Source organism: Lentihominibacter faecis (genome assembly GCF_014306095.1).
Classification (GTDB): domain Bacteria; phylum Bacillota; class Clostridia; order Peptostreptococcales; family Anaerovoracaceae; genus Lentihominibacter; species Lentihominibacter faecis.
On record NZ_JACRWC010000048.1, the window covers coordinates 1 to 57671 of the forward strand.

A 57671-nucleotide genomic window follows, 5' to 3' on the forward strand; every position below is an offset into this window, starting at 1 on the left:
GACAAACAGAACGCCGACGCCTTTTTCCTTCTGCTCATTGAGCAGATCATAGATTTTATACGACGCTCCGATATCAAGTCCTCTTACAGCATATGCCGTGATGAGAACTTTTGGAGCGGAATCGATTTCTCTTCCCAGAAGCACCTTCTGGACATTACCACCGGAAAGCTTCTTGACCGGCGTATATATATCAGGAGTTTGAATATCAAGATCTTTTACGATTTTATTCGCTTTTTTTATGCACGGTCCCCGGCGCAGAACGATCCCCGGCTGATTCTGGTAATCCTTCAGGATCAGATTATGTACAATGTCCATGCTGCCGACAAGTCCCATGCCCAGACGGTCTTCCGGAATGAATCCCATCCGGATCCCCAGGCGGATGATATCACGGGGAGTTTTTCCCACCAGGTTATCTCCTTCGAAGAAGATCCTTCCTTTTTCCGCCTTTGCAAGCCCTGCGATGACTTCACACAGTTCTTTCTGTCCACTGTTGGCAACTCCGGCCACGCCGACGATTTCATGAGAATTCAGCTGGAAGCTGACATTGGCCAGCGCTTCCTTGCCTTCTCCGTCAAGGACTGTCACCTCGTCCAGATCCAGGAGCGGAGTCTTTTCTGCGATTTTTTTCTTATCGATGGAAAGATCCACCTTTTTGCCTACCATCATTTCGATAAGACTGGCAACGTTGACTTCGCCTGTATTTACCGTTCCGATGGATTCTCCCTTTCTAAGGACTGTCACTCGATCCGAAATCTCCATCACTTCATTGAGTTTATGAGTGATGATCACAACAGAGCATCCCTGCTCTTTCATATTGCGGATAACGCGGAACAGCTTCTTGATTTCCTGCGGAGTCAGAACTGCGGTAGGCTCGTCCATGATCAGGATCTTCGCGCCACGATACAGCACCTTTATGATCTCCAGCGTCTGCTTTTCTCCAACGGACATATCATATACCTTCTTGTCAGGGTCGATATCCAGTCCGTACTGATCTGAAAGTTTTTTAACTTCCTGCGAAAGCAGCTTTCCTTTTACAAAAAATCCAGACGGCTGCCCGATAATAATATTTTCCTTTGCTGTCATCACATCCACCAGCTTAAAATGCTGATGGATCATGCCGATCCCCAGACGGATAGAATCCTTCGGGGATGCAAAATGCACCTCCTGTCCATCTATTTTGATGGAACCCGTATCCGGAGTATAGATCCCTGACAGCATATTCATCAGAGTCGATTTTCCTGCTCCGTTTTCACCCAGCAACGCATGGACTTCTCCTTTGCGAACGGAAAGATTGACATTGTTGTTCGCTTTAAGAGAGCCGAATACTTTGCTGATATTTTCCATTTCTATTGCAAGATTCTGCTGCACTATTCTCCTCCATAAACAGCACAAGGGGGACCTGTTCGGTTCCCCTTTATGCTAAACATATTCAACTATATGATCTGCGGATTTTATTTGGATGTTGCTGTTACACCAGCTACTTCCTTGTTGATCTTCCAGATTTCTTCGTTGGTCAGTTCCTGTCCTTCCTTGCACAGTACGCTGCCATCGTTGTACTTGATTTCTCCGGAGAATACTTTGAATTCTCCTGCAATCATCTTATCTTTGATCTTGTTGATCTTGTCGATCTGTTTTTCCGGAACTGCATTGCCGAAATCGTCGATCTGGATCATTCCGCTCTTCATGGAGCCGTAAGTGCTGAACGGTTTGTCGCCTGTCGGCTTGAAGCTTCCATCCAGGATCGCCTTGAATGTCGGTGTGAAGTATGCGGACATATCCCAGTAAGGTGCTGTGATATAATAGTCACCCGCTACATTGTTGTTGTAGTTCCAGCCAGTTGTATAAACGCCCGCTTCTTTTGCTGCCAGCTGAGTTGCTGTGGAGTCTGCATGGTAAGTCAGAACGTCGCATCCTGCGCTGATCAGCTGTTCTGCAGCCGCCTTTTCGATTTCAGCATCCCCCCAGGTGTTGATGTAAACGACCTTTACTTCAACATCAGGATTTACTGCCTGCGCACCCAGTGTGAATGCATCGATACCGATCTGAACTTCTGTGTAAGGGTGAGCTGCAACGTATCCCAGCTTATTGCTCTTCGTTACAGAAGCTGCAGCCATACCGCTCAGGTATCTTGCTTCTTCCATGGATCCAAAGAAGTTTTCCATGTTTGTTTCATTCTGGTAAGGGCCAGAGAAGTGCAGGAATGTTACATCGTCATAATCCCCGGAGTTTGCCAGTTCATTTAACGCATCTCCATATCCGTAGGAGCAGCCTACGATGATGGTGCAGCCCTGGTCGATCAGGTTCGTTGCTGCATCTTTAGACGCCTGCGTATCGCTGTCGCTTACGTTTTCCTTTTTGATCAGTTCCACGCCGTTTTCTTTCGCAGCCTTTTCCAGACCTTCGTTCATGCACTGCGTGAATCCGCCGTCGTTGATCGATCCGATAAAGATACAGCCAACTTTTACTTTGTCCCCGCTGTCTTTATCGCTGCCGCCGCATGCAGTAAAGGCAAATGCCATTACCAGTGCGAGCACCACTACAAGTACCTTTTTCATGATATTCTTCCTCCGTATTCCTTTGTGTAATAGAATATACTCCTATTATACTGTTTATTGTGCGTCAATCCAATAAAAAAATTTATCGCCGGATGAATTTTTAGGATAATAAAAGCGTAAAGTTCGTGCATATACGAACTTTACGCTTGGTTGTTTGTTTATTATCCGTATTTTGAGGGTGCGTTTTTTACGATCTATACAAATGTGATCGTTCCATCTTCGATCTTGTCTATGACAGCCAGAGATTCCACCCTGTAGCCTTCTTCCCGCAGCTTCGCGCTGCCGCCCTGAAAGCTTTTGTCTATGACTGCACCGATTCCGACCACGCTGCCTCCTGCCTGTTTTACCAGCTGAGTCAGTGCATGTGAAGCTTCTCCATGTGCCATAAAGTCATCAATGATCAGGATCTTGTCCTCAGGCCCCAGAAATTTTTCTGAAACGCGAAACATGGATACGGTACCCTTGGTGAAGGATCTTGCTTCCGCTTCATAAAAGCCCTCTGTCATAGTGCTTGGAACAGCTTTCTTCGCATAAACGACAGGCGGATATCCAAAATGTCCGGCCGCCATACACGCCACTGCGATCCCGCTGGCTTCCACTGTCAGTATCTTATTGATCTCACAGTCAGCAAACCGGCGATGAAATTCCTTCCCGACCCGATCCAGAAAAGCAACATCAAGCTTATGATTCAGAAAATTGTCTACTTTGACGATCTGTGTTCCGATCGCTACACCTTCTGTCAGTATCTTTTCCTTCAGTTCTTTCATGGTTACTTCTCATCCTTAAACAGATCTTCCAGTCCCTCGAAAGAAATCTCGTCTTCTGCCTGTGCTTCCTGTACAGGTGCGGTTTCCAGAGTGTTCAGATCCGGAAGATCGATATCGATATCGTCAAAGCTGATTTCTTCTGCAGCCTGCGGCGCCGGTGCTGCTTCCTGCGGAGCATAAGCATCCGGAGCTGTCAGTTCTTCCAGAGTCACGCTGGTTGCGCCTCCGTCCGCCGGGATATCATATGTACCTGCGGGATCTTCCGCCGGTAACTCAGTAACCGTATCCGCTGCAACCGGTGCTTCCGGGATCTCCACTGCTGCCGGTATTTCTGCAACCGGTTCTACTGAAACAGGCACGGGATCAATCGTATGATCCACCTGGATCTCTTCAGCCGGGAAATCAACTGCTCCAGCATGATCGATGATATCCCAGTTCACGGAATCTTCTTCCGGAAGTTTGCTCTTCAGGCTGTCCAGCTTGCCGGCAGTCCGAAGGATATTGGTCTTGATCTCGTTGAACTCTTCTTCCATAGCATTGATCTGCTGATGGTATTTATTCTTCAGCGCAGAAAGTTTTTCTTTTTCTGCTTCCAGTTCTGCTTTCATCGCAGCCTTTTCTGCTTCGACCGCCTGTCTTGCCGCATTCAGCTCATCGCTCATCGCCTGCTTTTCAGCATCGATCCCTGCACGCATCTGCTCGATCTCTTCTTCCTGTTTGGAAACTTCTTCACGCCCTTCTGATAAAATATTTTCTACTTCATCTTTAGCCTGGTTGATGATCTCATTGCTGCTCTTCTTCGCTTCCATGATCAGGCTGACATACAGATCGTTGTTATCATCGTATTTCTGGTATTTATCCTTTAATGCAACGATTTCTCCTTCATATGCATCTTCTAATTCCTCTATATTTTTTTCATAAAGATCACAAAGCTGCTGCATACATTCATATACATCATCCTTGTCGAACCCTTCACCAGAAGCCTTCTTAATATTCATGCCTTTAAGAAGTCCGATCACAGTCTCTCTTCTTTTTTCTGTTAATGCATTTTTATCCATTGTCAAACCTCTTTTTTCTCCTCAATATAAAAAGTCTTCAACATTATATATTGCTTATTATACCATCTATCATTTGTTTTGTCTCCCTAAATCTGTAATTTTTCACTTTTTTCCTTACTTTTCGGTTGACTTGATGCCGGTTTTCGGTCTATCATAGAAATTAGTTCTTAAGAAAGAAACCACTTTTTGATGTTACATCTGTAAAGTTGGGAGGTTAGATATGAAAACGATAGAACTCAAGGCGGGGCAACAGATCGCACAGTTTACGACAAAGTCTGTGACCTTCGACGGAAAGGAATTTTTCTACAGCAGAATGTCGAATCTGACACACGATCCAGCCACCCAAAAATATTATTTTACATACGACGGAGAATCAAAAATTCTTCCTTATGAAGCTAAGGATGCACAAATCCTGACTGCGATCTTCAGTCAGGTGTTGAAGCTTCAGGCTGCAAAGGCGGCACAGGCACACGCTGCAAAGGTGCCGGCACAGACAGCACAGCAGACTCCGCAGGCTCCGGTTCAGCCGCCAGCTTCGGAAATTCCAGCTGCAAAAGCTCCCGAGGCTCCGGTTCAGGATCAGGCTCAGCAGGAGGAGATCCCTGTCACACCTCAAATACCGCATGCCGTTGATGTGCGGGCTGCAGCTGAAATGGCACAACCAGCTCCGGAACCAGCAGGACAGGCTCCGGCAGCAGAGCAGGCTTCGGCAGCTGAACAGGCTTCGGCAGAAGAGCCGATCGTGTTCACCGATAAGAAAGCCGCCAAACAGGCAGAAAAAGAGCGAAAAAAAGCAGAGAAGGCTGCGAAACGTGCAGAAAAAGAACGGCTGAAAGCGGAAAAAGCTGCTAAAAAAGCAGGTAAAGTCGCAGAACCGGAAACTCCTGCAGAAAGTGGCTCTCAATCACAGGAGACTGGTGCACAGACTTCAGAGCTCACCGGCACACCGGCCGAATCGGCAGCCGAACCAAAAGAGCTTACTGACGAAGAAAAAACAGCTAAAAAAACAAAGCTGAAGAAATCTCTTCTGATCTTCGCCGCAGTGCTGGTCATTGTTGCAGCATTATCTGTAGCGGCGTATTTCATCTTCGGCACCAGCAACAACCCATCGTCCAACAATCCTGGCTCAAAAGAGTCTCAGCAGTACGACGATATCGATGAACTGATCAACGATCTGCAGTAGATTTGTCAAAACAAAATGCAAAGGGGCTGTCGCATTAACGATTTAAGATCGTTAGGGCGGCGCCCCTTTTTGTTGTGAAATAAGACTGTGAAATAACCCGCGGAGCGGGCTTTGCAGAAAAAAGCCCTGCGATCCCCCTACTGGTCCGGATGACAGTTGCCACATGGGGAATACCCGGCTTTTTCTGCTGCATCTATCGTCGTAAAATACACGCGATTTTCTTCGTTTGGCAAGCCGCTGCAGCTCGGCAGGTGATATTTTTTCGAATTGATATTGCCTATATAGGAAGCATCTTCATAATCCTTTACATGAGTCCGATCGGACTTCTTTCCTTCGCAATTGAATGTGATCTGCATCCCGTCATCCACAGCGATGATCGTCCCCTGCTCGTCTGTGCGAAAAACTTCCGCTCCCAGGTCTCGAAAACGACTGAGCGCTTCTTCGTGGGGATGACCGTACATATTGCCCTTGCCGCAGGAAATGACCACGTATTCTGGGTTTGCTTCCCGCAGAAAGTAGTAGCTGTTGGATGTGCTGCTTCCGTGATGTCCCGCCTGCAGCAGATCCGCTTCCAGATCCTCTCCCATTGCGATCATTTTCTTTTCCGGTGAGCTTCCCGCATCGCCCGTGAAAAGCATGCTGGTTTCTCCGTGCTTCACCTTCAGGCAGATGGAATTGTCATTAGTGTCATTGTATTTCTCATAAGGTCCGAGAAACTGGATCTCGCATTCTCCAAACGCAGCTGTATCTCCCGGGGTCGGAGCCTTCGTCTGAATTCCCAGCTGATCTATAGACTGCTTAAGACTCCCCGCAATGCCGCTGTCGTAGCCGTCCAGCATATATACCGTATCCGCCCCGAACTGCTGCAGCACGTTACGCCCCGATCCGATATGATCCTCATGCGGATGAGTGAAGATCACATATTTCAAATGGTCGATGCCCAGGTTTTTGATATATCCCAGGATAAACTCCGCGTCATCCCGATTTCCCGCATCGATGAGCACCGCTTCTCCCTGCGATACCAGCAGCGTGGAATCCGCCTGTCCCACATCTAAAAAATATGCCGTCAGATCCTCTTCCGACTGCAAAGACGCCTGATCGCTCTGTCCGCCTCCCAACGAGCAGCCATAGAAAAAGACCGCTGCAGTCAGCATTATCGCAAGGAACAGGATCCCTCGCCAGCAGCTGCTCCGGCCGGACTGTTTCTGTGTATTCTGTTTCATCATCTTCTCCCAATCTCCTTCGTTCCTGTATTCTGCTTTCGTTTCTTCGCTACATTTTAATGGAAATGTACGTCCCGCCCTCCGTCTCGATATGTATAATCTCCAGATTGTGGATCGTGCGAAGCGTTCCCGCGCATTCCCGCACCAGAAAGAGCAGAGCTTCTCTACTGCAAAAAGCACTGTAAGGCTCCGGCACGCTTTTTTGCAGATTGGCGAACACGGAATCCGGTATTTTTCTTATGACCATCCCTGCCGCCGACACGGGCACAGGCAGGGAAAGATTCATGGTTTTTGTCCTGATTCTGATTTTCATACTACCGTTCTGCTCCTTCGCATCATTGTTCGTCCACGTATACCCGCACGTGTGTGCCGCCCGCTGTTTCCACCGTCACAAAATCACCTGCTACCTCTTCATCAAGGCAGGCTGCTACGGCCTCCATCAGCTCCTTCAGGTCGATTTCCTGCAAAGCATCCTGCGGCAGCGGCAGTTTTCCGGATGCCTTGAGGATCTTCCGGGCCGCCCTCACCGGAAACCGGATCCGGATCTTGTCGCCCTTTTCACTGTCTATATCTACATGGAAAATGCATTTATCGTATGGAATCTGTTTTTTGACTACGCGTTTTTCTGTCATACTTCTTCCCTTTCCCTACTATCTTTAAAACAGGCATGTCAACACTATATCCTCCGCGCAGACAGATGTCAAACGGTTTCTAAAAAATCTCCGCAGAAAATGAAAGTTGTGTATTGACGGAACTTTTCTAACATAGTAAAATATCATCATGCGGTTAATCAGTATATTGATTTGAGCATGCCACTGTAGCTCATCTGGCAGAGCAGCACATTCGTAACGTGCAGGTGGCCGGTTCGATCCCGGCCAGTGGCTCCAGAAGCAGTTTGCCTGATATAAACCGGTAAACTGCTTTTTCTTTCAAAAGGAATATATGGTATAGGATCCGGGGCATTGGCGCAGCTGGGAGCGCGCATGACTGGCAGTCATGAGGTCAGGGGTTCGATCCCCCTATGCTCCACCATCAACAGGGAAAAGCCCTCTGAAATCACAATGTTTCAGAGGGCTTTCGTTTTACATAATGTAATAGAATAAGCAGATGGAGGTGGTAAAACAATTATGAGCATTGATCGAGAACTGGAAATGATATTATACAGCACACCAGAATCGGATGTGACTGTGAGTGCGATTATCGAAGAGGATACATTATGGCTTAGCCAGAACGCTATGGCTGAACTTTTCGATTCCTCAAAACAAACTATCAGCTATCACCTGTCCAATGTTTTTTCCGAGCATGAACTCGAAAAAGATTCAGTTGTCAAAGAATTTTTGACAACTGCAACTGATGGCAAAAATTACAGAACATTACACTATAATCTCGACGCCATTATTTCAGTCGGATACCGGGTAAATTCAAAAAAAGCAACCGCCTTCAGAAAATGGGCAACCTCCGTTTTGAACGAATACATCCGAAAAGGATTCGTGATGGATGACGACAGATTAAAGCAGGGAACAGCTCTGTTCGGCAAAGACTATTTCAAAGAACTGCTGGAAAGGGTTCGCTCCATCAGGGCCAGCGAACGCCGTATCTGGCAACAGATCACAGATATCTTCGCCGAGTGCAGCATTGATTACGATAAAAATTCTGATGTTACTCAGAAATTCTACGCTACCATTCAAAATAAATTTCATTTTGCCATTACCGGAAAAACCGCAGCTGAGATCGTCTATTCCAGTGCGGATCATACGAAAGATAATATGGGTCTGACCACCTGGAAGAATGCTCCGGAAGGTCGCATATTAAAACAGGACGCGAAAGTGGCGAAAAATTATTTATCTGAAACCGAAATACGCAGACTGGAACGCGCTGTTACAGGCTACTTTGATTACATCGAGGATCTGATTGAACGAGAAAACACCTTCACAATGGCAGAGTTTGCCTCTAGCGTGAATGAGTTTCTGGAGTTTAGAAAATATGATATATTAAAGGATAACGGGAAAATTTCAAGGAAGCAGGCAGAATCAAAGGCTTCATCAGAATACGATATTTTCAATCGAACCCAATTTATCGAATCCGATTTTGACAAACAGATTCAAAAACTAAAGAGCACAAAATAACAAAAACAGGAGATCTGGCCATCACGAATCAAATCTCCTGTTTCTTTATTCATTACTCCTTTTGTTTCTTTTTATCTATTTTGCAGAGCTTCTGCGAATCCCCAGCACCAGCGTTCCTGCGCAAGCTGAGATCATCAGCAGCAGGATCGCCATGCCGATCGGAGTCTGGTCACCGGTTCTGGTATGACTTCCGCCATTGCCACCGTTATCTCCTGTCGAATCCCCGCCGGACGGATTCTTCGACGCCTGCTTATTGAGGAAGGTCATCGGCTCATCGCCTGATGCATCACTGGTCACCTTCAATGTGCCGTCCTTCTGATCCGTTACAGAAACATGGACGCTGTAGCTTCTCGTATCGTAAACCGTATCGGCATCTCTGCCACCGGCCGGAATCACTTCCCGGATCACATAATCATGTTCCCCCGGAGCATCATAGGTAAGCTTACCGAAATCTACCGCAGATGCCGTTCCTGCCGAAGCAGCCTTCGTTGTACCCTTTGCAATCACCACAGCCTCATCGCCCACGATCTCCAGCAGTTCAAACTGGAATTCGCCATCTTTCAGATCACGACCCTTGAGGATCTTATTCACGGAGAACAGCGTATCCGCACTCACATCCGTGCTGGTGATACCGTAAATATTAGTAAACTGGAATGCCGCATCCTCCGGAACACCCGTCACATGGAACGACTTTTTCTTGCTGTCGTACGTCACAGTTATGGAAACAGTCTTTGTTGCTTCACGGTCGTTTACCACGCCGTCAACATTACCCTTTTCTGTGATTTTGTATTCAAATGTCCGCGTCCGGTTTCCCTGGTCATCCGGCGCAATGCCTTCAAAATCCGAAGCCTGCAGCGTGATATGACCGAAGGCGATTTCCCCTGTCTTATCATTCTTTGCCGAAGTCATCGTCTTTCCATTCAGAGTCGGCATCGGAGCAGTTCCATCCGCATCGGCTGTCGTTTCCTTACCGGTCAGCGCAAAGTCATACTTCCCTTCGATATCCTCGATGGTCATCGCCGCTTTGCCTTCCAGTTTCAGGGATTTGATTCCCTTGATCGGCACGAAAACCGTCTTCGTGTCGTAATCGTTGACAAAGTCCAGCTTATTCTTATCGTCCGGGTAGGTCACCGCTGCGGTCAGCGTTCCGTCTCCGTTATCGGTTACGGTCACCGTTACTGCAAAGCTTCCCTCCTCCGGAGATACTCCTGCCGGAAGGTTTTCCGTTACTTCGGACACCTCATACTGATAGGTATACTCATTGCCTTCCTTCACCGCCAGATCGTTCTCTACATCCTGCTTCATCTGGGCGGTCGTGTATTTGATTTCTGCAAAGTCCACTGCACCCGGCTTTCCGGCTTCTGCCGCAGCGTTCTTTCCGGTAGAAAGCACAGTTTTCTGCTCTTTCGGATCCTTTGCATTAGTTACCTGGAAGGTGAATTCATCCTTCTTCATGTCACGACCGTTCAAGGTCTTGGAGGCTTTGATCTTTGCAGAGTCCTTGCCACCCAGATCGCCGGAGGCGCTGTAGCTGTTGATGAACGGGATGGCTGCGATCGTCTTGCCATCCTGATCATCACTGCGGACTTCCGTCTTGCTAACTTCCCGATTGTGGGTCACATCTTTCACCGTAGTCGTCGCTTTCATAGCACCTGCTCCCGGATCTTCCAGTGCGATCTCGACACGATATTCCGTCGTATCGTAGGTATATCCAGCGGCATCGTCTTTAGTCTCCGTCACCTTATAGCAGAAGGTCTTGCCTGCATCATCCTGTGTAAACCTGACCTTTTCTCCGTCAAGGATATCGATGACGCATTTCTGTCCATCCGAAGCGGCCTTAGACTGATACGTCTTCTTCGTCTGATCCTGACCGAATCCGATCCTTGCAGCGGCTTCTTCTTTCGCCACCTTCGTATCGTCGGATCCGCTTTCGAGAGCTTCTACTGTGAACTCAAACTGATCGTCTGTCATATCGTGCCCGTTCAGAGTCTTTTCGATCACGATACCCGCTTCATTACTGTACTCGATGGACGAGCTGTAGATATTGTAGAAATCCAGGTTGGTAATGGAGTTTTCCGCCACTTCTGCAGTCAGATGTCCCTGTCCGTCATCTGTAACGTAGACAGGGATGCGGTGATCGCTGCCGTCATATTGGATGCCTCTGATCTCATCGCTACGCGGAATGGTTTCCGTGATATAAAATTCATATGGCTTGCCGTCGGAGTCCTTTATGAAGTTCAGCTTTCCGAAATCCAGCGTTACAGTCCGGTTATTTCCAGCGTCTTTTTCGTCGACGGTCACGGTCTTGAAGATCGCCCTGTCGTCTTTTATTGTGTATGACTTCTTCGGAACTGCATCCAGGAGTGCTTCATTGTCTTTCTTTGACCAGAGCGTAAAGGTAAACGCGTCGCCCTCCTGCCACTTCCGGCCGGTCAGAGTCTTCGACCCTTTTAATTCCATGGAACCCGTCGCACGATAGACATTGGTCCATGCGATGCTGTCCGCAGGCTTGTCTCCAGCCGACAGCGTCTGATCAATAACGAGTTTTCCGTTTTTCGGATCATTAGCGCTGGACGTCAAAGTCAGGGCATAAGTCGTATCATCGTAGGTGACTCCCTTCGTGTCCTCTCCGGAAGCCAGCTGTTTTTCTTTCAGCGTATACTTGTACGATACTCCCGCCTGATCAAAGTTCACCGTTCCAAAATCGATATCAGCCGAATTTCCAGAATCCGGTGTGATGGTCACTTCTTTGACTTCTTTTCCGTCTTTGTCAACAGGATATGGAGTCTTATCATCCTTCGGCGTTACCGTAAAGGTATAACGGTCGCCCTTCTGGAAGCTGCGTCCGGTGATGTTCTTGGTTCCTGTGATCGCATAGCTTCCGGATTCCTCGTACCTGTTGACGAATTTCGCCAGATCCGTGGAATCGTTCCTGCTGTTCGTGTAGGAAACAGTTGCCGCCAGTCTGCCGGTCTTATCGCCATTAGCGTCCTTATCCGTTACCTGTACTGTGACGGCGCCCACATTGGTATCATACGTCACACCGTTAAGCTTGTTGTTCTTCGCACCATCCGGGAGGGTTTCCTTCACGTTGAAGGTATACGTTCCCACGTGGTTGAACGTCAGTTCCGGGAACTCAAAATGCTGTTCATGGCCGTTCGCTGCTGCAGGCGCGGCCATCGTTAACGTGCCATCTGCCGTTGCACCCTGGACGCTTCCATCCTTCATGGCATCTTTCGTCGTGCCGTCGGCGCCTTCCAGTGTAAAGCGGAATTCACCGTCTGTCATGTCGCGTCCGTTGAGAGTCTTGCTGCCTTGGATGGCTACCTTTGCAGGTTCAGCAGTGTAGCTGTTCTTGAACCACGGGCGATATACTCCCTGCTCTGCCTGATACAGATCTTCTGAACCAGGCTCTATTTCCTGGGTGCATGCAGCGTCTCTGTAATATTTGATCTCCGTGTTTACAACTGCTCCGCTGCCGCCTTCTGCAGTCACCGCAACCTGGATGTAATAGACATTGCGATCGTATGTTGTCCCATTAAGCGTTCCATTCTCGGCACCATCCGGGATCACTTCCGACACTTTATAAACGAATGTCTTTCCCTGATCGCCCGTATCAAACGTCGTGTTCGGGAAGTCTACTCTACCGCCCGGCGTGGATGGAGCGATGGACTTTCCATCCGCTGTATTCTCCGGCATCGGCGCACCGGCTGTCACTGCTTCCAGCTGGAACTGGAACTGATTGTCTGTAAGCTGATCAGAACCTGTCGCATTACTGTAGGTCTTATGCACGATAAAGCTGATACCTTTTTCCCGGCTGTTATATGTATTTTGGAATACCGCTTTCTCTGCCTGCGGTTTTTCCTGCAGAGCTTCGCCGTTATCATCGATGGCTTTTTTCATCGTCATAGCAGCTGTAAGCTTGCCTTTCTCGTCATCTGTTACCGTGATCACGACTTCGTAGATCGCAGAGGAATAAGTGATACCACCCTGGCTGCCTCGGATCTCCTTGACCGTGTAAGCATATGTTCCCGTTTTTGTAAAGATCATCCCGTCAAAAACAGCATCGCTCACAGATCCATTCTGGCCATCGTTCCTCTTTTCGACCTTCTTGATCAGATACCAGTCACTATCCACCGTATCCTGCGTGGCTCCCGGCATGGTATCCTTGATATTCCCACCGGTACTTTCGATACCGGTCAGTCTGATATCAAAGGTTTCGTCTTTGAATCCCGGAAGAGTCCAGCCGTTGAACTGTTTTTCCACAGGGATGCTGGCCGACGCCGCCTCTGGATGATATGTATTTTCATACGCTACCGTGCTCTTCTGCTTGCTGCCATCTTCAGCAGGTTCCGGGATCTTCCCCTTGGAACGCTTAGAATCTGCTTGCGCTCCACCGTCCACGGAACTCTTTACATCCCAGAAAGTCTCATTTCCCAGATCCTCGGTAACTTGATATTCAGTGCCTGCCGGGAGATCCTCGATAACAGCAGTCTGACCGTCTTTCAACTGCAACGTCGCATTGCCCTGATCGTTTACGACCAGTTCTTTTTCTGTACTGTCCGTTGTGCCAGGACCTTTCACGACATATTGGAACGTACCGGAAACCGGAGACGTTGTTTCCCTGCCATCGTCATCCTTCGTCGTTTTCCGGAGGTTCACATTGAACTCGAACTCCTTATCAAATCTGGTATCACTACTGTCGTTTTTCACGGTCTTGGAGATTTCCAGATCTCCAACAGTTTCATCCTCCATCAGAACCATAGTCCGAAGCACAAACAGATGTAAGAGTTCCTTGTCTCCGAGTTCTGTTCTCTGGGAATACGGATTACCGGTCTTGGGCTCATCACACTGTTTCAGACTGAGAGACGGCCAGCCCGTATCTGTCATAAAAAAGTCCGCATGATCCTGGATCTCGTCCGTTTTACCGGTACTAGGATCATATACCTGATATCGAGACTTTCCGTTCGTCCCGTCTGCCGCCAGATACTTCAGATGAAGCGGTTGATCGTGTTTCAGCTGACTACCATTATTCCAGAATCCTTCCTCGTTAGGTTCCTTGCTGGAAACTCTCAGATTGACCTGCACATTTGTCAGGGTATTGTCTATATCATCATTTACAGCGAACTGCTCCATACTCTTAAGCAGAGTTCCGTATCCGCCGCGACCAACGTAAATACCATCGTTCTCTGCTCCCGCATCAGCGAAAACACCATAGTCGTTGACGACCACCTTGATAAGATCGTCTCTGACCTTATATCCGCTTGGAGCACTGATCTCCTTGAGGTAGTATGTTCCGTTCTCCAGCTTGCTGAAACACGCCGTTCCAGAATCATCACCTCTGTACGGATCGTTGAGGGTTTCAGTAGTCCTGGTTGCCACAGGCTCAGCATTTCCTTTTAGAACCGGATCTCCCGGCAGAATGTGGCTGCCTAACGTCGTCTGATCCTCCCGATACAGGGCGAACGTCACACCGTTCAGCGCACCTTCCTGATCCTTAAGATCGACCTTGCCCTTCTTGAATTTCTTCACATAAAGATCATTGGTAACATCCGTTACCGTCAACTTGACCGCATACTGATATTCAAACCGCTTTGCATTATGCTTTGATGCTATCATGCCTATACCATCATTCAGACGCACGGTATTCTTCACAGTAGCATCCTCCACACTTCCTGTGGTATAGTAAAATCCCAGTGAGTATCTGGCATTCTCCTGCAGCTCCGTTAAAACATCTGCTGGTGGCTTGCCTTCATTCTCGTTTACGATGGTGTTCACATACGTGGTTATATCACCCGGCAGTTCGTCCAGCGTAGTTTCATAAGCAGCCATAGAGTTGAGTTTAAATTCATATTTATTCCCCGTCAGAGCCGAAGCCAAACCCTTGTCAGGATTGGCCTTCCACCCGGTAAGCACGGATCCGCTGATGGATGACCAGTTGTTCATATCCCTTATATTCTTCAGGTTGTTTCGCTTATGTATAACAGCGAAAATCGATCCTTTTGTCAGCTGTCCCTCGTCATTTATCTCGATCTTATTCCCATTTATATCGTACAGATCCGCAGGCGCTGTTACCATGATACGGGCATTGGCCTGGATCCCTGTATCCCAGAGGTTTTCTGTAGTGATCACTCCTGTTTTTGGATCGTATTTCAACCAGACATCCTTCGCACTGCGATAGCCCGCCGGTGCTTCGGTTTCTTCCAGTATGAAGTACGGACCGACGTCTTTCTTGTACAGTTCTTCAAAGTTGATGGTCGCCCCGTCATCCGCCTTTAATTTCAGGCTGCCTCCTGCATCGGTCACGCCCTTGCACAGCCGGCCGCCTTTTTTCGTATATTCACCATCTTTTTTCTCTGCTTCGTATAATGCAAAGGTCGCTCCGGACAGAGTGTTCTCGTTCTGATCCACCTTGTATGCTTCATTGTCCGGCATCAGTTTCAGGTTGAACTTGAGGGACATGTTGGAAGCATAGCTGCCTCGTTCCAGATAGAAGAACTTCAGTGTATGATAAGTACCGCCTGCATAGGTGTTGCCCTTCCACTGTGTTTCTCCTGTTTTCCCTGCCGCTTCATACTTCGATTTCAGCGTGCCGTCCGATTTGCCGTTGATGCTGACAGCTCCGGTACTGAAATTGATCTTCAGGCTGGCTGCATCGTGGATCCCGCCCAGATCACCGACTAAAACATCATCGATGAAAACCCAGACGTCATCGTCTCCGCTGAATTCATAGGTAATATCCTGATTACGCGTTGTCTTGCCGCCTTCCGGATGCAAAAAATGAGTCGACATGGAAGCGCCAAACCAGTGGTTTACATTATTGCTATCTGCGGTGACACCCGGTTTTGCGCTGAGAGCACCTTCGGATTCTGTAAACACGTCAGACCCGCTGTTGAACGGGAAAAACTGTCCCAGCGTGCCACGATAGGATACTCCTGCTTTATCATACAATTTTACCCCATTGGAAGCGCTGTCATAGGATGCAAAGTTTTTTGTGCTGTCATAATAATAATACCCTTCATCATCCACCTGCATCAGTCCGCCCACATTGGTATATGCTTTTTTACCTTCGACTTTCGCCAGGCCGTCTGTGGTGCTGTCATTTTCATTAAAAAGATAGTCCAGAGGAGATGTAATATTCCCTGATTTCACCAGATCCGGATATCCGTTGCTGTTCAGCGTTTTTTCTACCATACCGGAATATGGATTGTTGCTTTTTGTCCATTTATTAAACTTTTTATCATTTCCCTCTCCCTTGGAAAATTTCAAGTCACGGTTTTTATTGATCCCGCTGTTCAAGTTTGGGTTCGGACTGAAGTCCACCGAATCCTGCTCATCCACCCAGTAATCGAACAGAGAAATCACCGTGCCCTGCGGATTTTTTCCGACCACTGTGTGGTCATCCACCACAGCAAATACGCTGGCGGTCCCCATGATAAACATAACTACAACAGCGACTGCAATCAGGGATTTTGCAATCGTTTTCCCATTTCTATGCAACATCAGTTACTTGTCCTCCTGGCTCTGAGAGCCTCACACATTTTTTCGTCCTGAAAATCTGTCAGCAGCGCTTTACCCCCCCCGATAGATTTTTCATACAAGACGTATTTTATCACAGTATCCCTCCTCGCTACAATTGCGTCTCCCTATATTTTATGATATAATTGAGTGCACTCAAAAGTTCGGTCAATTATAGGAGGGTATGCGCCATCTGCGCGCTTGAGAAAGGATTATGATATGCCGAGAGGAATACAAAAAAAGGGGATCATTCGGGAAGAGAAAATGCTGTCTGCCGCCATCGAGCTGTTTCTGAAAAACGGATACGAAAAAACATCCACCGCATCCATCGCGAAGGCGGCCGGGCTATCGGCCTCGTCCTTCTTCGCGGCCTTTGAAAACAAGGAGGCACTGCTGCTGCGGCTGGTGGAGAATATGTATGAAGCCCAGTTCCTCCAGAGCGATGCTCTGCTGCCGGACAAGGGCGACCCGGTATTTCTCTACAGCGTGGAGACCGCCCTGCAGCTTCACATCACAGAGCTTTCCGAACCGCTGCGCGAGCTGTACGTCACCGCCTACACCCTGCCGACCACAGCAGAATACATTATTACACAAACTGCAAAAAAGCTGCAGAAGCTCTTTGCGGACTTTCTGCCGGACGCCACGTCAAAGGACTTTTACGAAATGGATCTGGCCTCCTCCGGCATCACCCGCAGCTTTATGGCCAGACCCTGCGATTTTTACTTTACCATGGAGGACAAGCTCTCCCGTTATCTCAGCTGCAACCTGACGCTGTACCACGTCCCTTCCGGACAGCAGCTGGACATCATCTCCTCCATCCTCAACATGGATCTTAGAACCATCGCGGCAAACATGATCGATGACATGATCCGGCGTGCAAAGAATCAGTTCGCATCTGTATAAAGCTAACAAAAAAGGAAGCTGATCCTGCCAGCAGGATTGCTTCCTTTTTTGTCATATTCCATTTAAACCCGTTCATACCGGCATCCCGGAAAGGCCGTGTCGAACATGCAGATGCTCTTGTAGGAGCAGTATTTGCAGGAGGTTCTGTAATTCCCCTCCATGTCTTTTTTCGTCTCTTTCTTAGGCCGGATGTCGATCTTTCCGTTGCTGATCTCCCGGCAGATCCGCTCTACCTGCTGATCCACCTGTGCAGAAAGCTCATCAAATTCTTCGCGGCTGAACAGATATCCGCCGGAAGAGCCGGAATACGATCCGTTCTTTTTCACGTATTTGATCGGGAGCACCTTCGATGCTCCGCCTATTTCTGTATCCATGGAATCGATCATGTCCATATCATCCAGCACGATCCCTTCCAGCTTATAGGCGTCCTCCATCCGTTCCGATGCAGCAGCTTCTCCCGGCACGACCGTTCTGGCATCCGCATCGGCGTCGATCTCCCGGATCTTGAACAGGAAGACACCTGCCGGCTGCATTCCCCGGTTCTGTGTCGCCGCTTTGAGATACAGCATCAGCTGCAGCTTGTAGCCGCTGCGGATCTGCTCCACGTCCACCGCATCCCCGCCGGTCTTATAGTCGATGATCCGTACCGCCGATTCCGGCAGATCCAGCACATCCATCCGGTCGATTTTCCCTTTGATCAGCACCTCATGCTCCCCGGCATTGACGCGGATCGGTGCCAGCTCCGCCCCTCGTGCAAAAGGCTGCTCAAAATACATCTCCCGGATCCTGCCTCTTCTCACCTGTCCGATCATCGCCCAGGCCACACGACTGCAGATATCCACGATCCGCTCCGTCCGGTAGGATTCATTTCGTCCTGATGACAGCAATCCTTCTCTATAAGTACCGGTTTCCTCCTGCAGGATCCTTCTGATCTCCTCCCTGCATTCTTCCTGCGTGATCTTCATCCAGCGGGAATCATGATCGGTGATGGCGATCGGCACAGCATCCAGACCCTGAAAAGAGTCTTCACCAGCCGTCAGCCGCTGAGAAAGCTTCATGATACATTCATGGTAAATATCGCCGATTTCCCGCGGCCCCATTTCAAATACTCTCAGATCCTCCGGACGCAGTCCATAGCTGATAAAATGAGCAAACGGACAACCGCTGTACTTTTCCAGACGCGACGCACTGGCCTCTATAGCACGCCGGTCGCCTCTATACAGAGCATCCGCCAGCTGTCCTCCCAGAGCATTCTGCTCGTTGTCAAACTCCATGCCGCGACGGATCCTCTCCATTTCTTCCGGTTCATGGCTGCCGAACCACAGTCCGGCATAAAGCCAGTCTTCATCCAGTTTACCATCCTCAAGATACTCACGGAACGCATCGGTCAAGTAGGATATGGCTCCCTTCGGCGAAACAGCGATCTCCGTGACTTCACCGTCCTCCAGATCTCCCAGGACGACCGAATCATCCGACTCAGCACGGCTTTGCAGGAAATTCTCCAGCTCCCGAAACACGGCAGACGGCCGCAGCTCTCCCCCGGTCTCATCGATCCGGCTGCAGCTGACATAAAGCCGCTCCTCCGGCTGCGACAACGTCCTGTAAATAGCCAGCCGCTCCTCCTGCTTTACCATGTCCTCCGTCCTGGAAAACTCCAGATCCATCTCTTCCAGCACAGCCTTTTCCCGCTCGCTCAGAAGCCCCTCGTCTGTTTTCTGCAAAGGCAGCAGTCCTTCGTTGGCGCCAAGCACCAGCAGGGCTTTCACCCTGCCGACCCTGGTTCGCTGCATGGTCCCCACCAGAACACTATCCGGATTTACCGGAACGATCCCGATCTCCATTTCGGCAAGTCCCGCTTCTACGATCTGTCGCAGAGCCCTGCCCGAAAGCCGTTCTTCTCCTACCGTTTCCACGATCTGATCGAAAATACGACAGATCACATTCCAGCTCTGCCCAGTCTCCGCTGCGCCATCCAGGAAACCAGCCTCCTGCTGTGCCTTCGCCATAGCTTCGATCCGATCTTCCATCATGAAATCATCAGCCAGAAATCCATAAAGACCCCTGATCTTTTCTCCTGCTGTATTATACTTTCCAATGCGATCCCGTGCAGTCTCGATGACAGACACCACCTGTTCACGCAGTTCATTGAATCGGTTCAGGTCTTCTGCCGTATAATTATCTCCCATACGCGAGAACGGCTTTTTCCACAGAGTTCCTCTGATCTTAAACTGCTGCACGTAGTTTTCAAGCGCATCCTGTTCCTCTTCAGCCAATCCGAGAAAGCCTGCTTTGATCAGTTGCATCACAGCACTATCTCTGTAACCATTTCCGATGATTTCCAAAAGCGACAGCAAAAATCCAACCACCGGATGCTGGATCACCTTTCGCTTCTGATCGATGAACACCGGGATCCCCCAGCGCACGAAAGTCCTGCGGATCACACCGCTCCGAAGTCCCGTATCATTGCACACAACGACGATATCACCAAACCGGTATCCGTGCTCCCGCACCAGCTGCAAAATATACGCTGCTGCCCGGTCTGCCTCCGCGTATATGTTGGATGTGCACACAGCGGTGATCCGAGGGTCTTTTTCCTGCAAAGAGTCTTCCGGACTCACCGAAAATTCCCGCAGAGTCTTGCTCCAAAGGTTATCCCTCCCAGATCCCGTTATCGCCTGACACGTCACTTCTTCGTTGAGATCCTCCGCCATCTCCGTAAGCGTCCGGATCACGAAACCCGTCAAAGAAAACAAATCCTCCCGGTCGTCCGCTGCCAGAAAGCCCGCATCGCCGGACCATGCAGCATCGCCGGACTGCGACGGATCCCCAGCATCGTCCTTTGCAGAACGCTCCGGAGGAGTCTTTGCAGGATCCTCCCATGTCATAACGATGTTCAGACTGCGTGCCGTCTTGAGGATCCGCTCCAGCACCAGCATATTCTTCGGCGTAAAGGTGTCGAACCCGTACACCCACACATCACTGGCCGCTACCAGCGATGAGCCCAGCATTTTGTCGCCGTAGAATGTAATATAGTCCTCCGAATCCAGATACTTGCCTGCGATGGCTTCCTCGTACAGAGAAAACAGGGTCACGATGTCCTTCAGCTTGTACTTGAGGAAACTGGAATCTTCCAGAGATTCCGACACCTCCCGCAGCATGTCCACGCTCACCTCCGAGCGCTTCATCTCCGAGATCAGCATATTGACCCGCTCTACAAAGGAATTCTTTCCGCGGACGCCTTTGTAGATCTTCAGTGCGTCGTCGCTTTCCTCCAGGATCCGTGTCAGCAGCATATGCCTGCCGTATTTATCGATAAGCGGCGGCACCGGGCCGCCGGCTTCTTTTAGGATCTTATGTCCCAGCGCCGAGAAGTCCACCACCGCCAGATCCATCAAGCCGGTTTTATCAAGATAAAAAAAGGCGTCTCTTTCTGCCTGCAGGGAAAATTGATCCGGTACAAGCAGCAGAGATCTGCCTTTTATGTGTTCAAATATGAATTTTTCTTTTTCGATGTTCTCGCCGCCGTAATAAATGTTCAGCATCGGTTTTCCTCACTTTTTCTGCGTGGTAAACTCCCGGAAAACATCTTTTACGGTATCGATCTTATCCGCCAGTCCGGCATTTTCGCTGCAGAATACCAGCCCGCTGTCCGGGTCGCCTGCCACACTGTGCCGCACTGCCTCGAAGAGGTCATAAGGATCCTCTCCATCTTCCGCGATTCTTTCTGAAAAGGCGGTTCTCATCGTCCGCACCGATGTTTTCATCGGGCTTCTGATTATTGTAACATCATTTTTACGACAGTTCAAATACAACTGCTTGTATCCGTCGGGAGCATCGCATTCTTCCGTTACGACGAACCTTGTCCCCATCAGGATCCCGTCAGCACCGTACTTGTAAACGAATTCCGCATCTTCCCTGCGGTAGATGCCTCCGCCCACCAGCAGCGGACAATTCTCCAGCTTGGACGCCTCTGATTTGACATCCGAGATGATCCTGCCCCATTCCTGCTCTGCCCGGTCCAGCTGCTCCTCCTTGAATCCAAGAAGTCCTGCAGCAAAAGGCCCCTGCAAAATAAAGGCATCCGGGACCCGGTTGTATTTCTGCGTCCAGTTGCGCACGATCGCAGCCGCGCCTCTGCGCGAGGATACCACCGGGATCAGTGCGATATTTTTATCCGTACAATACTTGGGCAGATCTGTCGGCAGTCCGCTGGCCACGATAACCTCTGCACCGCTCTTTGCAGCAGCCTTCACGTATTCACGCGCCGCAGGATTTCCCCACAGCACGCTGACGCCGATCAGACCCTTGCCGGAACGTTTCTTTCTTCGCTTCAGTGCTTCTGCCACTTTCTCCTGCAAAGCTTTCACATTGGCTTCCATGCGATCCCGGGCGAAGTCCTCTCTCTGCCAGCCGATATCCGAAGCGCCGATCAGTCCCAGTCCGCCTTCTTCTGCTACCGCGGATGCCAGCTTCGGACCTGCGATGCCCAGACTCATGCCGGCCTGCACGATAGGAACGGGAAGGTCTCTCTTTCCCAGCTGCAGAGGTTCCAGCGCGAAAGGCGTGGTTTTCAGATAAGACATACTGCTTTTCGCCATGAAATACTGGTTGATATTGTCTATAGCCGATATAAAATATCGTAATTTGTCAGGCTCCACCTGCTCCACAGCACCACGAAGCAGTTCTCCCATGAAGGAATCCCGCTCCGTTGCTGCTGCAATACCTTTTTCACTAAGCCCGATCTTGACTATACGCCGATCTTTATCGTCCCGCAGGCGCTCGACGTACCCCTTTTTCACCAGCTTATTGATGGTAGTGGTCAGCGTACTGACATTGATTTCTAAAATGTTGGCCACGTGAGTCATGGTCTTAGGACGTCCTGTCCCGATGGCCATGATGGCACTGATCTCCGCTCTGGAAAGATCGCTGAACTCAGAAGCTTTGATCGCTTCATCCTCCAGTCGATGAACAAGACCGAAAAGCTGTCTCATCAAGGCATGTATCTTATTGAGATCTTTATCCACGAAATCAGACTCCTAATCAAAGGCGAACATGATCTCGCACTTGCATGCCAGTTCATCCCCTACATAAGCTTCCGCCAGGCCTGTTCCTGCCGTTTTACGCAGACGTTCCATCCTCACTTTCAAAGTCAGAACGTCTCCCGGAACCACCTGTCTCTTGAACTTGGCATTCTTGATGGATGCGAAGACAGCCAGCTTGCCTTTGTTTTCCGGAAGAGAAAGTACGGTGATCCCGCCGGCCTGCGCCAGGGATTCCACGATCAGCACGCCCGGCATGATCGGTCTTCCCGGAAAGTGCCCCTGGAAATAATATTCGTCTTCCGTCACATATTTCTTCGCAACGATGGATTTGCCCACTTCCATTTCTTCCACTTCATCTACCAGAAGGAACGGCTCTCTGTGCGGGAGCACTTCCTTGATCTGTTCTCTGTTCATCAGCATGATGTTGTTCTCCTTCTCTTATCTATAAAAGCAGACCGCAGCACAAGCCCGCGGTCTGCCTGCAAATCTGTTACTAGTCTTCGTATTTCTTCATGATCAGCGTTCCGTTGTGTCCGCCGAATCCCAGGGAGTTGGACAGAACATATTTCACGTCTGCTTCTCTTCCCTCATTCGGTACATAGTCCAGATCCAGTTCCGGATCCGGCTTCTGAAGACCTACTGTCGGCGGGATGAATCCCTCGGTCAGTACCTTTGTGCAGATCACAGCTTCCAGACCGCCGGCTGCACCCAGCAGGTGACCTGTCATGCTCTTTGTGGAACTTACCGGAACCTTGGTGTCATCTCCGAACACTTTCTTGATAGCGATCGTTTCAAAGGCATCGTTGTACGGCGTGCCTGTGCCGTGTGCATTGATGTAATCGATATCGTCCGGCGTGATGCCGGCATCCTCGATGGCCATGTGAATGGCCTTTGCAGCACCTTCACCCTCCGGATCCGGCGACGTGATGTGATATGCATCGGAGGTGGCACCGTATCCTACGATTTCACCGTAGATCTTAGCACCTCTGTTTTTAGCGTGTTCCAGTTCTTCCAGGATCAGGAATCCTGCGCCCTCGCCCAGGATGAATCCGCTTCGTTCCACGTCGAACGGGATGGAAGCTCTGTCCGGATCTGTTGTCGTGTTCATGGCTGTCATATTGGCAAAGCCGGAGAAGGATACCGGAGCCAGAACGGATTCTGCACCGCCTGCCATAACAACGTCGTTATATCCGTGCTTGATATTTCTGTAAGCTTCTCCTATATTGTGCGTACCTGCTGCACATGCAGAAACGATACCGAAGCTGACGCCTTTCGCATTGAATTCCATGGAGATATTCCCTGCGATCGCATTAGGCATCATCATCGGGACCAGCAGTGCGGATGCTCTGGCCAGATTGCCCTTCTTCACGCACTTTTCTACTTCATGTTCCATGGTGGAAATGCCGCCGATACCCGTGCCTCCGTATATGCCGAAACGATCCGGATCCACGTTTTCGCCGCTGACGATCCCACTGTCTTCAACAGCTTCTCTGGCAGCTGCCAGCGCATACTGGTCTGCGATATCCAGTCTCCTGGCAGCTCTCTTGTCGCCAAAATCGAAATCCTTGACTTCCGCAGCCAGCGTCACCTTGTGACCTTCCAGATCGAATCTGGTGATCTCCGCGATACCGTGCTTTCCAGCCTTGATAGACTCCCACATGGCGTCCACATTATTTCCAACCGGAGATACCACGCCGATCCCGGTCACAACTACTCTCTTTTCCATTTGATTTTTTCCTCCCCAAATACTCGTTTTTGTCTCTCTCATCTCTTAAACGGTCAATTTTTACATGATCAGTCCGCCGTCTACGGCAATGATCTGTCCTGTTACATATGTGCTGAGATCAGATGCCAGATACAGTGCTGTATTGGCGATATCCTGCGGCTGTCCCAGTCTCTGCATGCTGATATTCTGAGCTGCATGGCTCTTCTGTTCATCGGTCAGAACGGCCGTCATATCCGTTTCTACGAATCCCGGCGCAATGCCGTTTACACGGATACCTCTTCTGCCCAGTTCCTTCGCAGCGGAAAGAGTCATACCTACCAGACCTGCCTTGGACGCACTGTAGTTGACCTGTGCCGGATTTCCCTTAAGGCCTGATACGGAAGACATGCTGATGATGGATCCGCTTCTCTGTTTGATCATCAGCGCAGAAATAGCTTTCGTCATATAGAATGCACCATTGAGGTTTACATCGATCACTTTAGTGAATTCTTCCGGCTTCATCTTGATCATCAGCTTGTCATTGGTGATCCCTGCATTGTTTACAAGGATATCCACTTTTTTATCGAACTCGTCCTTGATGATCTGGGCGATGTTTTCCGCTGTCTGCGGATCAGTGATATCGCCGTTGTACATCCGCACTCTCGTGCCATATGCTTTTAATTCTTCTTCCGTCTTAGCTGCTGCTTCCGGGCTGCTGATATCACAGATGATCACATTGGCGCCATTCTTACAGAACGTCTCTGCGATGCACTTGCCGATTCCTCTTACTCCACCTGTAATGACCGCTGTTTTTCCCTGTAACATATCTCTACCTTCTCTTTCTTAAACCAGTTCTTTCAACTGCGCGATAGTTTCCTGCAAAGTTTCCACGTTCTCCACGTTGAGCGCAGCGATTTCCTTACACGTTTTTTTCGTCAATCCGGAAAGAGTCGTTCCCGGACCGACTTCAATGATAGCTTTTACGCCGTCTGCCTCGAATCTTCTGATGATCTCCTCCCAGTAAACCGGGCTCATAGCCTGTTTCGCCATGATTTCCACCAGATAGTCTTTCAGATCTCCGCCATCATAATCTTTCATGATGTCGTCAGCAGTCACATCGGCATATACGGTGATTTCCGGCATTTTCAGTTCTGCCTGACGCAATACGTCCTTCAGCTTTTCTGCAGCCGGGATCATCATAGGGCTGTGAAATGCCGTGCTGACGCTGAGGGGGATCGCTTTGATCCTGTTTTCTTTCGCCAGTTCTGCAAAGCGTGCTACAGCTGCCTTGTCTCCGGCTACGACAGTCTGCTTCGGAGAGTTGAAGTTTACGCCTTCCAGGATACCATCTTCTCTTGCCTGCTCCACCAGATCCAGGATCTTTTCCCTTTTACCCAGTGCTGCCGCCATGGTTCCCTTGGCGTTGCCGTCTTCATCACGTCCAGCCTCCTGCATCAGAGTTCCTCTCTGTGCTACGATCTCTACGCCTTCGCTGATCTTCGGTATCACCCCTGCAGCCGTCAGTGCAGAGTATTCTCCCAGGCTGAATCCAGCTACTGCATCGATCTCCAGCTTGTCGGAAAGCCCGTTCTTTTCCAGTTCTGCCAGCAGCGCTTTATAGGCTGCCATGCTTACAGTGTAGATTGTCGGCTGTGTCACGTGAGTCTGTTTTAAAGTCTCCGCATCGCCCTCGAAACACCATTCCTTGATCTGGTCTCCCGCCAGATCGAAAATTTCTTTTGCCTGCGGGTAAGAATCATACAGATCCTTTCCCATACCGCTATACTGTGCGCCCTGCCCTGCAAATACGATTCCTATCTTCATAAATCTCTTCTACCTCCTTGAACATCTCTTCTATGATCTCTGCTGCAGGCTGTTCCTTTTTCACCAGACCTGCGATCTGTCCCGACATGATGTTGCCGTTGTCGGAATCTCCGTCCCGCACAGCGGCTGCCAGTGTTCCCGTACATAACTGATTGATTTCTTCTTCCGGAGCATTCTGTTTTTCCAGAGAAAGGATCTTTCTAGCCAGTTTGTTTTTTATGATACGCACCGGATGTCCCGTGCTCCGGCCTGTTGCTACCGTGGAGGAGTCCTTTGCTTTGATGATGGCATCCTTGTACCCCTGTGCCACGATACATTCGTTGGCCACCAGGAACCGGGTTCCTACCTGAACGCCCTGTGCTCCCAGCATATATGCTGCTGCGATCCCTCTTCCATCTGCGATACCGCCGGCTGCGATAACCGGGATATCAAGCGCATCCACCATCTGCGGAACTAATGCCATGGTAGTCGTCTCACCGATATGTCCGCCTGCTTCTGTTCCTTCTGCCACAACTGCATCTGCGCCGGCTCTTTCTACTCTCGTCGCCAGTGCCAGATTCGCTACTACAGGTACGACCTTGATGCCTGCCTCCTTCATTTTAGCAATGTATTTTCCCGGATTTCCTGCTCCTGTCGTTACCACCGGTACTTTTTCTTCGCATACGACATCGATCAGTTCCTCCACATTATCCGCCAGAAGCATGATATTTACGCCAAAAGGCTTGTCTGTCATCTCTCTTACTTTCGCGATCTGATCCCTCAGCCAGTCAGCGCTTTCGCCACCGGATGCGATAATGCCAAGGCCCCCGCCATTGCTTACAGCAGCCGCCAGATTACATTCTGCGATCCGTGCCATAGCTCCCTGGATGATGGGATACTCCGTTCCTAAGATCTCACAAACATTGATCATAATTACCTCCTGTTACTATTACCGGTATTACCATTCTATAATTGCCGCGGCTGCACAAAGCCCGCCGCCAAAACCTACTAACGCTATTATATCACCTTTTTTCATCTTTTGGGTTAAATTCAGATCATATAATGCCATCGGGACTGTTGCGGAGGAAACATTTCCCCCGTCCTGGATACTGATCTGAAATTTCTCGATCGGCTGACCAAGTTTCTGTGCCGCCGCCTGGATGATCCTGCCGTTAGCCTGGTGAAGCACGAACCAGTCTACATCATCGCAGGTCAGACCTGCTTCTTCCAGTGCCCCCTTCGTTACTTCATCGATAGCGTTCACTGCGAACTTGAAGACTGCCCGCCCTTTCATGAAAAGGGGCTGCGGTGTCAGGTCATCCTCCCAGAAAGGAGGGTTGATGTAATTGGCCTTACACTTGATCGCACCTTTCACATCATCGTAGTTCTTAATATATGTACTTAATATACCCCGTTCGTTTTCATCGCTTTCCAGTACGGCCGCCCCTGCTCCGTCCCCAAAGAGGATGCAGGTTTCCCTGTCCTCCCAGTTGGTAACTCTCGTCAGTCGTTCCGTTCCAATGACCAGCGCCCGTTTTGGGGCTCCATCCTTGCTATACTGAGAAAGTGCTGTATTCATGAGTGACTCTGCGATCCAAAGCCCGTATACGAATCCACTGCACGCTGCATTGATGTCAAAAGCGATGGCACGTTCCAGTCCCAGCTCTTTCTTCACCATTGCGGCCATGCTCGGGGTGATGTTGTCCGGCGTGATAGTTGCTACAACAACAAGGCCGATGGAATCCTTATCGATTCCCTGCAAAGCCTGCTCCGCAGCAGCCGCCGCCATGTCCAGCGAGCTTTCTGTCGTTGCGATCCTTCGCTGTTCGATCCCGGTTCGATCTAGGATCCATTCGTGACTGGTATCCACGTGCTGCGAGATATCTTCATTGGTAATAACTTTTTCCGGCAGGTATTTCCCTGTGCCGATGATTTTAATTCCCATGGTTGCCCTTTCTATTTGTTTTGATTTCAAATACTTTGATTGTCAAAGTATTTATATAATACCGCACTTCTATTAAAAAGTCAATACACCCGAATCTGGAACGTACCGCCGGGTGCTGCACGGACAGGATGCGAGATATGATGCGAAGTATTATGAATTCCCAGATTGGAAATTATCTGTTCCAACTGGGAACTAGTCGCTCAACGCCGATATTTTTTTGGACTATGAATTCCCAGGTTTGATTTTTTTAAGACCATATGGGAAGTTCCACGCTGCAAATATTACAAAATCAATCTGCTGCGGTTATTATAATGCCTAAAACCACATAAAAACTATTTGTTTGGGAACTCTCTTTCTCTGTACTGTAAATAAGTTGCAAAACAGTTCCCATCTTGCTGTTCTATTTTTCAAAATGGGAATTCATGAATGGGAGCGTAGCTCTCAAGCAACAAAAAATCCAAATCAAGCTCTCTTTTTTCACGATCTGGGAATTCATGATTTCCTTATCTTATATCATAATACGATTTCTGCCAGTTTACGGCTAAAGCAGCTCCAGCAGTTCCGCTGCCTTCCGAATCACATGATCCGGCGCATCTTCTCCGAAGTCGTCTCCTGACTTTAACGCCAACGACCATCCTACCAGTACAGATGTAACGCCGGCGTTTTTCGCACAGAGGATATCGAACATGGTATCTCCAAGCATAATGGAATTCCCCGGCAGGGAATGAAGTTTTTTCAAAGCGATATTGACCGGTTCCGGATCCGGCTTGTGTTTTTTCGTATCTTCCGCTGTGACCACCACATCAAAGTAGTCTTTTAAATCATATTTCTCCAGTCCCTGCTTGGTCGTATAAGCCAGTCTTGATGTCACAAGACCGGTCTTTTCACCGCGTTCCTTTACCTGGCGCAAAAGATTTTTCATGCCGGGAAACACCGTAATCAGATCACCAAAATTGTCACGATGATAGCTTCTGTAAATCTCAACAGCCTCATCTACTGGCACATCCGGGAAGAATTTTTTCATCGTCACTTCCAGCGGTTCCCCAAATGTCTTTATGATCTTCGCCACATCCTCATCACGATGCTCTATGGTCTGAAATGTATGCTGCCATGAGCGAAGGATCACCTCGTTGGTATTCATTATCGTTCCATCAAAATCAAACAATACTGTATCAAATCTTTTCATATAACGCTCCTGTTCTATATGGAAAAATCGAGTGTTCCGAAGAACACTCGATTTTCGTGGTGTATAAAAATGATTTTAGAGATTTCAATTTACACAAAACTATTATTTCGGTTTAATATCCACCGAACATAGACAGCATTACCGATGCCGCAACTGCCGAACCGATTACACCTGCTACGTTAGGTCCCATAGCATGCATCAGCAGGAAGTTTGACGGATTTGCTTTCTGTCCTTCGATCTGGGATACACGAGCTGCCATCGGTACTGCAGATACACCTGCGGAACCGATCAGCGGGTTGATCTTACCGCCAGTCAGAACGTTCATCAGCTTAGCGATCAGAACACCACCAGCCGTACCTACTGCGAATGCGCAGACACCCAGTACTACGATCTTCAGTGTGGAAGCTGTGATAAAAGTCTGTCCTGTTGCAGATGCTCCAACGCAGGTACCCAGCAGGATTACCAGGATGTTCATCAGAGCGTTTCCAGCTGTGTCAGCCAGTCTGCCAGTTCTGCCGCATTCCTTGAACAGGTTGCCCAGCATCAGCATACCAACCAGCGGAGCTGCAGACGGCAGAAGCAGAACTACTACTGTAGTTACAGCGATCGGGAACAGGATCTTCTCTCTCTGAGATACGACTCTCAGCTGTTCCATCTTGATCTGTCTTTCGTGTTCCGTAGTCAGCGCCTTCATGATCGGCGGCTGGATTACAGGAACCAGAGCCATATAAGAGTAAGCAGCTACTGCGATAGGTCCTAACAGGTGATCTGCCAGTTTACTTGTCAGATAAATCGCTGTCGGGCCGTCAGCACCACCGATGATACCGATGGAAGCAGCCTCCTGTGCATTGAAGCCAAGAGCGATAGCTGCGAAAAATGCGAAGAATATACCGAACTGCGCAGCCGCACCCATGATCAATGATTTCGGGTTTGCGATCAGCGGTCCGAAGTCGGTCATGGAACCAACTCCCAGGAATATCAGGGACGGCAGGATCGGCTTCATCAGATAAAATACCGTCAGTACCCCTGCATCCGACAGCTGATCAGAGCTTGTCAGTTCGAAATGCTCAATGAAGATACCGGTTACCGGCAGATTCGAGAGCAGCATACCAAAGGCGATCGGTACGAGAAGCAATGGTTCAAAGCCTCTACGAATTGCCAGGTATAAGAAAATGAACGATACAATGATCATTATTCCGTTTTGATAGTTGAAGTTCGCGATTCCTGTATCATGCCACAGGTTCACAAACGAATCTAATATGGCTCCCATATTGTGTCTCTCCTTTTCCTTAAACGACATAATGACGCCAATTAACGTCACCGAAGAAATCTTAACATATCTCCAATTCCAATACAAGTATGTATTTTATAAATACTGTATACAAAGCCCTTTTTCCCTTGTGCTCCCGGACACCGTCCGTCCAGTATCCGCAAGTCCTGCAGCCATTTTTGCTAAGACTTGTTCATGCGCATGGAAAGCCCGATCTTCTGTTTTTCAGGATCGATCTTAATGATCCGAACTTTGACCGTATCACCGACCGATACTACATCCATCGGATGCTTGATATATTTGCTGCTCATTTCGGAAATATGCACCAGACCATCGTTCTTTACACCGATGTCTACAAATGCTCCAAAATCCACTACATTTCGAACTGTCCCTTCCAGTTCCATGTCCACTTTCAGGTCGTCAAAAGATCGCACATCGTTTCGGAAGATTACTGCCGGAGCATCCTCACGCGGATCGCGACCCGGTTTTTTCACTTCTTCTATGATATCCGTCAAAGTCGGTACACCGATTTCCAGCTCCTGTGCCATCTTCTCCACAGCTTTTTTCATGTTACGTTTTGGTTTCTTATCTTGTGCTGTCAACTGCGCCAGCGCGCCAAGACCCTTGGCACGCGTCTTAGGCTGTTCCTTCTTTGCAGTTTCCCCGTAATGATCCCAGATCCTGTCATCCAGTTCTGCAACGCCGCCGCGTCCCAGCTGAGCCTTGTCGATGCCCAGCTTCTCCAGCATGGCTTCTGCAGCCTTGTACGATTCCGGATGTACCGATGTGCTGTCCAGCGGATTCTTCCCGTCCGAGATCCGCATAAATCCTGCGCACTGATTAAAGGTTTTTTCTCCGAGCTTGGCGACCTTCTTCAGTTCTTTTCGATCTTTGAACACACCGTTTTCTTCCCTGTATGCCACGATGTTGCGAGCGATCCCCATGTTGATGCCTGCCACATGAGCAAGCAGCGACGGAGATGCCGTATTAAGATCGACTCCGACTCTGTTTACACAGTCTTCCACTACATGATCCAGGGCACTTTCTAAAAGCCCCTGGTTTATGTCGTGCTGGTACTGCCCCACACCGATGCTTTTGGTCGGGATCTTCACCAGCTCTGCCAGCGGATCCTGAAGACGGCGTCCCAGCGACATGGCTCCACGCACCGTTACATCCAGATCCGGGTATTCTTCCGTCGCCAGCTTGGACGCCGAGTACACCGATGCTCCCGCTTCATTGACGATGGTGTAATGGATATCGAGCCCGCTCTTGCGAATGAACTCCGCCACTACTTCTTCCGTTTCGCGGGACGCCGTCCCGTTGCCGATGACGATGGTATTGATGCGGAACTTTTCTGCCAGCTTTTTCAGCACGGCTTCCGTTCCTTTTATATCTTTTTTCGGTTCCGTCGGAAATACCGTCGTATAAGCAAGCAGCTTTCCTGTTTCATTGAGGACAGCCACTTTGCAGCCAGTCCGGTATCCCGGGTCGATGCTGATGATCCGTGCTCCCTTTACCGGTGGCACCATCAGCAGCTTTTCTGTGTTCTTTGCAAAGACCTTGACCGCTTCTTTTTCTGCCCGTTCCGTCAGCATATTACGCATTTCACGCTCCGCAGACGGTGCCATCAGACGCTTGTAGGCATCTGCAACGGTATCGCCGAGAAGTTCTTTATAGATCGACTTTTCGTTAGTAATAATGCTGCCCGACAGAAGGTTTTCCATCTTCTCCGCATCGGTCACTACCTTGACTTTCAGCTTCTTTTCTTTTTCTCCGCGGTTTATGGCCAGGATCCGGTGATTCGGGATCTTATCGATCCCTTCGCTGTGATCGTAATACATTTCGTACACAGTCTTTTCTTCGCTGTCCACTGCTTCTGTGCGGATGATCCCGGTATGCTCCGTTTTCTCCCGGACAGCTGCCGTCAGTTCCGGATCATCGGAAATACGTTCCGCGATGATATCGCATGCTCCCTGCAAAGCTTCCTCCGCCGACTCCACGCCTTTGTCCGCGTCTGCAAAATCCTTTGCAGCATCCAGCGGGCTTCCGGACTCTTCCTTCTGTGCCCAAAGGATCTCCGCCAGAGGCGCCAGACCCTTTTCTCTGGCCTTGGAGGCACGGGTCGCCTTCTTCTTTTTGTATGGTTTATAAAGGTCTTCCACGCGCTGCAAAACTTCAGCCTTGCGGATCTCTTTCGCCAGTTCATCGGTCAGCTTGTCCTGCTCTTCGATGAGGCGGATGACCTCTTCTTTTCTCTCCTCCAGATTTCGAAGGTATGTCAGCCGTTCGTCCAGATCACGGAGCACCACGTCGGAAAGTCCGCCGGTCGCTTCCTTTCTGTAACGAGCGATGAATGGGATGGTGTTGCCTTCGTCGATCAGATTGACCGTCTGCTCCACCTGCGACTGCTTCAGCCCAAATTCTTTTGCGAGCACTTCAATGATATTCATATGCCTACTCCTTCTGCTTCAGTTTTCATTGATAAAGTAATCCAGGTCGCCGTCCATCACGGCGTTGACATTGCCGACTTCGGCACCCGTTCGATGATCCTTGACCATGGTGTATGGATGGAAAACATACGAACGGATCTGGCTTCCCCAGGTGATCTGGCTATAATCACCCTTCAGTTCATCCAGACTTTCTTTATGCTCCTGCTCTTTCAGTTCCAGCAGCTTGGATTTCAGCAGTTTCATCGCTGTATCCTTGTTCTGGTGCTGGGATCGTTCGTTCTGGCACGTCACCACGATATTGGTCGGCAGGTGGGTGATCCGGATAGCCGAATCCGTCTTGTTGACGTGCTGACCGCCTGCCCCGCTGGAACGGAACGTATCGATCCTCAGATCATCCGGATCGATCTCCACATCCAGATCCTCATCGATTTCCGGGATCACATCCAGCGATGCGAACGATGTGTGTCTTCTGCCGGAAGAATCAAATGGCGAAATACGCACCAGCCGGTGAACACCCTTCTCATTTTTCAGATATCCGTAAGCGTTTTCTCCTTCCACCAGCAGAGTCGCACTCTTGATACCGCCCTCTGTATCTTCCTGCATATCGATCAGCTTCGATTTATATCCTTTTTTCTCGCACCATCTGGTGTACATGCGGAACAGCATTTCTGCCCAGTCCTGAGCGTCCGTTCCGCCTGCTCCCGCATGAACGGAGACGATGGCATTGTTCTGATCATATTTACCGTCCAGCAAAGTCCTGAGCTTCAGAGCTTCCAGCGCATCGGAAATTTCTTTGCAGGATCCTGCCGCCTCCTCCGTCAGGGATTCATCCGGTTCTTCCTCTGCCATTTCCACGAGGACTTCCAGATCCTCAAGCTGCGAACCAAGATGATCCAGCTCTCCCAGCTTGCCTTCGATGGACTTCTTTTCTTTCATATACTTCTGCGCACTCTCGGGATCATCCCAAAAGCCCGGCTTGTTCATTTCCTCTTCAATGGAGGTCAGCTTTTCCTTTAACCCAGCCGGGTCAAAGGGACTCACCTGCCTCTTTCAGCATGCTCTGCAAAGCAGGCAGCTGTGCCTTGATCTCATCGATCTGCATACATTCACATCCTTTTCTGTTTCTATCTTATGCTTCAGTCTGCGCAGGCGCCTACTGATTTCTGCCGCAGCAGTGCTTGTATTTCTTGCCGCTTCCACATGGACACGGATCGTTTCTGCCAACCTTCGGTGCGTCTCTGCGAACGGTTTCCTGTTTATGTTCCCGCTTCGGCACTGCAGCCTGATCAGGGACCTGCTGTCCGCCTGCCTCCATCGGCTTGTCCTCATACTCGTCCTTGCGACCTTCCCCCGATCCCAGAACGTTCTTACGCTGCGTCGTGGTCTGCACCGTAACATTGTAGCAGAACTTGACGAACTCTTCCTTGATGCCGTTGATCATCATTTCGAACATATCGAAGCCTTCCTGCGCATAGGCAGCAGCAGGATCCTGTCCGCCCAGTCCACGCAGACCGATTCCACTCTTTAACTGATCCATGGCGTCGATGTGATCCATCCACTTATTATCTACGACACGGATCAGGATCATCCGCTCTACTTCTCTCAGCTTGTCCGCTCCGATCTCCTCTTCTTTGGCTTTATAGAGATCTGCAAAGTCCTCGTAAAGGCCTGCTTTCAGGCTCTCGGCGTCCATGTCAGCCAGCGTTTCTTCATCAAATACCAGATCTTCAAAGGCCGGTGCGATCTTTTTCAGTCCTTTGTTCAGGCTTTCGAAATCCCATTCTTCCGGATATTTCGAAGCCATCACGACAGGATCGGTCACATTGTCGATCAGTTCATGGGTCATAGCTTCCAGATCTTCCGTCAGATCCTCACCGAACAGTACTTTTTTACGTTCTCCGTATATGATCTCACGCTGCTTGTTCATAACGTTATCGTACTGCAGTACGTATTTACGAATGGAGAAGTTCTTGCCTTCCACTTTCTTCTGTGCATTTTCGATCTGCCGCGTCACCACACCGGATTCGATCGCTTCATCTTCTTCCACACCAAGACGCTGTACGATCGCCTGCATCCTGTCGCCGCCAAACAGACGCATCAAATCGTCTTCCATGGAAATGCAGAACTGGGTCTGGCCCGGGTCTCCCTGTCTTCCGGAACGACCTCTCAGCTGGTTGTCGATACGTCTTGATTCATGACGTTCTGTACCAACGATAAACAATCCGCCAAGCTCCCGCACCTGCGCCTGCTCTTCCCGGCGTTCTTCCTTGAACTGCTCGTGAAGCTCATTAAACCGTTTACGTGCCTGCAAAAGCTCTTTGTCTTCGCTCTGTACGAAGCTGGTTGCAAAAGCGATAGCATCCTCATCATAGCCTTCCTGCTCCATAGCTTTCTTGGCTTCAAATTCCGGGTTGCCGCCCAGAATGATGTCGGTACCTCTTCCCGCCATGTTGGTAGCGATCGTGATCGCTCCAAGACGACCTGCCTGTGCGATGATCTGCGCTTCCTTTTCATGATGCTTTGCATTTAAGATATTAAAATCCTTAATGCCCCGTTTGCGGAGCATAGTTGCGATCAGCTCGGACTTTTCGATAGAAATGGTACCTACCAGCACCGGCTGTCCTTTTTTGTGAGCCGATTCCACTGCATCTACGATCGACTTGTACTTGCCATGCTCCGTCGCATAAACAGCATCCTTCAGATCATTACGGGCAATCGGCTTATTGGTCGGGATCACCACGACGTCCATGTTGTAGATGTCCCGGAATTCTCCTTCTTCCGTTTTTGCCGTACCGGTCATGCCGGACAGTTTCTGGTACATACGAAAATAATTCTGCAAAGTAATAGTCGCCAGGGTTTTTGACTCCGAGCGTACCAGTACATGTTCCTTGGCTTCGATGGCCTGATGCAGTCCGTCGCTGTAGCGTCTTCCGAACATCATACGACCGGTAAATTCATCGATGATGATTACCTCACCGTCTCTTACGATGTAATCCACGTCCCGCTTCATCATGTTACGCGCTTTCAGTGCCTGCAGCACGTGATGGTTGATTTCCATGTTTTCCGGATCGGAAAAGTTCTCTACGTTGAAGTAAGCTTCACACTTGGCTACTCCGTCTTCCGTCAAAGAGATCTGTTTGTCCTTTTCTTCTACAGTAAAGTCATCATCCTTTTTCAACGTCCGAACGAAGCCATCCGCCTTGGTGTACATATCCGTGGACTTGTCACCTTTACCGGAAATGATCAGCGGTGTTCTGGCTTCATCGATGAGGATGGAGTCCACTTCGTCGATGATGGCGTAGTTCAGTTCCCGCTGCATCATGTCTTCCTTGTAGATCACCATGTTGTCTCTCAGGTAATCAAATCCATATTCGTTGTTGGTTCCATAAGTGATGTCTGCGTTGTACGCCGCACGCCGCTCTTCCTCGGTGATGCCGTGGATCACACAGCCTACTGTAAGCCCCAGGAACGTATAGAGCTTTCCCATCCATTCCATATCACGCTTCGCCAGATAATCGTTGACCGTAACGACGTGAACGCCTTTTCCTTCCAGTGCGTTGAGGTAAGCCGGCAGCGTTGCCACCAGTGTTTTACCTTCACCGGTTTTCATTTCCGAGATCCTGCCCTGATGAAGTACGATCCCGCCGATGACCTGCACATAGAAGTGCTTCATCCCCAGGCTCCGCCATGCGCCCTCTCTGCATACTGCAAAGGCCTCCGGCAGCAGTGCGTCCAGTGTTTCACCTTCCTGGATCCGTTTTTTAAACTCTTGTGTCTTGTCCCGCAGCTCCTGGTCTGTCAGCTTCTGATATTCTTCATCATAGGCCATGACCTTGTCCGCGATTTTGGAGACTTTTTTTACTTCCTTTTCATTCAGGTCTCCAAAGATTTTTTCCATAAGACTCATCTATCGTTCCCCTTTCTGGAATCACAGGTCTTCCTCCTGCAGTTCCTCTACCATCAAATTTATTTCTTTCGCCCGTCTATCATCTGCTTTCGTCACCTTAACAGACAGTCGTTTTCCATCCACGATCGTTTCAAACTGGTCGCCTTTACGCGGAAGCCGGTCAAGCTGCATCACTACCCAGCCGTTGACTGTATTAGCTTCCTGAACTTCCTCTTCTATATCGAAATAGTCGAATACCTTGCTGATATTGGCTTCTCCCTTGATTCGGAAGCTGCCGTTCTGCAGCGGCATGATATCCTGAGATATCACCACATCGTGTTCGTCGAAGATCTCACCGACCAGCTCTTCTATGATATCCTCCATGGTCACCAGGCCCTCCGTCCCGCCGTACTCATCGATCACGACAGCCATATGGATCTTCATCTGCTGCATTTTACGCAAAAGATCCGAAACACGCATCGTCGTGCTGACGAAAGCCACCGGCATCACGTAATCTGACAGATTCTTGCCCGTCCATGCCAGATAGTTATGAAAATCTTTCTGATTGATCACACCGATGATCTTGTCGATATCTTCCTCATACACCGGAAGCCGCGAAAGTCCCGTCCTGCGGAAAATCCCTGCCAGCTCATCCAGCGGGCAGTCGATCTCAACTGCTTCGATCTTCGGTCTTGGTGTCATAACGTCTTCTGCTGTCAAGTGATCGAACGCTATTGCATTTTCGATCAGCTTGCCGTGTTCTCTGGAAAGACTTCCGCCTTCTTCCGCTTCTTCCACCATGATCATCAGTTCATCTTCACTGATCCCTTCATTTTCATGGAACTTAAATATTTTAGCAATGAATTGTTTCCATTTTGTGAAGAGAAAGTTAACAGGTGTTAAAATCGTCGTCAGAAAAGTGATAAACGGAGCAGATACCATAGAAAAATTCTCTGCCTTTTCCTTTGCGACACTCTTCGGCGTGATTTCTCCGAAGAGCAGCACGACTACCGCTACGAAAAGCGTGGCGATGGTCGGTCCCTTTGCACCGAATAAATCGACACAGATCACGGTAACGAATGCCGTAACACCGATATTCACGATATTGTTGCCCACCAGGATCGTCGTAAGAAGCTTGTCGTAATCCGAAAGCAGGCGCAGCACCCGCTCCGCTTTTTTGTTTCCATCCCCGGCCATGTTCTTCATTCGGATCCGGTTCGCCGAAGTAAATGCGGTCTCCGTTGCTGAGAAGTATGCCGAAAACGAGATCAGAACTACCACGACAACAATATCTAAAGCCATTTGACTGCTCATAAAAACCCTTTCCTCCCTGTATGCCCTTTTGATTCTTTTAAATCAGTATCCTATAAGTATACCTGATTCTTCCATAAAAAGAAACACTGAATACAGGATTAGACCGCTTTCCCTTGAAAAAATAAGGGTCTAATACTTATAGTACTAGACGGTTTCACCCTTTTTTCGTATATTGTCTCTGCATAAATACGACTATTGACGGAGTTACGTCTTTCGTTTTCTTTGATAGAATTGCTACATCAATCATTAGACACCATTTGAAGGAGGACTAAATAGAATGGATGCAAATACTCTTGCAAAATACATAGGAAAAGAGCACGTGGAAGAAGTACAGACACTTATGGAAAATGACAGCCAGCTGCAGAACAAGGTTTCCTTTAAAAACCCTGTTGTAGCTCTGGTTTTATCTATTTTTCTCGGTATCATCGGCATTGACAGACTGTATCAGGGCGGTGTAAGCGTCTTCGCCTGCAAGCTTCTGCTGTGCCTTCTGACGTTCGGCGTGTGGTGGATCGCTGACCTGGGTTACAGCGTGATCATGACAAAAGAAACGAATTATAAAAAAATAATTGCCGCAACTGCTTAGTGCCGCGGCAATTCATCTTCGTTTTCTTCGTTTACGATGTAAATTACGCCGACTCGGCTCTTTACATTCATCTTTCTGAAAATATTATAAATATGTGTTTTAACAGTACTTTCTGACAGGAACAGGATCTCTGCGATCTCCTTATTGCTTTTACCGCTGTAAATCAGTTCAATGAACTCTTTTTCCCGCGGTGTCAGCTTATATTCCACGCAAACCTCATCGATCCGTTCCTGCAGATTTTTTTTGTGTTTTTCTTCCTCTGGTTCTTTATTGAAAAACTCCGGAACGAAATCCATCTTATACTCGTAGAACATGGTCACAAGGCTGATACCCAGCCAGAGCACGACCGTAAGATCCAGCGGTTCCCTGATAAACTTGCTGTTGCCCCAGTATACAGATGTTTCTCCCCAAAAATAGGAAATATAGTTCCAGATCACCATCGTGGTCACACTGATGATATAATACAAAGCTTCCTTTTTGCCTGCTGTGGAAGCATAGATGATATGTCCCACGCAGACCGTGATCGAAGCTATGATCAGCATAATATCCGTAGCAAGCAGCAGCCATTTGAAAGCATAGAACTGCTCGATGCTCATGGTAAATGTCAGCACAAGCCAGAGCACCATGTAAAAAAGCTGATACCGTTTTACCAGCTTATCCAGCATGGACAGCGCCTCTCTTTTGATGATCCGATCCTGCAGATCCGTCCACAGATACAGCGTTCCTGCTATCAGACAGCTTCCGATCCTCAGGACTTTTAAATTGCTGAATATCCCCAGCACATAGTCACTGTAATAGATCGCCATGTCGTAGCAGCAGATCACCAGGATCCCCATCAGGAAAAAAGCCAGGTTTTTACTGATCCCTTTTTTATTTTTTCGATTTACCAGCATTGCAATGGTCAGCCCTGACACGCAGAGTATGATGCAAAGCAGGTAGCAGATCAAAATCAATTCTTTTAACACTTTGACCTCCCCATTTCCGTTAGGAAACAAAGGCTCCGTAAATCGCTCGAATGGCTTTCTCAAAGTCTTTGTTCTCAACTCCAACGATGATATTCATCTCGCTGGATCCCTGGTCGATCATGCGAATATTGACCTTTTTCTCAGCCAATGCTGTAAAGAGCTTTGCAGAAACTCCTGTACGCAGCGACATGCCGGCACCTACCGTAGCGATCAGAGCGATATCATCGGAAACTTCCATATGATCAGGTTTCAGCTGACGTTCGAATTCATCCAGTATATCTTCCAGCTTTCCGCCCAGCTGCTTGTTTGAAATAACGACTGACAGCGTATCCACGCCGCTTGGGATATGCTCGATCGGAATATCGAAATCTTCCAGTACGCCGGACATTTTACGGATAAATCCACGTTCACTGCTGAGCAGTGCCTTGTACATGGTGATTACGGTAAAGTCCTTGCTTCCGGCGATCCCTGCGATGATCTGTCCTTCTTCCAGCTTAGCCGGTTCCGAAGTGATCATCGTTCCCGGATTTTCCGGTTCGTTGGTGTTTCTGATATTGATCGGGATATTAGCGATACGAGCCGGATAGATCGCATCCTCATGAAGGACCGATGCTCCCATGTAGGAAAGCTCTCTCAGTTCTTTATAGGAAACTGTGCTGATGGGTTTCGGATCCTTGACGATCCTCGGATCCGCCATCAGGAATCCTGATACATCTGTCCAGTTTTCATAAACATCTGCACCAACAGCTCTTGCCACCAGCGCTCCTGTAATATCAGAGCCCCCACGGGAGAACGTCTTAATGGTACCGTCCACTTTCGCACCGTAGAATCCCGGAATAACAGCTCTTTCATGATGCTTCAGTTCTTCTGCGATCTCCTTGTTGGTCAGATCTTCCATGAATCTTCCTTTTTCATCAAAGCGGACGATGCGGGAAGAATCAACAAAATCAAATCCCAGATAAGCGGCGATCAGCATCGCGTTGAGATGTTCGCCGCGGCTTGCGATATAATCTGCGGAAGCTCCAGCTTCCAGATTCTTGCGGATTTCTTCAAATGCTTCTTTTAATCCCACATTCACACCCAGGTTTACTTCTACCGCCATGAAACGGTCGCAGATCACCTGAAAAATCTGCTGATACGGCAGATTATGCTCGATGTGCGCTTTGCAGAGATACAGCAGATCCGTCACCTTGCTGTCATCCGAAAATCGCTTGCCCGGAGCAGAAACCACAACGTAGTGGATATCCGGGTCATTTTCGATTATATTTTTTATTTTTCCGATCTGCAGCGCATCTGCTACAGAAGAGCCTCCAAATTTTGCTACTTTAACACCCATTTTATTCCTGAATCTCCTTTCTCAGAGCGTCCACTTTATCAAGCTGCTCCCACGGCACCTCGATGTCGGTACGCCCGAAGTGTCCGTATGCTGCCACCTGTCGATAGATCGGTCTTCTCAGATCCAGATCACGAATGATCGCTGCAGGCCGCAGATCAAAATGCTTTTCTACCAGTTCTGACAACTTCTCATCCGGCAGCCTGCCTGTGCCAAAGGAATCCACAAGGATGGACACCGGTCTGGCAACGCCGATGGCATAAGCGATCTGTATCTCGCATTTATCAGCCAGTCCTGCTGCCACCAGGTTCTTGGCAACGTATCTTGCCGCATATGTTGCAGAGCGGTCTACCTTTGTAGGATCCTTGCCGCTGAATGCTCCGCCGCCGTGACGCGCATAACCGCCGTATGTATCGACAATGATCTTTCTTCCTGTCAGTCCGGAGTCACCGTGCGGTCCTCCGATCACAAAACGTCCTGTCGGATTGATAAAATATCTGGTCTCTTTATCCAGCAGTTTATCGTCCACTACCGGTTTGATCACGTGCTCGATCAAATCTTCCCTGATCTGGGACAGTTCTACGTCCGGATCGTGCTGTGTGGAAACGACGATCGTATCGATACGGGCAACTTTATCGTCATCGTATTCTACAGTGACCTGTGTCTTTCCGTCAGGGCGAAGATATTTCAGTGTCCCGTTTTTTCTCACCTCAGTCAGTCTTCTGGCCAGTTTATGTGCCAGCGCGATCGGCATCGGCATGTATTCCGGCGTTTCATTGCAGGCAAAACCAAACATAAGTCCCTGGTCTCCTGCACCGGTCTCTTCCAGCGGATCGCTTTCATCGTTCAATGTGCCCTCCTTATATTCCAGCGCTTTATCAACACCCATGGCGATATCGGAAGACTGCTCGTCTATAGCTGTCAGGATCGCACAGACATTGCCGTCATAGCCGTATTCTGTCCGGTCGTATCCAATGTCACAGATCACTTTTCGCGCCAGTTTCTGGATATCGATATAGCATCTCGTGCTGATTTCTCCCATGATCATAGCATATCCTGTATTCACTGTTGTTTCTGCTGCCACACGACCCTGCGGATCCTCCGCCATGATCGCATCAACGATAGCATCTGAGATCTGGTCACAGATCTTGTCCGGATGTCCTTCTGTTACGGATTCCGATGTGAAAAATCTCTTCATTTCATACCTCCTGTGATACACACTAAAACTTTCTTTCGATTCATAAAATCCGTATTTGTGTGGAACAATGAAAAACCTCTTTCCTGAAACAGAAAGAGGCATAGGTTTCTGTTATCGTTCCTCATTTTTCAGAACAGGTCTTTCTGTCCTGTAGGATTTAGCACCTTCCGTGTTTCAACGCTGTCCCTGTAGGATATGCGCCGGCAGTATTCTGCGCACAAGGTTGCCGGGTTTCTTCGGGCCTATTCCCTCCGCCACTCTCAATGAGGAGTTTTATAAATCTTCGTATTTATTATATATATTAAATCGGTTAGGTGTCAATACCTGCCCGCAGAAACTTTCTGGCTCTTGTATTTTTTTTTAAATAGGGTATACTCATTGTGAATAGAAGAGAGAGGTAAATCATTTGAGCAAACCAAAATTAACCGTGATCGAAGGGGGAATCCCTTATCTGATCAAAACCAAACAGAAGCTTCTGGTTTCCGCCTATGTGACCAATACAAGACTCATGGGTGTCCTGGCACTGTATGCCCACTGGCGTATCTCAGGCACCGATGAGATGCTGGATTTCCACCAGTTCTTTTACATCGACTGTGAAGAAAGCGGTCTGGAAACCTATACCGGAATACTGGGAAGCGATCATTCTGAGATCGATGCCACTGAGCAGGCGCTTGTAGGAGGCCTGGGGGCAGAAAAAATCGAGATCAGTTATCCGCAGCTTTCCGGCATATTGACATTTTACCGCATGTTCAACGAAGCCCACGGTCTGCCTTTGCCAAAGGGATACAGGGAGTACAGCTTCCTGCTGGAGCCGGGCACTATTCTCAGTCCGGATGAACATACTGATGTCATGCGGCTCATCTGCGGCGAAATCACATCCGATTATCAGGCAGTCAATTACTTTTTGATGCGCTGCTTCGGGCAGGATCACAGAGCTGCCGCATTTCTTGCAGCCGGGGACTTCGATCTGGATATTTACGCCGGTTATAAGGGTGCCACTTTCTGCAAAAATACCATCGACAAAGATCACGTCTACGATGATGGCGCCACCGCGTATCTTTGCGAATCTCTCATTGAGCGGAAAGGGAACTACGAAATCATTATTTCCCGCGTCATAGTCAGAGATCTAAAGATCGTTGGTCTCAAACACTGCTCCGGCTTTGCAGTAAGCTCTGCAGAGGCCGCCATGATGCTGGCGAAGCCAGAATTCGTCACCGTATATGAAGTGCTCCTGTCTGAAGAGGACATGGAGAACAATATCGGTGAATTGACCATCAGCTTCAACACCATCATGTCAGAACAGGAGAACGGTCGTCTGTTTATGGCATTCAAGAAAAACAACGATCATGTCAACAGCCGGGTCTTCCGCCTCAGCAATGACGTCAAAGGCATCTACTATCTGACGGATTTCGGCCAGCTGATCATCGCCTCCTATACGCTCCACGAGATCCGGTACCTGGAAAATCAGCTGAAGGCAAGTCCTCTGGCACCGTTTCTCATCGCCACGGCAAAATACGAATTCAAGGAACCTGTCCTCTTCGAATTTATGCAAAGCGATTTCGAAGACTTTGACGATTTTCTCAACTTTATCCGTGATGAGTAAGAAATTTCCCACTTCTCCGCGATTTCGCATTGAAGTGGGTTTTCTTTTTCAGTATAATAAATTTTGAGTTGGTAATTATAACTACGATGTGATTTTAGGAGATTAACTATGCAGTACAGAACTTTTAAAAAAATCAATGAAAAAACTTCGCTGCTGGGCATGGGATGCATGCGACTGCCCGTAGACAGCAACGATACCGTGAAAGAAGAAGAAACGATCCGCATCATCCGTGACGCTATCGACGGCGGTGTGAACTATGTGGATACTGCATTCATGTATCACAACGGACAGAGCGAAAAGATCCTGGGGAAGGCTCTGAAGGACGGATATCGCGAAAAAATCCTTCTCGCCGATAAAATGCCGATCTGGTTTGCAAAGGACGAAGACGGTATGCGTACTATCTTCGAAAAACAGATGACACGTCTGGACACCGACTGCATCGACATGTATCTGATCCACAACGTGGATCGCGGTGTATGGAAACGCGTGCAGAAACTGAACCTGATCCCTTACCTGGAGGAGCTGAAAGCTGCGGGCAGGATCCGTCATATAGGATTCTCGTTCCACGATTCCTACGACTTCTTCCTGGAAGTACTTGATGCTTACGACTGGGATTTCTGCCAGATCCAGCTCAACTTCATGGATAAAAATCATCAGGCCGGGGTCAAAGGGCTGAAGGCTGCCGCTGAAAGAGGTCTGGGGGTTGTCATCATGGAACCTCTGAAGGGCGGCCGTATCACTGATGCGGTCCCACCGACCGTGCAGAAGATCTGGGACGAAGCTCCGACCAGAAGAACCCCTGCAGAATGGGCCTTCAAGTGGCTGGCAAACATGCCGGAAGTGACGGTGATGCTCAGCGGTATGAACGCCGAAGCACAACTGCAGGAAAACATGAAAACGTTATCCGATGAACATGTTGCTGATCTGACACAGGAAGAAAAGGATATCATCGACCGCGTGTCCGACGAATACAACCGCCTGATCAAATACTCCTGCACCGGCTGCAACTACTGTATGCCGTGTCCGCAAAAGCTGGATATCCCGCGGATCCTGCGCTACTTTAACGACTGGAACGTATACGAGCAGAATCCATCGACGAAACTGGAATACGAAACATGGATCCCAGCTGGAAGACACGCTTCTGACTGTATCGGCTGTAAAGCCTGCGAAGAAAAATGTCCGCAGCATCTGCCGATCTCTCAGGCAATGAAAGAGGCTGCAGAGGCAATGGGCGTATAGCTGATTAAAAAAATGCACATCACAGAACAGATATAAAAGAGCCGCCGGGCGGATCGATACGCTGCCTGTATCATTTTCCGCCTGACGGCTCTTTTTCTATTCTTGTTTTTATATCCGGTCTACTAAGATCAGTTCCACACCCATGCCCTGGAATGTCGTTCTTACGCTAAGAACATCTGAACTGGTATACGTGTTTGTCGTCACCGTCGGAGCCCCTGTCAATCTGCCGATAAGCATATCCCGCTTACCGGCGCCTCCTTCCGGATTCAGTGAATCCGTCAGCTTCTTGGCCAGGTTTTCCCGATCCATCCGATACCGGTAAATACGGTAAAGCCCCGAAAATCCATTGCATCGGATCAAAAATTCGATTTCATCATCGTAATGGCGCACCAGTCGCAGCAAATCGTTTTCTGTATGGATCTTTCTCAAAGATCTTCCGACATTTTCATCATAATTGTAGACCAGGATGCTGAGTCTGCTTATATCCTTCGTGTCTGTTCCTTCCGCCGTGATGACATAGTTTTCTCCAGCGGCCAGGACTGTTTCACCTAGATCCATCAGAAGATGATACGGCTCTGCCAGGATATCGTTGACGCTCCGTTCCATAATAGTGAAAATTCCAGCCTCCTTCGGATCCTTTGCAGAAGTCTCCGCAGTCTTCGGCTGCCCATTATCGTCATCACCGACCGCGGTACCAATGTCTATAATCACTGGTTTCAGCACCAGCTTGTCCTCTGTCTCCGTAAATGCACCTCTCGTCAGCGCATGGATCGCCGTCTCGATCTCCATCGGAGTGCACCGCTTATATTTTGCACGGCTCTCCCGCGTCATGGATTTTCCCATGTATCTCTTCCGGTATTCCAGGGGATGCATGCCAAACCACTGCTCAAAGTGCTTTATATAATAGCGTACCGCCGAAAAGCCCATTTCCTCTGCGATAGCACCGATCTTCTTGCCGGACTCCAGCAGCAGCCGCTCTGATTCCTCCACTCTGATATAACTCAAGAGATCCTGGAAGCTGAGGCCGGTCGCTTCTTTGATGATATGAGACAGGTAGTAAATGCTCAATTTCTCATTTTCAGCGATCTCGCTCAAAGTCAGTTTCCGCTCATAATTTTCATACATATAATCCATGATGCGGTTGAGTCGACCTGCCAGGATCTTGCTGGTCTTGCCGCCTGTCTCATTCTGAAATTTTCCGTCTTCGTTCACAACATAGCAGAAATCCGAAATCAGACAGGATATGAGGTTGTGGGTGCTCTCGATGACCTTATGTTCATAGCCCTGCCCTTTTTGCAGGATCTCCATCATGATCTCCGCCATGATATTGCGGAGCACAGAAAGATTCTCCTCCTTGTCTTCTTCCATATCCACCACGAAAAACTGATCCCGCAGATCCGGATAGTATCTTTCGAAATAGCTGAGATCCATCTGCAGCATCATGACCATATTGTCTTCGTCAGTGCGCTCCAGACTATGCATGTCACGATCATTTAAAATAAACATGTCCCCCTGTTTGAGCGTATACGTGTAATAACCGCTCTTTAAAATGATGCTTCCGGACAAAACATATACGATCTCCATATCGTCGTGAAAGTGAAACGGATAGTCCACGATATTAGCTGTAATGACACTGACCGGCAGCTCATCTTTATAAAAAATTTTTTCTCTCAACATTTTTTTCGCCTGCTCTTTCGTAAATATTATGTTAACTTTTGTTCTTTTTTCCTTCGACTTTTTTCAACAGCCAGACAACCCCTTGATTTTAGCCGTTTACGAAGTTATCCACAAAAAATCTGAGATTGTATACGATTTTATCCAAGGGTGCCTGTGGAAAACTATTTTTTGTAAATCCTTTATTTTTCAACGGTTTCTCTTGTCAAGACATAAATTCAAAACCATTTTATCCACAAGCTGTTCGTTTTATACGACGATCCGTGGATAAATTCACAAAACCGTGTATTATTGGGCTTTTGAGCGGCTTTTTTGCTGCAAATACGAACGTATGCTCTTATGTAAAATTTTTACGATTTGTTCTTGATAACCTCTTTTTTTTAAATTATGCAAATCCTCCGAATTGGAGAGAAATCCGCACTCTGCGATAATGACAGGACTGCTCGGGCAGCGCAGTAGAAAAACGTCGTTTTTCCCCATCTCCCCCCTGGCTTTCCGTGTATTTATATCTTTATTGAACCCATCCTGAAGTATCTTTGCAGCTGCTTTGCTTTCTGCGACTACTTCAGGATCCCCTTCAGAAGGATAGAACACCTGCGCTCCGCAAACCGAAGGATCCTGCGTAAAGCTGTTGAGGTGTATGCTGACAGCAAGATCTGCCCCGGAGGCTTCAATGATTTGTTTCCGCCGCTTCATATCCTGCGTCTTTAGTGTCCGTATCGCGCCCTTTGCATTTTTTTCATAGAGCCCTTCGTCGCCGTTTCTGGTGAGGATAGTTTTTATCCCATCAGCCTGCAGCCGTCGTTGCAATCCTTTTGAGATCGCAAGATTGATATCTTTTTCGCTGGTTCCATCGCGTGCCTGCGCTCCGCCGTCCATACCGCCATGTCCAGGATCGATGACGACAACAAACTCTTCCTGTTCCGCCACCAGCTGTCCTGTAACATATGAAAGCTGTCCTGCCAGATCCTCCTGATAAAAAGCTGCTGCCAGCATACCGACCACCAGACTCAGTATCAGGAAATTGCTGATTTTACGTTTCATATCTTACCTCTTTTCTTTCATCCTACTAAGGATTTTACGAAACCTCTCGATACGATATGAACCGCAAATTAGTTATATAAAATATATTATAGAACAATTTATGACTTTTTAACAGTAATCATTTGACATTTTTCGCTCCAGTATATAAACTTTTATTGATTTCACAAGTTTTCATGACAAGGGAGTACCGAAACTATGATGACCACAAAATTATACCAAATAGACACATATCTCAAAGAATGGGATGCCCGCATCCTTACTGCAAAATCGGCCCCGGAGGTTCCCGGGGGTTCTGCAAAACAGCCTGCCGGGGGATCCGCTGAGGCCTCTCCACAGACCTGCTATCTGATCCAGCTGGATCAGACAGCCTTTTTCCCGGAAGGGGGCGGGCAGGGTGCAGATCACGGGGTGATCCAGGTGAGCTCACAGGGTTCACAGGACGTTGCATTTTCCGTCGTGGACGCACAGGAAGACGGCGATCTGATCTGGCACACGGTAAAGCCTGCTTCTTCTGAAAAAAGTCTGACCAACGACCTTTACACCATTCTGTCCGAAGGCTGCAAAGTCCACTGCATTCTTGACTGGGACAGGCGGTTCGAACATATGCAGCGTCACTGCGGGGAACATTTACTTTCAGGCGCCTTCTACCGGCTCTTTGGCGGAGCCAATCACGGTTTTCATATGGGGCAGGATTACATGACCATCGACATCGCACTGGAGGATCAGTCGCCTGTGACTCTGGAAATGGCTCATCAGGCAGAAATGCTGGCCAACCAGGCGATCTGGGATGATCTGCCGGTTTCCGTCTCCTATTTTGATACTCGTGAAAAAGCAGAACAGCTTCCTCTTCGCAAGGCACTTGCTTTTGACGAGGCGATTTCCATCGTGACCATCGGGGAGCTTTCTGAAACCTCCGATACCGAACCGGCAGACTGCGTTGCATGCTGCGGCACACATCCATCCACAACAGGACAGGTGGGCCTGATCAAAATTTATAAAGTGGAAAAGTACAAAGATATGACTCGCATCTACTGCGATGCCGGACGCAAAGCACTGACAGATTATCAGCGGAAGCATGAGATCCTGACAAACGAAGCGAATCGGTACTCTGCATCTGTGGAAGAGTTCCCCGAAAAGCTCCGGATCCAGGAGGAAAAGATGAATGCAGTCCGCAACGAGCTTTATCATCTGAAAAAGGCCTATATTGAGGCCGAAAAGGAAAAGCTGGACGCTGTGCTGGGAGATATCGACCAATCCGGTTCTAACACTCCCGTGATCCTGTACCCGATGCTGCACCTGTCCATGGATGACGCCTTCACCATGGCCAAATCGTACATGGGTAACATTCGAGCCGGCAAGACCCATCCACTGCTCCTGCTCTATGTCCCGGCACAGACTTCCTGCGTGCTGGTTTCCGACGGCACTGTTCACTGCGGTAAACTGGTCAAGGAATACGCCTCCTTCTATCAGGGCAAGGGCGGCGGAAACGATGTGTCCGCCAGGGCTATTTTTACCAGCGACGAGGATGCGAGGCTGTTTGCCGACCTGCTGAGCAAGCATCTGAAATAGTCTTGTTGAGTTGCTCCCCGCCGGCAGGATTTTATGATTTTTCATGGAGAAATAACAAAAAAAGCATAGTTTTCCCGCCACAAGAGCAGTTCACCATCAGTAAAATACTAAAAGTATTGTTAATCGGCGGTTTTACACCCATATTATTCCAATATAAGAAAAAACAGGTGTGCAATTTCCCTCGCAAGGGCTCTGCACACCTGTTTTTTTCAATCACAACGAGTGTTATCTTCGCATGACTATGATTTAGTTAGCTGTAATGCGATCAAAAAGTAGAATTACATTTTTTCCCACTTGCAAAACGACCGAATCATCACTGGATATAGATCGTTACAGTCCGGGCGCCCCATTTTCTGCATTCCGCCACCGAATTCATATAAATATCTATGGTATTGCCCTTGATATTTCCGCCGGTATCCTCCGCGATCCGGGCACCGACGCCCTCGATATAAACCTTCGAGCCAAGCGGAATCACCCTCGGATCCACTGCGATCTCACCAACACGAGCACGAGTGCCCATAGCTGTCCGACCGCCGCCCGTATAAGAATACGCCTTCACCACCAGTTTTCGGCTGTATGATTTCCCATTGAACGAGATCTTCGTTCCGTTAAGGATCACCTTGTCTACCGCAGCAGTCACAGTTTCGCGCGAAATCTCCTTCCGTTCCGACTCTACGCCATCGATATAAGTGATCTCATAGGTCACTTTATCTCTGCCCTTGCTTCCTTCCGTTTCGACCTTGCTCTTGCCTTCCTCCATGGAAGGATCGTCCTTCTCAATGGTATTGAAATCCACATCCTCTTCCACTGTCTCCTGCGAAGTGGTCACGCGCTGGATCACCACTTTCAGACCATCACCGATCTCCGTATCCAGCCCCGGCGTTACGATATCCGCATCGCCCACCTTGATTTTACAATCTTTCAACGCATCTTCAACCGTCCGGCAAAGAGTCTTGTAATTCTTCGTCTTCCCGTCCGCTGTCACCTTGAAATCCGTTGCATGCTTCAGCTTGAAACTGATCCCGTCATAAATAAAGGTAGAAACCGGCCTCGAGATGTAATCATCCTCACAATACTTGATATGCTGCTCATCCAAAAATTCATCGATAGTAAACGCCTTCGATTCGATCTTGTAGTTCTGGCCGTTGATGGTCGCATTCACCTCCCGCGGCACCAGCGAAGTATACGCAAAAGTCACAAACAACAGCAGTGCGAACGCCGCTGCCAGCCCATACGCCCAGCCAAATTTCTTAAAGGAATGTTTCTCTTTTTTCCTGCAAAGCTGCTCCGCCTCTGTCTCTGCCGCCGCAGGAATTTCCCCATCCTGTGCTTCTGTTTTCGGCGGCTCGGCAGGCTCCGCAGTCGAATGCTCCGGCGTTTTCTCTGCGACAGGCGCATCAGACGTTTTTGCCGCCTCCGCTGCGGCCATCGGCGCTGCAGCCGTCGCTTCCTGCTGTGTTGCAGGTTCTGCCTGCTGCGCCTGCTGTTGCATCTGTGCCCGCATATCCGGCTGCGACGGTGCCTGGATGGATGCCGCAGACTCCGGCTCCACCGGGGTTTCTGCAGAAACAGCTTCGGTTTCCGACTCGGATAAAATACCTTCCGTCAATTCTTCTGCCAGCTCCTCCGCTTCCGGGATCTCTTCTTCTGAATCAGTATCCGGCATTTCAGATTCGAAAGCTTCAACTCCAGGATCTGAATCAGTATCCGGCATTTCTGCCGACTCGCTTTCCTCGGGAGCTGATTTTTCTTCCGCTTCCATGGCATCTGTCAGCCAGTGTTCTGAATGCAGATCTGCTTTTTCTGTATCATTTTTTAAGACATCTTTAATATTGATCTTCATGCTAAAAATCTCCAAAACGTGTATTTTTCAATGAAACTACGTTTTTTATTGTAACAGAAACCGCCGATTTGTCAAATTTCACAGCAAAACTCCACACTATTTTCATAAAAAAACTACACCGGGTCCGGTGCAGTTATCCTATCCTTTTATTCTTCCAGTTCCGACAGCCGATACATCGCCTCCGCATAGATCTTTGACAGGCGGATCATGTTGTCCACAGAAATCCGTTCATCTTTCTGGTGGCCCAGTTCGATCTCGTCCGGGAAACGCGCTCCAAAAGCAACCGTATTCGGGATCGCTCTGGCATAGGTGCCGCCTCCGATCACCAGGGGCTTGCTTTCTGTATCACCCGTATGCGCCTCATAAATATCCATCAGAGTTTTGATCAGTGGATCATCTGCCGGGATGTAGATCGGCTCCTGATGCTTGCCTTTCACTATGCCTATATCATAACGATCCAGCACGCTCATCAGCCCGGCATAAACCTTTTCATCATCCATGGTCACCGGATAGCGTATATTGATCGTCAGCCGCGCAGCTTCCTTGTCAAATTCCGCCATGCCAACATTGAACACCAGCTTGCCGGATGGTTCGTCAGAAAAACCGCAGCCTATGCTTTCTCCATGAAGCTCATAGCCAATATGCGAATTATAGAACTCGATGAAATCGTTGATATCCTCACTTGCAAAATTCAGACGACCCAGAAACTCCAGCAGCACCGTGATGGCATTGACGCCCTTTTCCGGCTTTGCACCATGCGCAGAAACACCCTGCACCGTGATCTCCAGGCTCTTGCCGATTCCTTTGCAGCGAATCTGACAGTTCAGCCTGGAAGCATTTTTTTCTTCACGAAAAGCCTGAACCATCTCCTTGATTTTATCGTATCCGCCGCCCGCACTGTCCCGCACGACAGCCCGGCTGTGATCCGCTACCGAGTTGGCAGCTGTACCGCCGCGAAGGGAACTGAGTTCCAGACCTTTGCCGGAAAACAGCTTGAGCTTGCGTACCAGTTCGAATACGATGATGCCCTTTTCTCCGTGGATCGCCGGGAAATCACCATCTGGTGTGAACCCCAGATCAGGCAGCTCTGCCACGTGCTCCAGATAATGATCCATGCCGTGCCAGTTCGTTTCCTCATCCAGTCCAAGGATCAGGCGGATCGTCTTTTTCGGTTCATAGCCGCAGGCTTTCAAAGCTTTCATCCCATAAAACGAAGCTATCACAGGACCTTTATCATCAGTCGTTCCACGACCACAGATCCAGCCGTCCTTTACCTCTCCGCCATAAGGATCGAAGCTCCATCCGTCGCCCTCCGGGACTACGTCCAGATGTCCTACCACGCCCACGATCCCTTCTCCTTTTCCTGTAAAGTCGATGTGTCCGCCGTAGTTATCCGCATTGTACACTGCAAAGCCCTCTTCGCGGGCCATGTCCAGCGTGGCGTCATAGGCTTTCTGGACGTTCTCGCCAAAAGGGTACTCCCCTGGAGTTTCAACGGCTACACTGGGGATCTGCAGTAAATGAGACAAGGAAGATATCATATCTTCCTTGTTTGTCTCGATCGTTTCATTCACCTGTTTTAAAAATTCCAGATCACTCATCTTACATTACCGCTTCTACGCCTGCAACTTCCGGATAGCTTTCCTTTAAGATCTTTTCTACTACACCTTTGATCGTCATCTGAGCTCCCGGGCATCCTGCGCAGTGTCCCTGCAGTCTTACCTTCACGATATTGTCATCCGTATACTCTACGAATTCGATGTCTCCACCGTCTCTCTGCAGAAATGGTCTGATCTGATCCAGTGCGTCTTTGATTTTATCTTCCATATTACTATTCTCCTTTATAATTTTATTCTTTGCAATATCTTATGATTTAAACACGATCAATATGGTTCGACCGTATATGTGGAAACTATTTTTTTACCTTCCCAGGTGCTGATCTGTGCCGATCGCAGCGGATCACCTTCTGTATTGAAAGTGATATTGCCGGAAGCACCCTGGAATTCTTTTGCACTTGCCAGCACTTTCCGGATATCGTTCCCGCTCGGGTCATTACCGGCGTCATTGACTGCGTTGATCGCGATGAGATAAGCATCGTATCCAAGTGCCACCGAATCTTCCGGTTCTTTGTCTTTGCCGTATTTCTCATGATATGCCTCCAGGAACTTCTCGGATTCCTGGTTGATCGTATCATCTGCTGTAAAGAAGTTTACAAATGCGAGGTGCTCCTTGCTGACGCTGCTGCTGAGCTCAGAGCGGAATTCCTTGCTTGACCAGTCCGTCGGACCCAGGAACATGACATCCATTCCCAGATCGGCCGCCTGATTGATGATGTTTGCCGAATCCGCACTATCTCCCGGCAGCAGGACACTCTTGACTCCCGACTCCTGGATCGCTTTCAACGGCTTTGTAAAATCTTTCTGTCCCGGCTTATATGTTTCATACGCTGTGATAGCATCTTCATTTTCTGTTTCCGCTTCGATCCGGTCAACGAAAGTCGTCGCCATGGCCATCGCAACATCATCGTTGTTTGGTATCAAAACACCGGCTGTCGTTTCCTGCTTCTGTTCCAGCACATACTTGGCAAGCAGATCTCCCTGGTTGGAATCTACATAGCACACGCGGAAATAATAAGGATAATTCTTAGTGACCAGCGGGTTATCATTAGTGATCGCGATAGCCGGGATCTTGGCGTCGTTGACCGGTTTTCCCGCGATCATGGAGTACACGCTCCCGTAGCTTCCCAGTATGATATCCGGCTTCTTGGAGATCAGGTTATTGATCGCCGTCTCGGCCGCATCGATATCCGACGAATTATCGCTGTAGACCAGTTCCACGATCTTACCGCCTATATTAGGGTATACTTCATGTGCCAGTTCGATCCCTTTGATCTCAGCCTTGGCAGCATCGCTGTCCGCACCCGACATAGGTTCATAGATCCCGATCTGTATGGTAACGTCACTGCTCTTTTTCTGCTGTAAAAAAGCCTCTTTAAAATTATTAAACGTCGTACAGCCTGTCAGCATGGTCACCGTAAGCACAGCGGTCACTGCGACTGCAGCAATTTTACGTATCTTCACAAAATCACCTTTCTATTTATCTCATCTTATTCCCAACTCATGCCCCTTGCAAACATACTCCATTATACCTTGTTTTACGCAAAAGGTAAAGTATCTGCGAGTTCATTCTCTTTTTTTCATCTTTTAAAAATTTTTTACAAAAAAGCCTTGACTATTCTTTACCAAAATGGTACATTATAGTCACAAGGTAAACAAAACAAATACATGAGATAAAAAAATATTTTAGGAGGTAAGAATTATGAAATGGACTTGTTCAGTATGCGGATACACTTATGAAGGACCGGAACCACCGGCTAAATGCCCTCAGTGCGGTGTCCCTGCAGACAAATTTGTAGAAGTAAAAGAAGGCGAAATCGAATTCGTTGATGAACACGTTGTTGGCGTTGCTCAGGGTGTTGATCCTGAAATCATCCAGGGTCTGAAGGACAACTTCAATGGAGAATGCTCCGAAGTCGGTATGTACCTGGCAATGGCAAGAGTTGCTCACAGAGAAGGATATCCGGAAATCGGACTTTACTGGGAAAAGGCTGCATGGGAAGAAGCAGAGCACGCAGCTAAATTCGCAGAACTGCTGGGCGAAGTCGTAACTGACTCCACTAAGAAGAACCTGGAAATGAGAGTAGAAGCAGAGGCCGGTGCATGCGCAGGCAAGAAGGCTCTGGCTAAACTGGCTAAGGATCAGAATCTGGACGCGATCCACGATACTGTTCACGAAATGGCAAAAGACGAAGCAAGACACGGCAAGGCATTTGCTGGTCTGCTGAAGAGATACTTTGGTTAAATCGAATTGAGAATCCACAAAAATGGGCTATCATATAATTGATAGCCCATTTTTATTTCTATACTATGCTCCGCACATTTAATAATGCCTCGTCTGATGAAATCTTCCTCTGAACATCTCCGTCTTTATCACATTGATCAAAGCCTTCGGATCCGCTTCCAGGATCTTGCGGGTAACGATCTTGGCCTCCGTGCTGGAAACTACACAGTAGAGCATGGTTTTCGGCTCCTGCGAATACATTCCCGTCGCCGAAATTTCCGTTGCACTGTGATGCACCGTTACCATGATTTCCTGATAGATCTCATACGGCAGCTCCGTCACGATAAACAAGGTGATCTTGTTATGTTCCTGATAAAGCAGATGGATCATCTGTGTCGATGTGAACTGAAAAATAATGGAGTAAAGGGCCTTGTCCCATCCAAACAACAAACCGGCCAATACTAAAACAGTGGCATTCCCCATGAGGATAAAATTCCAGACATCCCGATTTTTCTTTTCCAGAAAATACACAGCAATGAAATCCGTTCCGCCCGTCGAAGTCCCGCCAATCAGACACAAACTGATCGCAGCACCGTTGATCAGACCTCCAAACACACTGATCAGCAGGATGTCCTGCGTGATCGGCATGGCTGGAACGATATCGGTGAATACACTGGTGGCCACAATGATCAGAGCCGTATTGAGCGTAAAACGTTTCCCTATAGCCCGAAAACTGAAGATCGCCGGGATCGCATTCAATGCCAGACTGATCGGAGAAAATGGCAATGATATTCCTAAAAAACGTTGAAACGACGTTTGGATTAGCAGCGTCACTCCGTTAAAACCGCCTGGATAAAGTCCTCCGGTATGTACGAAGCTTTTGATATTGATCGCCATGATCAACGATCCGATCAAACCCAGCGCCAGGATCCGGATCTCTCTACCTAGATCCAGCCGCTCTAAAGTGCTATGTTTTTTCATCTGATAATACCTCTTTTACATTGCTTTTATGATATAATATTGATCAGCAACTTATTTTTACTTTATTTTCAAATGACGAGGAGGTCACTATGAAAAAAATCATCACCATTCTTCTTTCCATGGTTCTGCTTCTGGTATTCACAGCCTGCGGCGGCAGCGACAGCAGTTCTTCCGACAAATCCAAGGAAACAGAAGCACCGAAAATCGAAAAAAACATCGACGCTGCAGCAGAAGCTCTTGGACTGACAGGAGGAGAAGAAACGATGTACGCCATGATCGGCGCAACAGCTGGCAAAGAATATAACGATGGAGCCGTAGAGCTCTATCAGTTTGAGGAAGATTCCGACGCCTACAAAGAAATCGAATCCTCCGACAGCGTTTCCGGCATCCCGGTTGCGGCCCACAAGGATGGCATCGCTCTGATCTTTGCCAACGACGAAACCGATCAAGCCATACTGGACGCCTTTAATCAGCTTCAGTTTAAATAGGAGTTTTACAGATAGTTTGTAAACAATAAACAGCAAAAGCCAGAGATCCTTCATAATTTCTGGCTTTTCTTTTATATCTGTTTGATTTTATTTCCCGGATATGCGACTACAGCACCTTGCTAAGGAAGTTTTTCGTCCGGTCATGCTGAGGATTACCGAAGAGTTCTGCCGGAGTTCCCTGCTCCAGTATATTTCCTTCGTCGATAAAAAGCACCCGGTCTGCCACCTCTCGCGCAAAACCCATTTCATGGGTAACTATCACCATGGTCATCCCGTTTTCAGCCAGATTTTTCATGACATTGAGTACTTCGCCTACCATTTCCGGATCCAGTGCGGAAGTCGGTTCATCGAAGAGCATGATTTCCGGATCCATCGCCAGTGCTCTCGCGATAGCAACTCTCTGTTTCTGTCCGCCGGAAAGAGACGCCGGATATTTTTCCGCCTTATCGGCAAGTCCTACGGTTTCCAGCAGGTTACGGGCCTTTTCTTCGGCAGCAGCCTTTTCCATACCCTTGACCTTGATCGGTGCCAGGGTCAGATTATCCAGTACCGTCATGTGTGGAAACAGATTGAATCCCTGGAATACCATGCCCAGTTTTTCTCGAATCTCATCGATATCCACATCAGAATCATTGATCTTCTTCCCATCCAGAAAAACTTCTCCACCGCTTGGTTCTTCTAATAGATTCAGACAACGCAGGAATGTGCTCTTGCCGGAACCGGAAGGACCGATCACGCAGACTACTTCCCGATCATTGATCGTCTCACTGATTCCTTTAAGAACCTGAAGATCTCCGAAGGATTTACATAAATTTTTAACTTCTATCACTTTGTGCCATCCTCCTTTCCATATACGATACCAGTCGGGACAAGGTCAGAGTCATGATCAGATATACGACCGCCACCCCGATATACGCCGGGAACGACTGGAACGATTGAGATGCCCACAAAGTACCACGCCTGGTCACTTCTACGATGCCCACCATGGAAAGAATGGAGGTTTCCTTGATCAGCGTAACAAATTCATTTCCCAATGCCGGGACGATGATCTTAAAAGCCTGTGGCACGATGACATACCGCATGGTCTGCCTGCTGTTGAGCCCCAGAGATCTGGCCGCCTCCGTCTGTCCGATATCCACGGCCTGCAGACCGCTTCGAATGATCTCAGCCATATATGCCGAGCTGTTGACACCGCAGGCGATGAATCCGACCAGGATCAGCGGTTCCCAGTTAAACTGCATCCCCGTGATAGCACGAACAAGCTGTGGCACACCGTAGCCTAAAATCAGCACCTGCACCAGCAGCGGTGTTCCACGCAGAATATCCACATATACCGTTGCGATGCCGCGCAGTATCTTGAACTTAGAACGTTTG

General features: G+C 48.7%; 43 protein-coding genes, 2 tRNA genes and 1 riboswitch (1 of these 46 running past the window's edge). Of the genes, 11 read left to right on the plus strand and 34 right to left on the minus strand.

Annotated elements, in window-relative coordinates; genetic code table 11:
* The 4 genes from H8876_RS03330 to H8876_RS03345 all read right to left on the minus strand — a co-directional run.
* Nucleotides 1–1368: ABC transporter ATP-binding protein (locus H8876_RS03330; RefSeq protein WP_249286519.1), on the minus strand; the 1368-nt coding region annotated here is incomplete at its 3' end.
* 83 nt (nt 1369–1451) lie between these two features.
* Nucleotides 1452–2555, minus strand: coding sequence for a BMP family ABC transporter substrate-binding protein (locus tag H8876_RS03335; protein WP_249286520.1), 1104 nt, complete (start codon nt 2553–2555; stop codon nt 1452–1454).
* Nucleotides 2556–2749: 194 nt separating this feature from the next.
* Nucleotides 2750–3322 carry a xanthine phosphoribosyltransferase gene (locus H8876_RS03340; protein ID WP_249286521.1) on the minus strand — a complete coding sequence of 191 codons (573 nt, stop codon included), beginning with the start codon at nt 3320–3322 and terminating at the stop codon, nt 2750–2752.
* A 2-nt stretch (nt 3323–3324) separates the two neighbouring features.
* Complete coding sequence (locus tag H8876_RS03345) at nt 3325–4380, minus strand: coiled-coil domain-containing protein (RefSeq protein WP_249286522.1); 1056 nt, start codon at nt 4378–4380, stop codon at nt 3325–3327.
* A 220-nt stretch (nt 4381–4600) separates the two neighbouring features.
* On the opposite strand from H8876_RS03345, the gene H8876_RS03350 reads away from it, so the two are divergent.
* Complete coding sequence (locus tag H8876_RS03350) at nt 4601–5563, plus strand: hypothetical protein (RefSeq protein ID WP_249286523.1); 963 nt, start codon at nt 4601–4603, stop codon at nt 5561–5563.
* 137 nt (nt 5564–5700) lie between these two features.
* Here H8876_RS03350 and H8876_RS03355 read toward each other — a convergent pair whose 3' ends face one another.
* The 3 genes from H8876_RS03355 to H8876_RS03365 are packed head-to-tail and all read right to left on the minus strand — an operon-like array spanning nt 5701 to nt 7418.
* A complete protein-coding gene (locus H8876_RS03355; protein WP_249286524.1) occupies nt 5701–6789 on the minus strand; it encodes an MBL fold metallo-hydrolase in 1089 nt (362 codons plus the stop codon).
* A gap of 46 nt (nt 6790–6835) precedes the next feature.
* A complete protein-coding gene (locus H8876_RS03360; protein ID WP_249286525.1) occupies nt 6836–7099 on the minus strand; it encodes a hypothetical protein in 264 nt (87 codons plus the stop codon).
* A gap of 22 nt (nt 7100–7121) precedes the next feature.
* On the minus strand, nt 7122–7418 hold the full coding sequence (locus H8876_RS03365) for a hypothetical protein (protein WP_249286526.1): 297 nt from the start codon (nt 7416–7418) through the stop codon (nt 7122–7124).
* 179 nt (nt 7419–7597) lie between these two features.
* On the opposite strand from H8876_RS03365, the gene H8876_RS03370 reads away from it, so the two are divergent.
* From H8876_RS03370 to H8876_RS03380, 3 genes are all read left to right on the plus strand, one after another.
* A tRNA-Thr gene (locus tag H8876_RS03370) sits at nt 7598–7673 on the plus strand.
* Between the two features lie 69 nt (nt 7674–7742).
* Nucleotides 7743–7818, plus strand: a tRNA-Ala gene (locus H8876_RS03375).
* A gap of 95 nt (nt 7819–7913) precedes the next feature.
* Nucleotides 7914–8912: a virulence RhuM family protein gene (locus tag H8876_RS03380; RefSeq protein WP_249286527.1), complete on the plus strand. Its 999-nt coding sequence runs from the start codon at nt 7914–7916 to the stop codon at nt 8910–8912.
* Between the two features lie 75 nt (nt 8913–8987).
* On the opposite strand, the gene H8876_RS03385 is transcribed toward H8876_RS03380, so the two are convergent.
* Nucleotides 8988–16415, minus strand: a complete 7428-nt coding sequence (locus H8876_RS03385) for a Spy0128 family protein (protein ID WP_249286528.1) — start codon at nt 16413–16415, stop codon at nt 8988–8990.
* A gap of 234 nt (nt 16416–16649) precedes the next feature.
* Here H8876_RS03385 and H8876_RS03390 point away from each other — a divergent pair, with 234 nt between their 5' ends.
* Nucleotides 16650–17333 (plus strand): TetR/AcrR family transcriptional regulator, encoded by a 684-nt coding sequence (locus H8876_RS03390; RefSeq protein WP_249286529.1) that lies wholly within the window; start codon nt 16650–16652, stop codon nt 17331–17333.
* 62 nt (nt 17334–17395) lie between these two features.
* On the opposite strand, the gene H8876_RS03395 is transcribed toward H8876_RS03390, so the two are convergent.
* From H8876_RS03395 to H8876_RS03460, 14 genes are all read right to left on the minus strand, one after another.
* The gene (locus tag H8876_RS03395; protein ID WP_249286530.1) at nt 17396–20875 is read right to left on the minus strand and encodes a PD-(D/E)XK nuclease family protein; all 3480 of its coding nucleotides are present in this window, start codon (nt 20873–20875) and stop codon (nt 17396–17398) included.
* Nucleotides 20876–20884: 9 nt separating this feature from the next.
* Nucleotides 20885–22357 carry a nitronate monooxygenase gene (locus H8876_RS03400; RefSeq protein ID WP_249286531.1) on the minus strand — a complete coding sequence of 491 codons (1473 nt, stop codon included), beginning with the start codon at nt 22355–22357 and terminating at the stop codon, nt 20885–20887.
* 12 nt (nt 22358–22369) lie between these two features.
* Nucleotides 22370–22795 (minus strand): 3-hydroxyacyl-ACP dehydratase FabZ, encoded by a 426-nt coding sequence (gene fabZ, locus H8876_RS03405; protein ID WP_249286532.1) that lies wholly within the window; start codon nt 22793–22795, stop codon nt 22370–22372.
* 73 nt (nt 22796–22868) lie between these two features.
* Nucleotides 22869–24101, minus strand: coding sequence for a beta-ketoacyl-ACP synthase II (fabF, locus tag H8876_RS03410; RefSeq protein ID WP_249286533.1), 1233 nt, complete (start codon nt 24099–24101; stop codon nt 22869–22871).
* Between the two features lie 60 nt (nt 24102–24161).
* Nucleotides 24162–24905 (minus strand): 3-oxoacyl-[acyl-carrier-protein] reductase, encoded by a 744-nt coding sequence (gene fabG / locus H8876_RS03415; RefSeq protein ID WP_249286534.1) that lies wholly within the window; start codon nt 24903–24905, stop codon nt 24162–24164.
* Nucleotides 24906–24923: 18 nt separating this feature from the next.
* On the minus strand, nt 24924–25904 hold the full coding sequence (locus H8876_RS03420; RefSeq protein WP_177264710.1) for an ACP S-malonyltransferase: 981 nt from the start codon (nt 25902–25904) through the stop codon (nt 24924–24926).
* Nucleotides 25861–26814, minus strand: coding sequence for an enoyl-[acyl-carrier-protein] reductase FabK (fabK, locus tag H8876_RS03425; protein ID WP_249286535.1), 954 nt, complete (start codon nt 26812–26814; stop codon nt 25861–25863). Before fabK ends, H8876_RS03420 begins: the two co-directional genes overlap by 44 nt.
* Nucleotides 26815–26841: 27 nt before the next feature.
* Nucleotides 26842–27828, minus strand: coding sequence for a 3-oxoacyl-ACP synthase III family protein (locus H8876_RS03430; RefSeq protein WP_249286536.1), 987 nt, complete (start codon nt 27826–27828; stop codon nt 26842–26844).
* A 541-nt stretch (nt 27829–28369) separates the two neighbouring features.
* On the minus strand, nt 28370–29014 hold the full coding sequence (locus tag H8876_RS03435; protein ID WP_249286537.1) for an HAD family hydrolase: 645 nt from the start codon (nt 29012–29014) through the stop codon (nt 28370–28372).
* A gap of 112 nt (nt 29015–29126) precedes the next feature.
* Nucleotides 29127–30284 (minus strand): sodium ion-translocating decarboxylase subunit beta, encoded by a 1158-nt coding sequence (locus tag H8876_RS03440; protein WP_249286538.1) that lies wholly within the window; start codon nt 30282–30284, stop codon nt 29127–29129.
* A gap of 182 nt (nt 30285–30466) precedes the next feature.
* Complete coding sequence (locus H8876_RS03445; protein ID WP_249286539.1) at nt 30467–32734, minus strand: Tex family protein; 2268 nt, start codon at nt 32732–32734, stop codon at nt 30467–30469.
* 18 nt (nt 32735–32752) lie between these two features.
* A protein-coding gene (prfB, locus tag H8876_RS03450; protein ID WP_417493189.1) for a peptide chain release factor 2 occupies nt 32753–33836 on the minus strand; the annotation gives its coding sequence in 2 pieces (ribosomal slippage) (nt 32753–33772 and nt 33774–33836; 1083 coding nt in all).
* A gap of 51 nt (nt 33837–33887) precedes the next feature.
* Nucleotides 33888–36641 (minus strand): preprotein translocase subunit SecA, encoded by a 2754-nt coding sequence (gene secA, locus H8876_RS03455; protein WP_249286541.1) that lies wholly within the window; start codon nt 36639–36641, stop codon nt 33888–33890.
* A gap of 21 nt (nt 36642–36662) precedes the next feature.
* Nucleotides 36663–37934 (minus strand): HlyC/CorC family transporter, encoded by a 1272-nt coding sequence (locus tag H8876_RS03460; protein WP_249286542.1) that lies wholly within the window; start codon nt 37932–37934, stop codon nt 36663–36665.
* Nucleotides 37935–38211: 277 nt separating this feature from the next.
* On the opposite strand from H8876_RS03460, the gene H8876_RS03465 reads away from it, so the two are divergent.
* Nucleotides 38212–38520: a TM2 domain-containing protein gene (locus tag H8876_RS03465; RefSeq protein WP_249286543.1), complete on the plus strand. Its 309-nt coding sequence runs from the start codon at nt 38212–38214 to the stop codon at nt 38518–38520.
* Here the strand turns inward: H8876_RS03465 and H8876_RS10210 are convergent.
* Genes H8876_RS10210 through metK form a run of 3 tightly spaced genes read right to left on the minus strand, consistent with a single transcriptional unit; the run spans nt 38517 to nt 42016 of the window.
* Nucleotides 38517–39485: a response regulator transcription factor gene (locus H8876_RS10210; RefSeq protein ID WP_249286544.1), complete on the minus strand. Its 969-nt coding sequence runs from the start codon at nt 39483–39485 to the stop codon at nt 38517–38519. The two genes, H8876_RS03465 and H8876_RS10210, sit on opposite strands and share 4 nt — an antisense overlap.
* A gap of 19 nt (nt 39486–39504) precedes the next feature.
* The gene (locus tag H8876_RS03475) at nt 39505–40821 is read right to left on the minus strand and encodes an aspartate kinase (RefSeq protein ID WP_249286545.1); all 1317 of its coding nucleotides are present in this window, start codon (nt 40819–40821) and stop codon (nt 39505–39507) included.
* Between the two features lies 1 nt (nt 40822).
* Nucleotides 40823–42016 (minus strand): methionine adenosyltransferase, encoded by a 1194-nt coding sequence (gene metK, locus H8876_RS03480; protein ID WP_249286546.1) that lies wholly within the window; start codon nt 42014–42016, stop codon nt 40823–40825.
* Between the two features lie 118 nt (nt 42017–42134).
* Nucleotides 42135–42286: riboswitch (SAM riboswitch) on the minus strand.
* A gap of 136 nt (nt 42287–42422) precedes the next feature.
* Here metK and H8876_RS03485 point away from each other — a divergent pair.
* Together H8876_RS03485 and H8876_RS03490 are read left to right on the plus strand one after the other, a co-directional pair.
* Nucleotides 42423–43619 carry a hypothetical protein gene (locus H8876_RS03485; protein WP_249286547.1) on the plus strand — a complete coding sequence of 399 codons (1197 nt, stop codon included), beginning with the start codon at nt 42423–42425 and terminating at the stop codon, nt 43617–43619.
* 108 nt (nt 43620–43727) lie between these two features.
* A complete protein-coding gene (locus H8876_RS03490; protein ID WP_249286548.1) occupies nt 43728–44858 on the plus strand; it encodes an aldo/keto reductase in 1131 nt (376 codons plus the stop codon).
* Between the two features lie 108 nt (nt 44859–44966).
* Here the strand turns inward: H8876_RS03490 and H8876_RS03495 are convergent, their stop codons facing one another.
* Nucleotides 44967–46535 carry an AraC family transcriptional regulator gene (locus tag H8876_RS03495; protein WP_249286549.1) on the minus strand — a complete coding sequence of 523 codons (1569 nt, stop codon included), beginning with the start codon at nt 46533–46535 and terminating at the stop codon, nt 44967–44969.
* Nucleotides 46536–46820: 285 nt separating this feature from the next.
* Nucleotides 46821–47576 carry an N-acetylmuramoyl-L-alanine amidase gene (locus H8876_RS03500; protein WP_249286550.1) on the minus strand — a complete coding sequence of 252 codons (756 nt, stop codon included), beginning with the start codon at nt 47574–47576 and terminating at the stop codon, nt 46821–46823.
* Between the two features lie 195 nt (nt 47577–47771).
* Here H8876_RS03500 and H8876_RS03505 point away from each other — a divergent pair, with 195 nt between their 5' ends.
* Nucleotides 47772–49145: an alanyl-tRNA editing protein gene (locus tag H8876_RS03505; protein WP_249286551.1), complete on the plus strand. Its 1374-nt coding sequence runs from the start codon at nt 47772–47774 to the stop codon at nt 49143–49145.
* Nucleotides 49146–49458: 313 nt separating this feature from the next.
* On the opposite strand, the gene H8876_RS10155 is transcribed toward H8876_RS03505, so the two are convergent.
* From H8876_RS10155 to H8876_RS03530, 4 genes are all read right to left on the minus strand, one after another.
* Entirely contained in the window at nt 49459–50988 is a 1530-nt protein-coding gene (locus H8876_RS10155) for a G5 domain-containing protein (protein WP_283241738.1), read from the minus strand.
* A gap of 146 nt (nt 50989–51134) precedes the next feature.
* Nucleotides 51135–52589 (minus strand): dipeptidase PepV, encoded by a 1455-nt coding sequence (pepV, locus tag H8876_RS03520; RefSeq protein WP_249286552.1) that lies wholly within the window; start codon nt 52587–52589, stop codon nt 51135–51137.
* A 1-nt stretch (nt 52590) separates the two neighbouring features.
* A complete protein-coding gene (locus tag H8876_RS03525; RefSeq protein WP_177264753.1) occupies nt 52591–52815 on the minus strand; it encodes a NifU family protein in 225 nt (74 codons plus the stop codon).
* A gap of 56 nt (nt 52816–52871) precedes the next feature.
* Entirely contained in the window at nt 52872–54068 is a 1197-nt protein-coding gene (locus tag H8876_RS03530) for an ABC transporter substrate-binding protein (RefSeq protein ID WP_249286553.1), read from the minus strand.
* A gap of 238 nt (nt 54069–54306) precedes the next feature.
* Between H8876_RS03530 and H8876_RS03535 the strand changes: the two genes are divergently transcribed.
* Nucleotides 54307–54849, plus strand: a complete 543-nt coding sequence (locus H8876_RS03535) for an NADH peroxidase (RefSeq protein ID WP_283241739.1) — start codon at nt 54307–54309, stop codon at nt 54847–54849.
* A 78-nt stretch (nt 54850–54927) separates the two neighbouring features.
* Here the strand turns inward: H8876_RS03535 and H8876_RS03540 are convergent, their stop codons facing one another.
* Entirely contained in the window at nt 54928–55809 is an 882-nt protein-coding gene (locus H8876_RS03540) for a YitT family protein (RefSeq protein WP_249286554.1), read from the minus strand.
* 89 nt (nt 55810–55898) lie between these two features.
* Between H8876_RS03540 and H8876_RS03545 the strand changes: the two genes are divergently transcribed.
* Nucleotides 55899–56297, plus strand: a complete 399-nt coding sequence (locus H8876_RS03545) for a hypothetical protein (protein ID WP_249286555.1) — start codon at nt 55899–55901, stop codon at nt 56295–56297.
* A 106-nt stretch (nt 56298–56403) separates the two neighbouring features.
* Here H8876_RS03545 and H8876_RS03550 read toward each other — a convergent pair whose 3' ends face one another.
* Both H8876_RS03550 and H8876_RS03555 read right to left on the minus strand, forming a co-directional pair.
* A complete protein-coding gene (locus H8876_RS03550; protein ID WP_249286556.1) occupies nt 56404–57126 on the minus strand; it encodes an ATP-binding cassette domain-containing protein in 723 nt (240 codons plus the stop codon).
* On the minus strand, nt 57113–57671 hold the 3' portion of the coding sequence (locus H8876_RS03555; protein WP_177264748.1) for an ABC transporter permease subunit. It continues 116 nt past the right edge of the window; only the last 559 of its 675 coding nucleotides appear in the window; its start codon lies off the right edge, out of view; the stop codon is at nt 57113–57115. Before H8876_RS03555 ends, H8876_RS03550 begins: the two co-directional genes overlap by 14 nt.

Excerpts from the sequence above, each read along its gene's own strand:
- H8876_RS03440 (WP_249286538.1), bottom strand. The coding sequence starts at position 30,284 with ATGGGAGCCATATTAGATTCGTTTGTGAACCTGTGGCATGATACAGGA.
- H8876_RS03385 (WP_249286528.1), bottom strand. The coding sequence starts at position 16,415 with ATGTTGCATAGAAATGGGAAAACGATTGCAAAATCCCTGATTGCAGTC.
- fabZ (WP_249286532.1), bottom strand. The coding sequence starts at position 22,795 with ATGCTGATGAACAGAGAACAGATCAAGGAAGTGCTCCCGCACAGAGAG.
- H8876_RS03355 (WP_249286524.1), bottom strand. The coding sequence starts at position 6,789 with ATGATGAAACAGAATACACAGAAACAGTCCGGCCGGAGCAGCTGCTGG.
- H8876_RS03435 (WP_249286537.1), bottom strand. The coding sequence starts at position 29,014 with ATGAAAAGATTTGATACAGTATTGTTTGATTTTGATGGAACGATAATG.
- H8876_RS03460 (WP_249286542.1), bottom strand. The coding sequence starts at position 37,934 with ATGAGCAGTCAAATGGCTTTAGATATTGTTGTCGTGGTAGTTCTGATC.
- H8876_RS03365 (WP_249286526.1), bottom strand. The coding sequence starts at position 7,418 with ATGACAGAAAAACGCGTAGTCAAAAAACAGATTCCATACGATAAATGC.
- H8876_RS03475 (WP_249286545.1), bottom strand. The coding sequence starts at position 40,821 with ATGGGTGTTAAAGTAGCAAAATTTGGAGGCTCTTCTGTAGCAGATGCG.
- H8876_RS03445 (WP_249286539.1), bottom strand. The coding sequence starts at position 32,734 with ATGAATATCATTGAAGTGCTCGCAAAAGAATTTGGGCTGAAGCAGTCG.
- H8876_RS03490 (WP_249286548.1), top strand. The coding sequence starts at position 43,728 with ATGCAGTACAGAACTTTTAAAAAAATCAATGAAAAAACTTCGCTGCTG.
- H8876_RS03430 (WP_249286536.1), bottom strand. The coding sequence starts at position 27,828 with ATGGGAATTAAAATCATCGGCACAGGGAAATACCTGCCGGAAAAAGTT.
- H8876_RS03335 (WP_249286520.1), bottom strand. The coding sequence starts at position 2,555 with ATGAAAAAGGTACTTGTAGTGGTGCTCGCACTGGTAATGGCATTTGCC.
- H8876_RS03350 (WP_249286523.1), top strand. The coding sequence starts at position 4,601 with ATGAAAACGATAGAACTCAAGGCGGGGCAACAGATCGCACAGTTTACG.
- H8876_RS03495 (WP_249286549.1), bottom strand. The coding sequence starts at position 46,535 with ATGTTGAGAGAAAAAATTTTTTATAAAGATGAGCTGCCGGTCAGTGTC.
- H8876_RS03505 (WP_249286551.1), top strand. The coding sequence starts at position 47,772 with ATGATGACCACAAAATTATACCAAATAGACACATATCTCAAAGAATGG.
- H8876_RS03395 (WP_249286530.1), bottom strand. The coding sequence starts at position 20,875 with ATGCTGAACATTTATTACGGCGGCGAGAACATCGAAAAAGAAAAATTC.
- fabK (WP_249286535.1), bottom strand. The coding sequence starts at position 26,814 with ATGATCAATGTTTGTGAGATCTTAGGAACGGAGTATCCCATCATCCAG.
- metK (WP_249286546.1), bottom strand. The coding sequence starts at position 42,016 with ATGAAGAGATTTTTCACATCGGAATCCGTAACAGAAGGACATCCGGAC.
- H8876_RS10155 (WP_283241738.1), bottom strand. The coding sequence starts at position 50,988 with ATGAAGATCAATATTAAAGATGTCTTAAAAAATGATACAGAAAAAGCA.
- H8876_RS03525 (WP_177264753.1), bottom strand. The coding sequence starts at position 52,815 with ATGGAAGATAAAATCAAAGACGCACTGGATCAGATCAGACCATTTCTG.
- pepV (WP_249286552.1), bottom strand. The coding sequence starts at position 52,589 with ATGAGTGATCTGGAATTTTTAAAACAGGTGAATGAAACGATCGAGACA.
- fabG (WP_249286534.1), bottom strand. The coding sequence starts at position 24,905 with ATGTTACAGGGAAAAACAGCGGTCATTACAGGTGGAGTAAGAGGAATC.
- fabF (WP_249286533.1), bottom strand. The coding sequence starts at position 24,101 with ATGGAAAAGAGAGTAGTTGTGACCGGGATCGGCGTGGTATCTCCGGTT.
- H8876_RS03340 (WP_249286521.1), bottom strand. The coding sequence starts at position 3,322 with ATGAAAGAACTGAAGGAAAAGATACTGACAGAAGGTGTAGCGATCGGA.
- H8876_RS03360 (WP_249286525.1), bottom strand. The coding sequence starts at position 7,099 with ATGAAAATCAGAATCAGGACAAAAACCATGAATCTTTCCCTGCCTGTG.
- H8876_RS03545 (WP_249286555.1), top strand. The coding sequence starts at position 55,899 with ATGAAAAAAATCATCACCATTCTTCTTTCCATGGTTCTGCTTCTGGTA.
- secA (WP_249286541.1), bottom strand. The coding sequence starts at position 36,641 with ATGAGTCTTATGGAAAAAATCTTTGGAGACCTGAATGAAAAGGAAGTA.
- H8876_RS03465 (WP_249286543.1), top strand. The coding sequence starts at position 38,212 with ATGGATGCAAATACTCTTGCAAAATACATAGGAAAAGAGCACGTGGAA.
- H8876_RS03535 (WP_283241739.1), top strand. The coding sequence starts at position 54,307 with ATGAAATGGACTTGTTCAGTATGCGGATACACTTATGAAGGACCGGAA.
- H8876_RS03380 (WP_249286527.1), top strand. The coding sequence starts at position 7,914 with ATGAGCATTGATCGAGAACTGGAAATGATATTATACAGCACACCAGAA.
- H8876_RS03540 (WP_249286554.1), bottom strand. The coding sequence starts at position 55,809 with ATGAAAAAACATAGCACTTTAGAGCGGCTGGATCTAGGTAGAGAGATC.
- H8876_RS03420 (WP_177264710.1), bottom strand. The coding sequence starts at position 25,904 with ATGAAGATAGGAATCGTATTTGCAGGGCAGGGCGCACAGTATAGCGGT.
- H8876_RS03500 (WP_249286550.1), bottom strand. The coding sequence starts at position 47,576 with ATGAAACGTAAAATCAGCAATTTCCTGATACTGAGTCTGGTGGTCGGT.
- H8876_RS03345 (WP_249286522.1), bottom strand. The coding sequence starts at position 4,380 with ATGGATAAAAATGCATTAACAGAAAAAAGAAGAGAGACTGTGATCGGA.
- H8876_RS03390 (WP_249286529.1), top strand. The coding sequence starts at position 16,650 with ATGCCGAGAGGAATACAAAAAAAGGGGATCATTCGGGAAGAGAAAATG.